At 69.9% G+C, this 57223-nt stretch carries 49 protein-coding genes and 3 pseudogenes (2 of these 52 running past the window's edge); 24 read left to right on the top strand and 28 right to left on the bottom strand.

Annotated elements, in window-relative coordinates; all coding sequences use genetic code 11:
• From ABZ851_RS14250 to ABZ851_RS14220, 7 genes and pseudogenes are all read right to left on the bottom strand, one after another.
• Positions 1–122 carry the beginning of a hypothetical protein gene (locus ABZ851_RS14250; RefSeq protein ID WP_361126128.1) on the bottom strand. Its footprint begins 172 nt before the window's first position, so the window shows 122 of its 294 coding nt (coding positions 1–122); its start codon is at positions 120–122; the stop codon falls past the left edge of the window.
• Between the two features lie 264 nt (positions 123–386).
• The gene (locus ABZ851_RS14245; protein WP_361126125.1) at positions 387–905 is read right to left on the bottom strand and encodes a DedA family protein; all 519 of its coding nucleotides are present in this window, start codon (positions 903–905) and stop codon (positions 387–389) included.
• On the bottom strand, positions 902–1636 hold the full coding sequence (locus ABZ851_RS14240) for a methyltransferase (protein WP_361126122.1): 735 nt from the start codon (positions 1634–1636) through the stop codon (positions 902–904). Before ABZ851_RS14240 ends, ABZ851_RS14245 begins: the two co-directional genes overlap by 4 nt.
• Before the next feature lie 854 nt (positions 1637–2490).
• Positions 2491–3480: a glycine betaine ABC transporter substrate-binding protein gene (locus ABZ851_RS14235; protein ID WP_361126119.1), complete on the bottom strand. Its 990-nt coding sequence runs from the start codon at positions 3478–3480 to the stop codon at positions 2491–2493.
• Positions 3480–3728: pseudogene (locus ABZ851_RS14230) on the bottom strand (ABC transporter permease); the annotation flags it as partial. The gene ABZ851_RS14235 and the pseudogene ABZ851_RS14230, both read right to left, overlap by 1 nt.
• A 185-nt stretch (positions 3729–3913) precedes the next feature.
• Positions 3914–4582: an ABC transporter permease gene (locus tag ABZ851_RS14225; protein WP_361126116.1), complete on the bottom strand. Its 669-nt coding sequence runs from the start codon at positions 4580–4582 to the stop codon at positions 3914–3916.
• Positions 4583–4643: 61 nt separating this feature from the next.
• Positions 4644–4802: pseudogene (locus tag ABZ851_RS14220) on the bottom strand (Lrp/AsnC family transcriptional regulator); the annotation flags it as partial.
• Positions 4803–5136: 334 nt separating this feature from the next.
• On the opposite strand from ABZ851_RS14220, the gene ABZ851_RS14215 reads away from it, so the two are divergent.
• Complete coding sequence (locus ABZ851_RS14215; RefSeq protein WP_361126113.1) at positions 5137–5715, top strand: GNAT family N-acetyltransferase; 579 nt, start codon at positions 5137–5139, stop codon at positions 5713–5715.
• An 86-nt stretch (positions 5716–5801) separates the two neighbouring features.
• Here the strand turns inward: ABZ851_RS14215 and ABZ851_RS14210 are convergent, their stop codons facing one another.
• On the bottom strand, positions 5802–6386 hold the full coding sequence (locus ABZ851_RS14210; protein ID WP_361126110.1) for a helix-turn-helix domain-containing protein: 585 nt from the start codon (positions 6384–6386) through the stop codon (positions 5802–5804).
• 104 nt (positions 6387–6490) lie between these two features.
• Between ABZ851_RS14210 and def the strand changes: the two genes are divergently transcribed.
• From def to ABZ851_RS14195, 3 genes are all read left to right on the top strand, one after another.
• Entirely contained in the window at positions 6491–7153 is a 663-nt protein-coding gene (gene def, locus ABZ851_RS14205; protein WP_361126107.1) for a peptide deformylase, read from the top strand.
• Between the two features lie 140 nt (positions 7154–7293).
• On the top strand, positions 7294–8265 hold the full coding sequence (locus ABZ851_RS14200) for an ATP-binding cassette domain-containing protein (protein WP_361126104.1): 972 nt from the start codon (positions 7294–7296) through the stop codon (positions 8263–8265).
• Entirely contained in the window at positions 8262–9053 is a 792-nt protein-coding gene (locus tag ABZ851_RS14195; protein WP_361126101.1) for an ABC transporter permease, read from the top strand. Before ABZ851_RS14200 ends, ABZ851_RS14195 begins: the two co-directional genes overlap by 4 nt.
• On the opposite strand, the gene ABZ851_RS14190 is transcribed toward ABZ851_RS14195, so the two are convergent.
• Positions 8974–12168 carry a BTAD domain-containing putative transcriptional regulator gene (locus tag ABZ851_RS14190; RefSeq protein WP_361126098.1) on the bottom strand — a complete coding sequence of 1065 codons (3195 nt, stop codon included), beginning with the start codon at positions 12166–12168 and terminating at the stop codon, positions 8974–8976. The genes ABZ851_RS14195 and ABZ851_RS14190 overlap by 80 nt on opposite strands.
• Before the next feature lie 432 nt (positions 12169–12600).
• Here ABZ851_RS14190 and ABZ851_RS14185 point away from each other — a divergent pair, with 432 nt between their 5' ends.
• A complete protein-coding gene (locus tag ABZ851_RS14185) occupies positions 12601–13668 on the top strand; it encodes an RICIN domain-containing protein (protein ID WP_361126095.1) in 1068 nt (355 codons plus the stop codon).
• Between the two features lie 538 nt (positions 13669–14206).
• Positions 14207–15127 (top strand): maleylpyruvate isomerase family mycothiol-dependent enzyme, encoded by a 921-nt coding sequence (locus ABZ851_RS14180; RefSeq protein WP_361126092.1) that lies wholly within the window; start codon positions 14207–14209, stop codon positions 15125–15127.
• Between the two features lie 87 nt (positions 15128–15214).
• On the opposite strand, the gene ABZ851_RS14175 is transcribed toward ABZ851_RS14180, so the two are convergent.
• The 3 genes from ABZ851_RS14175 to ABZ851_RS14165 form a co-directional block, all read right to left on the bottom strand.
• Positions 15215–16333 carry a M20 family metallopeptidase gene (locus tag ABZ851_RS14175; RefSeq protein WP_361126089.1) on the bottom strand — a complete coding sequence of 373 codons (1119 nt, stop codon included), beginning with the start codon at positions 16331–16333 and terminating at the stop codon, positions 15215–15217.
• Between the two features lie 142 nt (positions 16334–16475).
• Positions 16476–17294 carry an aspartate/glutamate racemase family protein gene (locus tag ABZ851_RS14170; RefSeq protein WP_361126086.1) on the bottom strand — a complete coding sequence of 273 codons (819 nt, stop codon included), beginning with the start codon at positions 17292–17294 and terminating at the stop codon, positions 16476–16478.
• 404 nt (positions 17295–17698) lie between these two features.
• Entirely contained in the window at positions 17699–17902 is a 204-nt protein-coding gene (locus ABZ851_RS14165; RefSeq protein ID WP_256332133.1) for a hypothetical protein, read from the bottom strand.
• Positions 17903–18389: 487 nt separating this feature from the next.
• On the opposite strand from ABZ851_RS14165, the gene ABZ851_RS14160 reads away from it, so the two are divergent.
• Positions 18390–18551, top strand: coding sequence for a hypothetical protein (locus ABZ851_RS14160; RefSeq protein WP_176956284.1), 162 nt, complete (start codon positions 18390–18392; stop codon positions 18549–18551).
• 131 nt (positions 18552–18682) lie between these two features.
• On the opposite strand, the gene ABZ851_RS14155 is transcribed toward ABZ851_RS14160, so the two are convergent.
• The 4 genes from ABZ851_RS14155 to ABZ851_RS14140 all read right to left on the bottom strand — a co-directional run bounded on the left by ABZ851_RS14155 (position 18683) and on the right by ABZ851_RS14140 (position 22676).
• Positions 18683–19078, bottom strand: a complete 396-nt coding sequence (locus ABZ851_RS14155) for a peptidase inhibitor family I36 protein (RefSeq protein ID WP_361126082.1) — start codon at positions 19076–19078, stop codon at positions 18683–18685.
• 502 nt (positions 19079–19580) lie between these two features.
• Positions 19581–21071 (bottom strand): MFS transporter, encoded by a 1491-nt coding sequence (locus tag ABZ851_RS14150; RefSeq protein WP_361126079.1) that lies wholly within the window; start codon positions 21069–21071, stop codon positions 19581–19583.
• Positions 21068–21652, bottom strand: a complete 585-nt coding sequence (locus ABZ851_RS14145) for a TetR/AcrR family transcriptional regulator (RefSeq protein WP_361126076.1) — start codon at positions 21650–21652, stop codon at positions 21068–21070. Before ABZ851_RS14145 ends, ABZ851_RS14150 begins: the two co-directional genes overlap by 4 nt.
• A 196-nt stretch (positions 21653–21848) precedes the next feature.
• Positions 21849–22676 carry an APH(3'') family aminoglycoside O-phosphotransferase gene (locus tag ABZ851_RS14140; protein WP_361126073.1) on the bottom strand — a complete coding sequence of 276 codons (828 nt, stop codon included), beginning with the start codon at positions 22674–22676 and terminating at the stop codon, positions 21849–21851.
• A gap of 208 nt (positions 22677–22884) precedes the next feature.
• On the opposite strand from ABZ851_RS14140, the gene ABZ851_RS14135 reads away from it, so the two are divergent.
• Together ABZ851_RS14135 and ABZ851_RS14130 are read left to right on the top strand one after the other, a co-directional pair.
• Entirely contained in the window at positions 22885–23403 is a 519-nt protein-coding gene (locus tag ABZ851_RS14135; protein ID WP_361126070.1) for a GNAT family protein, read from the top strand.
• Between the two features lie 401 nt (positions 23404–23804).
• Positions 23805–24065, top strand: a complete 261-nt coding sequence (locus ABZ851_RS14130; RefSeq protein ID WP_361126067.1) for a hypothetical protein — start codon at positions 23805–23807, stop codon at positions 24063–24065.
• A gap of 511 nt (positions 24066–24576) precedes the next feature.
• Here the strand turns inward: ABZ851_RS14130 and ABZ851_RS14125 are convergent.
• The 5 genes from ABZ851_RS14125 to ABZ851_RS14105 form a co-directional block, all read right to left on the bottom strand.
• Positions 24577–25395: a tyrosinase family protein gene (locus ABZ851_RS14125; RefSeq protein WP_361126064.1), complete on the bottom strand. Its 819-nt coding sequence runs from the start codon at positions 25393–25395 to the stop codon at positions 24577–24579.
• Between the two features lie 40 nt (positions 25396–25435).
• On the bottom strand, positions 25436–25939 hold the full coding sequence (locus tag ABZ851_RS14120) for a tyrosinase family oxidase copper chaperone (RefSeq protein ID WP_361126061.1): 504 nt from the start codon (positions 25937–25939) through the stop codon (positions 25436–25438).
• Positions 25940–26482: 543 nt separating this feature from the next.
• Complete coding sequence (locus ABZ851_RS14115) at positions 26483–28285, bottom strand: amidase family protein (RefSeq protein WP_361126058.1); 1803 nt, start codon at positions 28283–28285, stop codon at positions 26483–26485.
• Between the two features lie 106 nt (positions 28286–28391).
• Complete coding sequence (locus ABZ851_RS14110) at positions 28392–28520, bottom strand: hypothetical protein (protein ID WP_361126055.1); 129 nt, start codon at positions 28518–28520, stop codon at positions 28392–28394.
• 52 nt (positions 28521–28572) lie between these two features.
• Positions 28573–28980, bottom strand: a complete 408-nt coding sequence (locus tag ABZ851_RS14105) for a DUF6303 family protein (RefSeq protein ID WP_361126052.1) — start codon at positions 28978–28980, stop codon at positions 28573–28575.
• A 583-nt stretch (positions 28981–29563) separates the two neighbouring features.
• Between ABZ851_RS14105 and ABZ851_RS14100 the strand changes: the two genes are divergently transcribed.
• The 12 genes and pseudogenes from ABZ851_RS14100 (at position 29564) to ABZ851_RS14045 (ending at position 43442) form a co-directional block, all read left to right on the top strand.
• Positions 29564–29923, top strand: a complete 360-nt coding sequence (locus tag ABZ851_RS14100; RefSeq protein ID WP_361126049.1) for a PRC-barrel domain containing protein — start codon at positions 29564–29566, stop codon at positions 29921–29923.
• 886 nt (positions 29924–30809) lie between these two features.
• The gene (locus tag ABZ851_RS14095) at positions 30810–33404 is read left to right on the top strand and encodes a Pls/PosA family non-ribosomal peptide synthetase (RefSeq protein ID WP_361126046.1); all 2595 of its coding nucleotides are present in this window, start codon (positions 30810–30812) and stop codon (positions 33402–33404) included.
• Positions 33395–35884 (top strand): annotated as a pseudogene (locus ABZ851_RS14090) (amino acid adenylation domain-containing protein); the annotation flags it as partial. The gene ABZ851_RS14095 and the pseudogene ABZ851_RS14090, both read left to right, overlap by 10 nt.
• 255 nt (positions 35885–36139) lie before the next feature.
• Entirely contained in the window at positions 36140–37144 is a 1005-nt protein-coding gene (locus tag ABZ851_RS14085; RefSeq protein WP_361126262.1) for a TauD/TfdA family dioxygenase, read from the top strand.
• 32 nt (positions 37145–37176) lie between these two features.
• Positions 37177–38214, top strand: a complete 1038-nt coding sequence (gene sbnB / locus ABZ851_RS14080) for a 2,3-diaminopropionate biosynthesis protein SbnB (protein ID WP_361126043.1) — start codon at positions 37177–37179, stop codon at positions 38212–38214.
• Positions 38215–38295: 81 nt separating this feature from the next.
• Positions 38296–39369, top strand: coding sequence for a 2,3-diaminopropionate biosynthesis protein SbnA (gene sbnA, locus ABZ851_RS14075; protein WP_361126040.1), 1074 nt, complete (start codon positions 38296–38298; stop codon positions 39367–39369).
• 274 nt (positions 39370–39643) lie between these two features.
• On the top strand, positions 39644–39853 hold the full coding sequence (locus ABZ851_RS14070) for a hypothetical protein (protein ID WP_361126037.1): 210 nt from the start codon (positions 39644–39646) through the stop codon (positions 39851–39853).
• Positions 39840–41228 carry an amidase gene (locus ABZ851_RS14065; protein ID WP_361126034.1) on the top strand — a complete coding sequence of 463 codons (1389 nt, stop codon included), beginning with the start codon at positions 39840–39842 and terminating at the stop codon, positions 41226–41228. The genes ABZ851_RS14070 and ABZ851_RS14065 overlap by 14 nt, the downstream gene beginning before the upstream one ends.
• Before the next feature lie 94 nt (positions 41229–41322).
• A complete protein-coding gene (locus ABZ851_RS14060; RefSeq protein ID WP_361126031.1) occupies positions 41323–41637 on the top strand; it encodes a muconolactone Delta-isomerase family protein in 315 nt (104 codons plus the stop codon).
• A gap of 229 nt (positions 41638–41866) precedes the next feature.
• The gene (locus ABZ851_RS14055) at positions 41867–42238 is read left to right on the top strand and encodes an SgcJ/EcaC family oxidoreductase (protein WP_361126028.1); all 372 of its coding nucleotides are present in this window, start codon (positions 41867–41869) and stop codon (positions 42236–42238) included.
• A gap of 165 nt (positions 42239–42403) precedes the next feature.
• A complete protein-coding gene (locus tag ABZ851_RS14050; RefSeq protein ID WP_361126025.1) occupies positions 42404–42688 on the top strand; it encodes a hypothetical protein in 285 nt (94 codons plus the stop codon).
• Positions 42689–42797: 109 nt separating this feature from the next.
• Positions 42798–43442 carry a LysE family translocator gene (locus ABZ851_RS14045; protein ID WP_361126022.1) on the top strand — a complete coding sequence of 215 codons (645 nt, stop codon included), beginning with the start codon at positions 42798–42800 and terminating at the stop codon, positions 43440–43442.
• Positions 43443–43580: 138 nt separating this feature from the next.
• Here ABZ851_RS14045 and ABZ851_RS14040 read toward each other — a convergent pair whose 3' ends face one another.
• The 4 genes from ABZ851_RS14040 to putP form a co-directional block, all read right to left on the bottom strand.
• Complete coding sequence (locus ABZ851_RS14040; protein WP_361126019.1) at positions 43581–45647, bottom strand: SpoIIE family protein phosphatase; 2067 nt, start codon at positions 45645–45647, stop codon at positions 43581–43583.
• 164 nt (positions 45648–45811) lie between these two features.
• Positions 45812–47125, bottom strand: coding sequence for a HAMP domain-containing sensor histidine kinase (locus ABZ851_RS14035; RefSeq protein WP_361126016.1), 1314 nt, complete (start codon positions 47123–47125; stop codon positions 45812–45814).
• Positions 47122–47811 carry a hypothetical protein gene (locus ABZ851_RS14030; RefSeq protein WP_361126013.1) on the bottom strand — a complete coding sequence of 230 codons (690 nt, stop codon included), beginning with the start codon at positions 47809–47811 and terminating at the stop codon, positions 47122–47124. Before ABZ851_RS14030 ends, ABZ851_RS14035 begins: the two co-directional genes overlap by 4 nt.
• Positions 47812–48038: 227 nt before the next feature.
• Positions 48039–49541 carry a sodium/proline symporter PutP gene (gene putP, locus ABZ851_RS14025; RefSeq protein ID WP_361126010.1) on the bottom strand — a complete coding sequence of 501 codons (1503 nt, stop codon included), beginning with the start codon at positions 49539–49541 and terminating at the stop codon, positions 48039–48041.
• A gap of 623 nt (positions 49542–50164) precedes the next feature.
• On the opposite strand from putP, the gene ABZ851_RS14020 reads away from it, so the two are divergent.
• The 3 genes from ABZ851_RS14020 to ABZ851_RS14010 all read left to right on the top strand — a co-directional run bounded on the left by ABZ851_RS14020 (position 50165) and on the right by ABZ851_RS14010 (position 54072).
• Entirely contained in the window at positions 50165–50536 is a 372-nt protein-coding gene (locus tag ABZ851_RS14020) for a peptidase inhibitor family I36 protein (RefSeq protein WP_361126007.1), read from the top strand.
• 547 nt (positions 50537–51083) lie between these two features.
• The gene (locus tag ABZ851_RS14015; protein ID WP_361126004.1) at positions 51084–52466 is read left to right on the top strand and encodes a family 2B encapsulin nanocompartment shell protein; all 1383 of its coding nucleotides are present in this window, start codon (positions 51084–51086) and stop codon (positions 52464–52466) included.
• Positions 52453–54072, top strand: coding sequence for a SufS family cysteine desulfurase (locus ABZ851_RS14010; RefSeq protein WP_361126001.1), 1620 nt, complete (start codon positions 52453–52455; stop codon positions 54070–54072). Before ABZ851_RS14015 ends, ABZ851_RS14010 begins: the two co-directional genes overlap by 14 nt.
• Before the next feature lie 112 nt (positions 54073–54184).
• Here ABZ851_RS14010 and ABZ851_RS14005 read toward each other — a convergent pair whose 3' ends face one another.
• The 3 genes from ABZ851_RS14005 to ABZ851_RS13995 all read right to left on the bottom strand — a co-directional run.
• Positions 54185–54751, bottom strand: a complete 567-nt coding sequence (locus ABZ851_RS14005) for a GNAT family protein (protein WP_311623661.1) — start codon at positions 54749–54751, stop codon at positions 54185–54187.
• Positions 54752–55007: 256 nt separating this feature from the next.
• Positions 55008–56582 (bottom strand): IPT/TIG domain-containing protein, encoded by a 1575-nt coding sequence (locus tag ABZ851_RS14000; protein ID WP_361125997.1) that lies wholly within the window; start codon positions 56580–56582, stop codon positions 55008–55010.
• 167 nt (positions 56583–56749) lie between these two features.
• A protein-coding gene (locus tag ABZ851_RS13995; protein ID WP_361125994.1) for an IPT/TIG domain-containing protein crosses the window boundary here: on the bottom strand, positions 56750–57223 show its 3' portion. The gene runs 279 nt beyond the window's last position; 474 of the gene's 753 nt are visible here — the last part of the coding sequence; its start codon lies beyond the right edge, outside the window; it ends in the stop codon at positions 56750–56752.

Below are 57223 nucleotides of genomic sequence, written 5' to 3'. Positions count from 1 at the left end.
GAAACGACGGCGTTCCAGGCTGTGTCGCCGAGAACGGGCGTAAGCCTGACGGGTATGCGGGCCAGACAGGTCGAGGGGTTGGCCCACCACTCCAGGTGGGCGTTGCTTTCGCAGGCGTTCATCTCGTGAGGGTATGCGCCACGGCATTTGCGGAGGCATGAATCGGGCTGTCGTCTCAGTCCCTCGTCGTCTGCCTCAGTCCCTCGTCGTCTGCCTCAGCCCCTCGCCGTCTGACTCACTCCCTCGCCGTCCCTGATTCCCAGTCGGCTTACCAGGGCAGTGGCACCGTGCACTCTGCGCTCGTCGGCGCGAAGGCCTCCGGCACCGGGCCGTCGCAACAGGACAGGGCCCCGGGGCGGGCGGCTCTGACACCTATGGCCTTCCGATCACGGGGAGAGGTGCTGCAGAGAGAAGGCCGCCGTGTAGCCCGCGCCGCTTTCGGCGCTCGCCCAGGCGACCGAGGCCAGCGCACTGTACGGGGCGATATGACGGTACGGCAGGCCAACGACGCCGGCCAGGTGTGGGGCGAGGGTCCGCATCACCGGCACGAAACGAAAGACCAGGAGGGTTTGGCCGGCGCGCTTGTTCATGAGGGTTTCGGCTCGCTGCCACGCCGAGGCAGGAATGCGACGGCCGACTTTCCCAGTACGGAGGCGATTGCCCAGCAGGTAGCCGGTTCGATGGCCAAGCGCGTCCCCGATCACGACAGCGCCTGCGGCGACCACGATGACCCACAACAGATTCATGCTGCCGGCACGGGCCAAGGCTCCCGCGGTGAGCATGAGCGCGAGAGTGGGGATGAAAGCACCCACCAGCAAAACGGACTCCGCAATGATTGCCGCGGCCAGCACCGTGTAGGCGGTCGCAGGCGGAATCTGACCGAGCAGACCGGGGAGGTCATTCATCGCACTATGCCCGGCTGGGCGGTGGTCAATACACCGGCGGTTTCGACCGCTTCGAGGGGGCGACGAAGTTGCCACACCTGCGCGGGTGGCAGATTTCCCCATACGGTCCAACAGCCGGTCGCGTAACGGTGGTGATACCGGTTCAACAGATCTTTGACGTCGCGTTGGCGGCGGGCCTCCGGACGGGAGGTCAGAAAGGTACGGACGAAGCGACTGCCGCGATAGGAAAAGTAGGTGAGAGTGCCCCCGGGACGGAGCAGGTGAAAGTAGTGATGCATGATCTCGTCAACCTGCCGGGGGGAGAAGTTGGAGAACGGCAGGCCGGAGACGATCACGTCATAGCGGCGGTCGGTGGTGAGCTGTTCGACACACACGTTATGTACGCGTACTTGCTCCTGCTTTTCCTGCAGATGCGGGTAGCCGCGAACCAGGCGACGCAGGTGTGCGGCAAAATGGGCATTGGCTTCCACGATGTCCAGACGGCTCCCCCGAGACATCCGGGGAAGCAGGACACGTGTGACCGAGCCGGTACCCGCTCCGACTTCCAGAACTTCCGATATCCGTGGCGCCTGTTCCCGCAAGGGGGCAGCCAGCAGGTCGGCCAGCGACTTGCTGCTGGGGGCGATGGAACCGACCGTGCGATGATTTCGTATCGATTCAACCAAGAAAGCCCAGCCCTCGGTCGAGCGCTGAGTCCGGGCGTGGCTGTGCGGGGCGCTTTTTTCATTCATGAGAAAAGGAAATACCTGTGAGTGTGCGAGGCAGCCATGTGCATCAGCCGCCATTTACGGGCAAGGGGATCGGGCCTTGATGACAAGAGGGCTAGAGCTCTTGGTCGACGAAAAGCTTCGTCTTTACCCTGCCGTCATGGGCGGGTCTTGGGGTGCACTCCGGCAGATGCATCATCCGGCGGGAATGCAGCGGCCGACTACGAGTTTCCGCAACACCGGCCGTGGTCGTGGGTCGTGGCCGGTCAGTGCAACCAGGGCGCGAGGAGGTAGATGGCGGCCATGGCATCGGCGGGGACCGCACGGCGGGTTGAGGGGGTAGCGGGGAAGGGCGGGGCACCCTGTAGGGCTGCCATGGGGGGCATGCGAACTCCTGGCTGCTGGACAAGTGGCGGAGGCTTCAACGTCCCCATCCTCGAATGCACAGGTCAGTACCGTCCTCCCCCACAGGGACCCAAAGACGGACTGCACTGAAGTGCCACGACTGTCCCCCACGTCATACTCCGGGGGGACAGCCGCCCGCCCCGGGAGCTACGGGTTCGTCGAGAACAGCTGGTCGTGACGGTCGTACTGGTCTTCGGAGGTGAGCGACGCGATCACTTGCAAGTTCCGGACCGGTCTTCAGTATCCAGCTGCCGGTGACGCACGTATGGCAACTGACGGAGCATCTCCAACCAGCCACGCGGGTGGCCCGGCGACGAACGAACCGCCTGGGTTTGTCATCACCATGATCCGAGTGACGCGCCCTAGGTGTGCTGTTTGCTGTCCCGGGACGCTGAGCCCTCCGGACGGCAGCGTCGACGCGAGCGGCAGGGGGCTCTCCTCCCGCTCGTCGTACGCTCGCGCGGATCCGTCTGTCAGCCCTCCCGGATGAAGCCCTCCCGCACCAGCCAGTCCTTCGCCACCTCGTGCGGGTCCTCTCCGTCCACGTCCACCCGGGCGTTCAGCCGCTGGGCCTCCGCCCCCGTCAGCCGCTTGGTGATCGGGGCGAGGAGGTCGGCGATGGCGGGGTACTTCCTCATCGTGGCGCTGTTCATCTCGGGTGCCGCGTTGTAGTTGGGGAAGAAGTGCCGGTCGTCCTCCAGCACCTTCAGCTTGAGTTCGGGAATGCGGCCGTCGGTGGTGGCCGCCACGCCGAGTGCGCAGGCCAAGCCCTCGGCGACCTGGGTATAGACGACGCCGTCGTCCATCTTTTTGAAGTTCCCGCGCCGGAGGGCGAATCCGTACGTCTTCGCCACGCCGGGCAGGCCGTCCTCGCGCACCGAGAACTCGCTTCCGCCGCAGATCGTCGCCGCACCCGGCTCCTTCTTCGTCAGACGTGCCACGTCGGAGAGTGTGCGCAGCCGGTACTTCTGTGCATTCGCCTGGTTCGCGACCAGCGCGTAGGTGTTGTTGAGCGGGGCGGCGGGCAGCCAGGTGACGCCGTTGCGGCGGTCCTCCTCGCGTACGGCCTCCCACTGCTCGTACGGGTTGACGACCCGCTTGGTGTGACCGAGGTAGGTGATCCAGGCCGTGCCGGTGTACTCGTACATCCCGTCCGCCGCACCGGACTTGACCGCCTCGCGGGCACCGATCGAGCCCTGGATGTTCGTCCGGTCCAGGACTTCCGCGCCGGCCGCTTTGAAGACCAGCCCCATGATCTGTCCCAGGATGATCTGTTCGGTGAACTCCTTTGAGGTCACGGTCAGTTGGGCGCCTGCCAGCGGTCGTCCCTTCCCGATGGAGCCGGGCTGCACCGAGTCGGCCAGCGGGCTGCCGCTGGTCAGCCCGCAGCCACTCAGCCCTGCGACGGCGAGCAGCAGGGCGCCCGCCCCCGCGACGGCCGTCCGTACCTGGGCCAGGCGCATCAGTCCTCCTCCAGGCCGTGTGGGCGTAGCAGCAACTCGCCGAGCGTCCCGAGCCAGTCCATGATCAGTGCCCTGGCGACCTTCAGTACGGAGCCGAGCACCAGCACCGGCATGCGCTGGTTGGTGATCCTGGAGGAGACCAGGCCCCCGAGTCCTCCTCCTATGCCGAAGGTGGCCGGCGTCGCGGTGCCGGCGTTCAGCACGAGCGCGGTCCGTATGCCTGCCGGCAAGGATCACGGTTGCGCCAGCCGCTTCGTCCCGGGTCACGACCTCCACGGCCGGGGCTTGGCTGTCCGGATGGCATTTGGTGAGGTGGTCCAGCCAGATAGTCGCGCTGACGGCGGCCAGCCGGTCGGGCCCGGCGGACCGGGTGGATCCACCGGGGCCCGCGGCGCCGGACGTCGGGGAGGTCGGTTCGACGGTTTCGGCAGAGTCAGCCACGGATCCCCCGTGAGATGGTGAGCCGTCCGAGCAGCACGTAGCCGGCGTCGAACGGCAGGACTGGGACGACTAGGCCGTGTCCGCAAAGTCCCGCCTGGCTCGCGACGCTCCCCCAGCTAACGCCGGGAGGTGCCCCCAGGCACGCACGCTCGCTGCGTTGTCGGGATCGTCCACGTAGACCCACTACGAGGACGACCCTCCGCCTTGCGAGCGCGCTCGGCATCCGGTGGCTCTGTGAGGAGCCGAGACGGAGTGAGCGCAGCGAACGCAGTGCACCAGACGCCGCGAGCCCCGCCCTCCGGGCGAACGACGGGACTTTGCGGGCACGACCTAGGGCCGGGGCGGCGCCGCGCAACCCGACGGCCGCGTCACGGACCACCGGCAGCAGTCCGTACAGCGTCAGCGCGATGACGGCCGGCGCGACGCCGAGGCCCACGACCGGGACGAGCAGGCCGAGGAGAGCCAGGGAGGGGATGGTGAGGATGCTTGCGGTTATGGTGATCGCGAGGTTTTCCGCCCATTCGGTGCGGTAGGTGAGGACGCCGATCAAGACCCCGAGCACCGTGGCGACGACCACGCACGGGAAGACGGCGCCGACGTGCTGATAGGCGCCCACCAGCAGCTGCTGGCAGCGGATGCCCAGGTACTCCCAGAAGGTCACTTCTCGGTTCCTCCCTCAAGGCCGGTCCTCCAGCGGTCAGCGGTCCATACGGCGCCTGCCGCGACGCCTGGCGCACCAGTGGAGTGATCCGGAGCGGCACCGGATTCTCCAACGTGATCGCCGTCGAGGCCCGCACCATGCCGTCGAATCCCGCCATCCGGTCGATCGCACCGTCCAAGTCGGCATTCGAGAGTGCCACCGAACGGCACAGCATGTCACCACCCCGTCAGCGGCGAGGAGCACTTGGGCCTCGCCCGACGGGAGTGACATCACGGACTCAGCGGACGCGCACTGCTCGCCAACCGCTGACCCACCCGGGCATCCGACGTGACTCCCCGGTGGTGAGGGGACGGCACCGGGTCGGAGGGATGCTTGGTGTTCGTGACAGGTCGATAGACACGGATGACGGCGTCGCCGGCACGCGGGGCGGACGAAAACGGCTGGACCGGGAACGTAGGCGGCCGGGTAGGGCAAGAGGCGGATAGGTCGCGCATTCGGAGCCGAGGCGTGGGCGGGCCCGGCAGGATGCCGGGAGGGATAACCCAGGTGGCCGGATGGCCGGTGCCGCCCAGGCAGAAGACCCGATGCCACCAAGCGCGCCGGCCCGGGCCCCGAAATGTGTGGCAGCGGCAGCAGCCACCGGCCAGGATGGCGACGTGATCCGGATTCGCACCGCTTGTGCAGGCGATGTTGCCCTGCTCGCGGGCCTCAACCACATCGTTCATGACCTGCACACACAGCACCGTCCCGACCTGTTCGTCGACTCTCCGGAGGGGGATGGCGTCGAAGCCTTCTTCCGCGCTCGGATCGCCGATCCCTCCGTCACGGTGCTCCTCGCCGACGGTGCGGAAGGCACCGCCCTCGGATACGCTCTCGCCCGGGTCAAAGACCGGCCCGGCACCGCTCTGACGCACTCCGAGCTCATCGTGTCGCTGGATCAGATCGCCGTGGTCCCCGAAGCCGCCCGTAGGGGTGTCGGGGCCGCGCTGCTCGAAGCCCTACGTGAAGTGGGGCGCGCGGCAGGGTGCCGACGCCTCGTCACGGACGTCTGGCACTTCAATGCGGACGCTCGTGAGTTCTACCGGCCCGCAGGCTTCTCCCCCACGACCGTGCACCTGGACCAGCAGCTCTGACGTCGAAGCCGAAGTCGACGCCCGCCCGTCCCGGGCCGGGGCAACAGTGCGGGCCACGAGCCCGGCCGCGGAGGGGCCTCGGCTTCTCAGTCCTCGTCCGCGGCGTCCGCGTCGTCCGCCTGGTGGGGAAGCAGAGGGAACAGCCGAGTGATCAGAGCGACCGGCCGGGCGCCCTCGGGGCGGGCCAGAGGACGGTGGTCGCGGTCCTGGTAGGGGGCGAGTGCGCCTCGGATCACCGCTGCCATCCGGTTCATCTCCTCGGGTGTCAGATAGGCGACGGCACTGAACGCTTCATCGCGGCGCCACTCGGCCGGTGCCTGTTCTCGCTGGTCGAGCCAGTGCTGCCAGCTCTCGTCCTCCAGGCCGCGGGCGAGAGCGCCGAAATCCTCCGCGGACGGGGCGGGCGCGGCAGCCGGGCGGCGCAGGCGCCAAGGACGTGCGCGGCCTCCCCGGTGAGGGGCTTCTTCGATGTGGCCGTGGCGGGCGAGCTGCCGTAGGTGGAATGAGCAGAGTCCGGAGCTGTAGCCCAGCCGGGCGGCCGCTTCGGTCGCCGTGACGACGCCGACCTCGGCGAGCAGGTCGAGCAGGGCGGTGCGGACCTCGTGTTCGCGCAATTCCTCACCGGCGGTGGAGGGGTGGCCGGTCGGGCGGTCGACGTCTTCTTCAGTCACTTTGCAAAGTCTGCTACTTTGCAAAGGACTTCGCAACCAGCCGTATCCCGCGCCGACTTCGACTCGTCGATGCCGCCTTGACTCCACACGAAGGAAATCCCACGATGTCTCTTCCTCACGAGCAGCCTCGCGCCACCGACCGGCGGGTCCGTGTCCAGGGCGTGCCGGTGGGTTCCTATCCGGCCCTGCCCCCGGAAGCCGGGCGGGGCTCGGTACGCCGGATCACGAGGGTGGGTGAAGAAATCCTCAGCCGCCGATGCCGCGAGGTGACCGAGTTCGGCACCTCCGAGCTGTCGGCGCTGATCGACGACATGTTCCTGACCATGTGGGTGGCCGACGGTGCCGGCCTGGCCGCCAATCAGGTCGGGGTCGACCTGCGGCTGTTCGTGTACGACTGCCCGGACGACGACGGAGTCCGGCACGTCGGCCACATCCTCAACCCCGTGCTCGACCAGCCCGAGGCCGGCCACCGCCGGCTCGTCGACGACTTCGAAGGGTGCCTGTCCGTGCCCGGTGCTGCCATGACGGTCCCGCGGACCGATCGTGCCGTCGTGCGTGGCGTCGACAAGGACGGCGCTCCCCTCGTGATCGAGGGAATGGGGTACTTCGCCCGGTGCCTGCAGCACGAGACCGATCACCTCCTCGGGCACACCTATCTCGACCGGCTCTCCCGGCGGGACCGCCGCGACGCACTGCGGCAGATGGACGACCGCTGCGCGGACGTTCTCGCCCGACGCGACCTCAAGGCCGCCGGCCTGGGCCGGTGAGCCAACCGGCAGCCGGCCCGCACGTAACCCCGTCGCAGAAGGGCCCGATGGGCCTACGGGCTGTCCGAAGCAGCCTGCTTTCAGGGCGCTGAAACCCTCCTGAAACCGCGCTGAATGCACCCTGCCGCACTCTCTGCGGCATGACGACACCGACCTCGCGCTCACTCGCCATCGCGGCCAAGGGGCTGCGCAAGGCCTATGGGGACAAGACGGTCCTCGACGGCATCGACCTGGCGGTGCCGGCCGGCACCGTCTTCTCGCTGCTCGGCCCGAACGGCGCCGGCAAGACCACCGCCGTCAAGATCCTCTCCACCCTCGTCACCGCCGACGCCGGTGATCTGCGCGTCGGCGGCCACGACCTGGCCACCGACCCACAGGCCGTGCGGGCCACGATCGGCGTCACCGGGCAGTTCTCCGCCGTCGACGGCCTGATCACCGGCGAGGAGAACATGCTCCTCATGGCGGACCTGCACCACCTCTCCCGCCGCGAGGGCCGCCGCACCGCCGGCGAGCTGCTGGCGCGCTTCGATCTGGTGGAGGCCGCGAAGAAGCCCGCCGCCACCTACTCCGGCGGCATGAAGCGCCGCCTCGACATCGCCATGACGCTGGTCGGCAACCCGCGGATCATCTTCCTCGACGAGCCCACCACCGGCCTCGACCCACGCAGCCGCCACACCATGTGGGGAATCATCCGTGAGCTGGTCTCCGGCGGCGTCACCGTTTTCCTCACCACCCAGTATCTGGCGGAGGCCGACGAGCTCGCCGACCGCATCGCGGTGCTGAGCGACGGCAAGATCGCCGCCGAGGGGAGCGCCGACGAGCTGAAGCGGCTCGTCCCGGGCCGGCACGTGCGGCTGCGGTTCGCCGACCCGGTCGCGTACCGGACCGCCGCCGTCGCGCTGCGCGAGGCGCCCCGCGACGACGCATCCCTCGCGCTGCGCATCCCCTGCGACGGCAGCCAGCGCGAGCTGCGCGCCCTCCTCGACCGGCTGGACTCGGCCGGTATCGAGGCGGACGAGCTGACCGTGCACACCCCTGACCTCGACGACGTGTTCTTCGCCCTGACCAGCGGCGCCCGCGTCCCCGACGAGACCGAGGAGGCCGTCCGATGAGCCCCCTCTCCCCCGCCGTACGCGACTCGTCCACGATGCTGCGCCGCAACCTCCTGCACGCACGGCGCTACCCGTCGCTCACCCTCAACATCCTGCTGACGCCGATCGTCATGCTGCTGCTCTTCGTCTATGTCTTCGGCGAGGTGATGAGTGCGGGCATCGGTGGTGGCGGCGCCGACCGCTCCGAGTACCTCACCTATCTCGTCCCGGGCATCCTGATGATGACCATCGGCGCCACCCCGGCAGGGACCGCGGTGTCCGTCTCCATGGACATGACCGAGGGCATCATCGACCGCTTCCGTACGATGGCGATCCACCGCGGGTCGGTGCTCATCGGGCATGTGATCGGCAGCGTGCTGCAGGCGGTCATCAGTGTGGTCCTCGTCGGCGTCGTCGCCGTGGCCATCGGCTTCCGGTCCACGCACGCCACCGCCCTGGAGTGGCTGGCAGCGTTCGGGCTGCTCGCGCTGGTCGCCGTGGCGTTCACCTGGATCGCCGTCGGCATGGGCCTGGCGAGTCCGAACGCGGAGGCGGCCAGCAATAACGCCCTGCCGCTGATCATCCTCCCGTTCCTCTCCAGCGCCTTCGTCCCGGTCGACGCGATGCCGGGCTGGTTCCAGCCGATCGCCACATACCAGCCGTTCACACCGGCCATCGAGACGCTGCGCGGCCTGCTGCTCGGCAGCGAGATCGGCGACAACTGGTGGATCACGATCGTCTGGTGTCTGGGGCTGGCCGCGCTCGGGTACGGCTGGTCGACGGCACTGTTCCACCGCGACCCGAAATAAGCGCGCGGGCTGCCTCCCGCAGCTCGTCCCGCCCCAGGGCGGCGTACTCCGAGATCGCCTCGGCGTACGCCGCCCCGCCGGCGTCCTCGGCCGCCTGCCGGGCACGGGCCGCCGACATCGTCGGCTGGAACTCGCGCAGCACCCGCAGCCGTTCGGCCAGCGCGATCATCCGTACGGCAGCGGCGTCGCCGGACGCGAGCCCCGCCATGCCGAGCGCGTGCAGCACCGTCCCGAACACGGGGAGCTGCAGCGGCGAGTGCGACGGGCCGGAGAGCAGAATGCGCAGCCGCAGCCGCAACCGGACGACCAGCTCCGCGACAGGCTCAAGACGGCCGGCGTGCGCGTGCGCCGTCACCACCGCTGACTGGATCTGCAGCGCCCACGGGTCGAGCCAGGGGTCGCCGCTGTGCATCGAGCCCTCCCTCGGCATCCGTTCCAGGGCGCTGCGCCACAGCCCGAGTCCGGCCTCCGGCAGCCCGCGGGCGAGCGCGATCTCGGCGCGCACGCCGAGGTCGGGACTGTAGAAGGTCTCCTGCCGTGGGGTGTTGTCGCCCTCGGCCTGCCGCAGCCAGTGCTCGGCCTCGTCGCAGTCGCCGCGCTGCAGGCAGGCGAGGGCGAGGGCCGAGCGGAGGCCGATGTAGTCGTGCGCGTCGCCGAGCCGCGGCAGCACTTCGAGCGCCGCCTTGAGGTGCCGGTACGCGGCCTCGCCCTGCCCCGCCCTCAAGCACAGCTCGCTCAGCCGGGAATGGCCCACGAGCTGCAGGGACGGGATGTCGATCGGTGCCAGAGCGATGGCCATCCGGCGGGCCGAGGCGAGCGCACGGTCGAGGTCGTGCTCGTACTCCCAGATGTAGGTGGCGACGCATGCGGCGATGCCGGCGACGAGCGGCTGCTCGCTGTCGCAGAGCTTGTGCAGCACCTCGTAGCCGGGAGGCAGCATCTCGGGGACCGCGCTCAGCACCACAGCGATGGCGCGCAGCAGCGTGTCCGGCGGGGCCGGGGGCAGCCGCCGGAGGGTGACGAGCTGGCGGATGACGCCGGCGTGCGGGCCGTAGTCCATGAGCAGGCTCGCCATGCACAACACCGTTGCCGCGCGGGCCACTTCGACGTACTCGGGCTCGGGACGGTAGTGCGACAGCGGCGGGCCGGCATCGGCGGCGAGGGCGGCGAGGCGGGGGTAGTTGGAGTCGGTGGACCACAAGGCGGCGAGCACGGCGGTGACAGCGGCCGTGGTGGGGCCATCCGCGCGGGCCAGGGCGTACCGATGGGCCGCCACGAGGTTGTCCTGCTCGGCCCTGATCCGCTCCCAGGCGGCCCGCGGTTCCGGGCCGAAAACCCAGTCGTGGTACGCGACCCCGAAGTCCCTTGCCCAGGTCAGGAATCGGCCGACGGCCTCCTCTTCCCCGCCCGCCTCCGCCCGCCGGGCCGTGCTGAACTCCCGTACGGTCTCCAGCATCCGGAACCGCACGCCGACCGGCGTGTCGGCGGCGGTGAGCAGCGACTGACCAACAGCCTGCTCCAGCAGAAACAGCGCCTCCCCGCCCAGCACCTGCTCCGCCGCTTCGCCCGAGAAGCCGCCGGGGAAGACGGACAGCGTGCGCAGCGCCGCTTTGGCGTCCGTGGCGAGCAGGTTCCAGCTCCACTCCACGACCGCGTGCAGCGTGCGATGGCGCTCCGGCGCATCACGCGCCCCGCCGCGCAGCAGCGCGAACCGGTCGCCGAGGCGGCGGGCGATCTCCGGCACCGACAGCACCCGCACCCGCGCCGCGGCCAACTCCACGGCGAGCGGCAGCCCGTCGAGCCGGCGGCACAGTGCGGCCACCGCATCCGGCGGCAGCTCCACACCGGGCCGGGCGGCCCGGGCCCGCTGCGCGAACAGCTCGACCGAGGTATCCAGGCCGAGCTCCGGCAGCGCGTACACCGCCTCCGAGGTGAGGCCCAGCGGGGCCCGGCTGGTGACGAGCACCCGCAGGTCCTTCGAGAACGCGACCAGGTCCTGTACGAGGGCGGCGGCGCCCCGGATGACCTGCTCGCAGTTGTCCAGCACCAGCAGCGCGGGCCCGGCGCCGAGCGCACCGCGGATGCCGGTCAGCGGGTCGGCCGGGGCGTGAGGGCTCATGGCGCCGTGCCGCCCCTCGCCCGCACCGAGCGCGGCGGCCACCTCCGCGGCCACGTCCTCGTCCGCGAGGACACCGGCGAGCGGCACGGCATATACCACGCGCTGCTCGGCCCGGCGGCTGACGGCGTACGCGAGCCGGGTCTTGCCGAGACCGCCGGGGCCGACGACGGTGACCGCGCGGGAGGCGCGCAGCAGCCGCGCCACCGCCGCCATGTCGTCGTCCCGCCCCAGCAGCGGGTTCGGCTCGTGCGGCACGCCGTGCCTGACCACCGGTGCCTCGCCGCGCAACAGCTCCTGCTGTACGGCCTGGAGCCCGGCGCCCGGGTCCGTGCCGAGCTCGTCGCGCAGCTCACGGCGGTACGCCTCGTACCGTGTCAGCGCGGTGGCCGGGCCCGCCGTCGCCGCCTCGCCGCGCAGCAGCTCGGCAAGCAGCTCCTCGTCGCGCGGCTGGTCCGCGGCGGCGAGGGCCAGCGGTCCGGCCGCCTCCGCGTGCCGCCCCAGACGGGCGAGCGCGAGCGCCCGCGCGCGCACGAGCATGCCGCGGACGGGGGCACGCTCGGCGCGCAACGCGGCTACGGGGTCGCCGGCGCCGACGTCCCCGTCAGAGGCGCCCTCCCACAGCGCGAGCCCGGCTTCGGCGGCGGTCAGCGCCCCCGCATGGTCCCCCGCCCTGGCACGGTCCGCGCCGGCGGCGGCGTGCAGCAGCAGGGCGGAGCTGTCGACCTGATCGTGGTCGAGGGCGAGCCGGTATCCCCTCGGTGTGCTGACGAGGACACCGGTGCCCAGTCGCGCCCGTGCCCTGGACACCAGGACCTGCACCGCCTTCCCCGGCCGCTCCGGCAACGCGTCCGGCCACAGCCCTTCCACCAGCCGTTCGGTGCTGCAGCCCGTACGCAGATCGCCCGCGAGCAGCGCGAGGAGGCCGCGGAGCCGGGGCGCGGTGACCTCCTCTCCGTGGTAGGCGACACGCGTCAGCAGCGTCAGCTCGATGGTCACTCCTGCAGATTAGCCAAAACGCCGCGCCCGCCCGAACTCGCGTCATGGGCACGGAACTTGCTGCCGGTGCCGGAGGGGAGACTCCCGTTGCGGGCCGAACCCCGGGGTCGGGTGGGGGTCCATGTCAGCCGACGAACTCGCGGATGAATATCTCGGGATCGGGCGACAGGTCGATCGGTTCCGGATCCCATCAAGTCTCCCTCATGTGTCCTTCCGGGATGGTTCAGGGCTGTCCGGCTACGACTCTCCTATGCACTTGGGACGGCGGCCCGGTCTCCCGATTACGTCCAGTCGAGCTGAGGCCATTCAACCGCTTCGCCTTCCGCCCCGAGGGTGGCGCACTACTCAAAATCGGTGGTAGCAGCAATAGTGCGGTCAACAAAGATGGAATGCACCACCCATACCGCAGTCGGACAGAGGGGTTGCACTGGCATGAAGCCGCCCAGATCAACGGTCTTATCCACAGCGTTCACCATTCTCATCGCCACGCTCGGCATCACGCTGGGCCTCGTCGTCGCCCAGGCCGGGGTCGCGCGGGCCGCAGGCGCCTGCCCAGGCCTGTCCTGCCTGACGTTCACGTCGGTCAACAGCGGCCGGAACCTGGATGTGCAGAACGGCAACACCGGAGACGGCGTCTTCATCGTCACCAACTCCGCGCCGGGCTACCACCAGAAGTGGGACGCCCGCTTTCAGGGGTCCGACTCGTCCTTCGCCCTCGTCAACGGCGACACCGGCAAGTGCATCGAGGCCGGGTTCCCGCTCAAGCAGCAGTCCTGCTCCGGCTCTTCCGCACAGCGCTGGTACTTCCAGCCCATCACCGGCGCCACGGACACATTCATGATCCGTAGCGCCGGGGACAACAAGTGCCTTGATGTGGTCAACGCCGCGCAGTACGACGATGCCTGGACGCAGACCTATGGGTGCAACGGCACCAAGGCCCAGCAGTGGAAGATCCCGAGCGGCGCAGGCGAAGCGGCGCTCAAGGCCGCCGTCGACTACGCGTCGAAGCGCTGCCAGAAGGACAGCTCCACATGTTCATGGACCAAGGGCTCCCAGGCACCGGCCGAGCCGCTGCCGAAGAAGTGCGTCTCCCCCGTCTGGTACAACGGCACCGAGGCACCGGTGCCGTGGACGTTCTCCCTCAACACCTCCACCGGCTGGTCGAGCCAGCTCGGAGTGTCGTTCACCTCCGGCCTCGGAACAGGTGCCGCGAGCCCCGTGCAGACCAGCGTCAGCCTCACCATTTCCGGTCAGGTCACGTATGACGTGCGTGAAGATCTCGGCAACAGCCTGACGATCACCGTTCCGTCGCACCAGTACGGGTGGGTGGCGCTGTCGGAGCTGGCGACCAAGGTGACCGGTCAGTGGACCTTCGACGCGAGCGGGTTCCCATGGCAGGCGAGGGACACCGTCACCGTTCCGCTGAAGAGTGACGAGCAGGGCCGGTCCAGCATCTACCTGGCCCAGACCAGCCCGGACTTCACGACCTGCAACGGCTGAACCGACATACCGGCATACCGGGACTGCCGGAATGCCGGAATCTGAAAAAAGGGGGGTGGGCCCGAGCGACCGCGGCCGAGCGGGCCCACCCTGCTCTCGGCGATGAAGGCTGACGGCGCCACCGCGGCGGCGCCCCGCCCCTGTCCTCCCCCCACAGGCAGCGGGCGGCCCGGCTCCAGATCCACTGTCACCAGCCCGCCGCGCGACGCCTTCACCACCTGATGAGAGGCCTCCAACCTACGGACGACGGTGCTGCCGACCGTCCCTGTCGCCCCGGCCGCAAGTACCTTCACGCCGTCGATCATGTCAGCGTTGGCATCACGAGCGCCCGCATTAATCGACCGAGAGGCCGTGGTGCGAAGCCCGAGGTCTTGTCGCAGCCTCCGTTGCCTGGTCTCCTGTACTCCCGGTGATCCCGTGGTCCCTGTGATCTCGGTGGTCCCTGTGATCTCGGTGATCTCGGTGATCTCGGTGGTCCCGGTGGTCCCGGTGGTCAGCGACGCCGCGACGACTACGGGCGCCCGGTGGCGCAGGCATCATGCACGGGCACGAGACCAAGGACGGGCAGAGGCACGGGCGCGGGCACGAGATCGAGGAGTGGCACGGCGTGGAACCGGTGGCTGGGCAGGACATACGGGGCGCACTGCCCGACCGGCAGGACGTACCGGGCGCACTGCCCGACGGGCTCGCTGCGGCCATTCGCGAGACCGCCGGGGACATCGCCGCGCTGCTGCGCCGGGGCGCCGACACGGGGCTTCCGGTGCCCGGGTCGGAGTGGAGCGTCGGAGAGGCGGCGGCGCATCTGGCGCAGGCCAATGAACTGATGGCCGACATTGCGGCCGGGCACGCACGCAGTTATGGGGACGGCACCCCACAGAGCCTCGCCTCGGCCAATGAGCAAGCACTCGCCGAGTTCGACGAGCGCAGGGCCGAGCCGCTGGCCGCGATGATCGTGGCGCAGGCCGATGCTTATCTCAAGGCGTGGGACGAGGGCCCCACGGAGGAAACGGTCGTCACCCCGCTGGGTCCGATGGCCCCGGCCGTGCTGGGGTCGTACCTGCTCACACACATGCTCGGCCACGGTTACGACCTCGCCCGTGCACTGGGCCGTCCGCACATGATCGACCGCGCCCGGGTCGAGCTGACCCTGCCGTTCCTGGTCACCGCCATGCCGCGGGTGACCGACACCTCCCGCGCAGCCGGGCTCACCGCCGACTACGCGATCCGTTTGTGGAGTGGTGCCCGCTTCGGCGTGACGGTGACCAACGGTGCGGTATGCGTTGACTCAACGCCGCCGGCCCGCCCGGCCTGCACCATCCTCATCGAGCCGGTCACCTTCCTCCTGATGGCACTCGGACGCCGCGGCCAGTGGAGCGCCCTCGCCCGCGGCCACATCCTCGTCCGAGGCCGCAAGCCCTGGCTCGCTCCGCGCTTCCCGGCTCTCTTCAAGGCACCCTGACCCCGGCGAACAGCGCACGCAGCACACGACCCAGGTCGCGCACACGCTCCCCCTCCGCCGCCCTCCCCCTCGTCCCCCTTACCCCTCTTATCTCGTCTCTTTCTGCTCCTTCTTCTGCAACGCGTTCACCAGTCCGGCAACAAGGTGCGCCCGCTCGGCCATGGCTGCGACCACCAGGTACTCGTGGTCGGCGTGGGCACCGCCCCCGACTGCTCCCAGGCCGTCAAGGGTGGGCACCCCCAGCGCGGCCGTGAAGTTGCCGTCGCTGCCGCCACCGACTGCCTTGCCTTCGAGGTCAGGAAGCAACTGTTGTGCCACCGCGAAAAGCCCGGCCGCCGCCGACTCGGGCATCGGTGGTCGGCTGACAGCTCCCTGAACCGCGATCTGCGCCTCATCGAGATGCGGTGCGAGTGCCGCGAACGCGGCTTCGATGCGTTCCTTCTCGCCGGCCGACTCGACCCGGACGTCGACGATGACGGTCGCCTCGGCGGGAACGACGTTGTCCAGGGTCCCCGCGGACGCGACGGTCGGGGTAACGGTCGTACCGATGTCGGGGCGGCTGAGCGCTGCGATGTCCAGTACTTGGTGGGCGGCTTCGACCAGGGCGTTGATCCCGGCCGCGGGTTCCAGGCCCGCGTGCGACGCCCGGCCCGTGATGGAGACCTGGAACGTGCCGCAGCCCTTGCGCCCGGTCTTCAAGGCTCCGCCATCAGCGGCCCCCTCCAACACGAGCACGGCGCCACAGGCAAGGGCTCGTTCTTCGAGGAGAGCGCGAGAAGAACCGGAGCCGACCTCTTCGTCCGCGGTCACCAGGATCTCGACGCCTGACCGGTCGTCGAGCGTCGCCAGACCATGAACGGCCTGCACCAGCCCGCCCAGCATGTCAAAGACCCCGGGACCGGTCGCATGCCCGCCTTCGACCCTGAACGGGCGGCGTTCGAGGGTGCCGAGCGGAAACACCGTGTCGTGGTGACCGAGGATCAGTACGGCGGGATCGCCACCCCCTGTCCAGTGGACGTGCGTCCCGGCTTCGCTCTCGACGAGAACGGCCCGCCCGCCGAGGCGGTTCTCCAGGATGGCGGCGACAGCTCTGGCCGATGCCGTCAAGGCGTCGAGGTCACGCGAAGGGGACTCGGTTTCGACGAGTGTCCTGAGGTCATCGAGCATCGCGTCGACACGTACCTGGACGGTCTTGTGCAGCGTCATACGGCAAGGGTAGTCGGCACGCCGTGGCGGACCGGCGCCGTTGGCGAAGGGACGGAGGGCCTGAGGGGCGCCGGGACGGGGGTGACGGCGCCGGCCGCCGACGGCCCGGACGCCGTCCGGATCGAACGCCTCGCAAGGCTGCTCACGGACGGCCGCCCGACGACAGGGGCAGCCGGTCTCGACCGCGGCGGCCCGCCTGCAGCAGCCGGCCTTCGTCGTACACCCATGCCGCCGGCGGAAGTTCCTCCTCGCGCCCGCTGAGGATCACGGTCAGGGAGCCCTCGTCAGGAGTCGCAGGAGTGGGCTGCTGACCGATCCGGCGCAGCGCCTGGGCGGCGACCGCGTCGGCCGTACCGTACAGAGCGAGCGGTGGCCGGCCCGGGCGCTGCACGGCCGCGCGGATCCGTTCGGCGATGAGCTCGTAGTGGGTGCAGCCCAGGACAACTGCCCTTGCCTCGTCCGGGGTGCGCTCCGCGGCGGCGGCGACCGCACGTCCGATGGCCACTTCGTCCGCGTGCTCGACTGCGTCGGCGAGCCCGGGGCACGGTACCTCGGTGACGCTCACATCGGCCGCGAACTCCTCGATGAGACCCCTCTGGTAGGGGCTTCCTGTGGTCGCGGGGGTGGCCCAGACGGCGATGGGCCCGCCACTCACGGCGGCCGGTCTGACCGCCGGGACGGTCCCGATGACGGGCAGATCCGGCTCCAGACGGGCACGCAGGGCGGGCAGGGCATGCACGGAAGCGGTATTGCAGGCGACGATCAGCACATCGGGACGGTGTGCGGCAGCCGCTTCGGCGACGGTAAGGGCACGGGCCGTGACCTCCTGCGAGGAGCCCGGCCCCCAGGGCATGCCGTCGGGATCGGAGGACAGGACGAGATCGGCGTCGGGCCGCAGACGGCGTACCGCGGCGGCTGCGGCCAGCAGTCCGATCCCCGCATCCATGAGCGCGATCTTCACCCTGCCCGCGCGCGGTGGCGTCTGTACGGCTGTCGGGTATGCCGAGTCCATCGGGCCTGTGGGGCTTGTGGGGCCTGTGGGTCCTGCTGGGCGCGCCTCGTGACAGCGCTCAAGTTCACGCTCACGCCGGTACCTGTCGTCCTGCTCCACGCCAGTTCGCCTCTCGTACGCCGGTTGCTCCATGCCACTGGCGGAGAGTCTGATCCGTCATTGGTCCCCACGGCAGGACCAATCTCGGGAGAGTGGTACGGGTCCGGCGGGCGGAGGCGTTGCGCCCGCACCGTAGCCGCCGACGGACGGCGACTACGGCTACGGCTACGGCTCAACTGACAACCGCTGAGAAGCAGTTGAGAGCACGAAGACCCCTCCCCGGTCAGGCCATTCACCGGGCCAGGTCGGCGATGTCAGTCGACCGGCTCCTGCGGAACGGGCTGGTCGGAGCGCACGCCCGGGGCCTTCGGAACGCCGGTCCGCCCGGTGCCGGCCTGATCGGTGTCGGGAACCGTCTCGTCAGGCCCCTCACCTTCGCTCTGCGAAAGTTCGGGGTCCCACGGATCAGGCACGTCACTGGCGGCATCGGCCTGGTGGCTCGGCAGGTCGTGGGGCACTGGAGTGCCCTCTTCGCTGGACGTGTCACGACGGGACATCAGTTAACGCGCCTCCTCTATGGCTGTGCGGTGTGGAGGGTCGTGGGTGATGGGTAGTGGGTGGTGCGCGGTGTGGTGTCCTGAGCCGGTACCCGGGCTCCACTACGGCATGCCCGACGCACGATGAGACACAGACCACCCCGCCCACGCATGCGACCCGACATACCGGCCCCGCGCCAGGGAATCGATCACCGAGTGAGGCGGCTTCGATGGTGCTCAGCGGACGGGTCGGCGTGGTCAACGATCAGATCGCTTGCGGGGTGACTTGACCGGCTCGGAAGCTCGTCGGCCTACCTGCCGCGTCGCCCGGCTTCGACCAGCTCGCCCCTCGACCAGCTCGCCCCTCGACCAGCTCAACCAGCTCAACCAGCTCGATCAGCCCGTGCGCTCGTATGTTCTGGCCCGCCCAGACCTACCCCCTGCCATGGCGAGTGCGCAACGATGAGGCATGCCCGATCCGCACTGCTCGAACTGCTGCCCCGTCACCCCTCCCAAGCCCGAGGAACCTGTCCCGTGGCCGGTCGGGGCGCTGCTGTGGCTCGCCGTTGTCGGCGGGGCCGGGGCGGGCCTGTACGTACTCGTCATGTGGATGGCATCCCACCTGTTCTGAGCGATCGTCGGCACGTTACGGACGCCGGTTCGCGACGACTACCGGCGGGTTACATGCATTGCTGGGCATGCCGGGCACGCCTCCCCCCCTACGTCACAGCGAGCCGGCCCCACACCCGACCCCGGCGCCGATCAGTCGCCGAAGTCCTCCCCCACGGTGAGGGCTCTCTCGGCGTAGGGGAGAGACGGCAGCTGGGCCCCCGGGGCGATTTTCCCGACCGTGGCGTACTGATAGCAGGGGAAACGGACGCAGATCGCCCGCCGGGCGGGGCCATAACGAAGAGTGAAGCGTGTCCCGTTGACGAATGACCGTGCCGAAGTCGGCAGCTTCACACCGTCAGTGCCCGCCTGCTCGATATTCGAGGCCGGAATAACGGTGACGTCACCCGAGAGCCCAGGCCCACTGTAGGAGCAGAGACTTTCCCCCGGGCAGTTCGGCGCTGCCTGTGCCGGGGCCGTGAAGCCGACGGCGCCGAATGCGAGGGCGCCGGCGAAGCTTGCAAGGACTTTTTCACGCTTGCGGAACAATGACCTACTCCGAATCCTCTGGGCGATGGAATGGGTACTGCCTGAACGGCCGTGAACGGCATGTCCGGGCCGACCGGTAGCTACTCATCTGACAACGACGGGCCCCTGCTCCCTCTTCGTGCGAAGTTCAACATTCGGGGTGGGGATACCGCGATGCCTCGATGCCGAGATTCCTAGATACCGGGATTCCTAGATGCTCAATTTACCGAACATCGGACACCTTTCCATGAGCCCTGGACACGTACTGAACGCATGGATGTGATTGCGCCTCGGCTCGCCCTCGCGCAATAGCCTTGTCGTGTGGTGAATTTTTGTTCGGTTGCGCGCGTCATGCGTACTTCCCTTTGTGGCGTCCTCACTCCTGCTGGGGCCTGCTGGGGTGTGTGCCGCCCTCCCGCTCCCCCGCTCCCCCTCGCACCCCCGTTCAACGATGACTGAATCACCTCGCCACACAGACATGGCAAGGCCGCGACACCAAGTACGAGCAAGCAAGTCGTCATCCTCAGCCGGCCCTCCCGGCACCAGCCGTCGACCGCTGCGGTGCCCCGGCTCCCTTCGTTGGACGTGGCAATGCGCCCGCGGCCAGTGCTCCGAGCGCGGCGAGGGACGCGAGCACCAGCAACGTGGTGCTCATGGCTGCGGTGAAAGCCTCGGGGGTCCGGTGCGTTCCGCCGATGGACGGTCCTTCGGCGGCCGCGGTCGGTGCGATGAGGGTCATCAGCATGGTTGCCACCGCGACGCCCAGCGTCGGACCGGTGTTCATCGCGGTCTGCTGCAGTCCGCCGGCCACCCCGGCGTGTGCCACCGGCGCCTGGTGCACGAGGACGGCTGTCGCGGTGACCATCACCGTGCCGAACCCGGCGCCCAGCAGAAGGAATCCACCGCTGATGGCCGGTGCCGTCGATGCCCGGTCGAGTTGGGACAGCACCAGGACGCCGAGGGCGAGAAGAACCATCGCCGTCACGGTCGTACGTCGGGCACCGTACCGAGGCTGGAGCACCGCCGCGGCCGGCGCCCCCAGCACCATCAGCACGGCCAGGGGCAGCACCCGCAGAGCGCTCTGCAGCGGATCCAGCCCGAGGACGCCCTGCAGGAAGTAGGTGCTGACGAACAGTGCACCGAACAAGGCGGCGGACGCGGAGAGCAGGACGGCCAAGGCGGCGGCGACGGGCGGCGAGCTCAGAAATCCGAGTGGTAGCAAGGGACTTGTACTACGCCGCTCCTGACGGAGGAAGGCGGCACCGGCGGCTGCGGCCGCCACCGCTCCGGTCACCGTGCCCGCCGTCCACCCCGTTTCCGGCAGAGCGACAAGGGTGTGCACCAGAAACAACAGCGACACCGCGAGCAGGCAGGCCCCGGGGAGGTCGAGGTGGCTGGCAAGGGAGCGGTCCATGGCGCCGGCCGAAGGTTCCCGAGGAGACGCCGGGGTCTCCTTCGGAAGGCGTACGGCCAGAGCCAGTACGCCGGTCCCGAGCCCGGGGAGCACCGTGAGGAAGAAGACGGCTCGCCAGCCCAGGTGGGCGACCAGCGCCCCGCCGAGGACGGGGCCGGCGGCGGCTGACAACCCGATGGCGCTGGTGCGCAGGGCGATCGGCATGCCCAGTTGGCCGCGGGGGTACGTGGCACGCAGCATCCCCAAGGTGGCCGGCTGCAGCAGAGCCCCAAAGATCCCCTGGGCCACCCGTAGGCCGATCACCCAGCCGATGCCGGGCGCCAGGCCGATTCCCGCCGACGTAAGGGCGAAGCCCAGGATCCCGATGGTGAAGAGGCGTTGGTGGCCGTACCGGTCACCGAGTCGGCCGGCGAAGACGAGCAGGCTCGCCACAGCGCTGAGGTAGCCGGTACTGGTCCACTGGACCTGCACGAACGAGGCGTGCAGATCCCGTTGGAGGGTGGGTTGGGCAACGGTGAGCACGGTGCCGTCCAGGGCGACGAGTACGGCCCCGGTGATGCTGCCGACGAGAGTGAGGCGCCGGTGGAGTCGTGTGGTCACCGGTCCGTCGACCCCAGGTGTGCGTCCAGCACGGCCCGGAGCAGCGGCTCGATATCGTCGCCTCCGGTAGCGAGTGGGAGGCTGCCCCACGCCCACAGCTGGGCCAAGCCGTGCAGGTTCGCCCACAGGGCGCCCGCGCGGACCGCAGGCTCGGTCTCGGCGCCGGGCAGTGCCCGGGCTACCAGATCGACGAGAAACCGGAAGAGCGGCAGGCTGGTCTCCCGCAGGCCGAGTTGGTTGCTCTCCAGCAGATCATGACGGAACATCAGCTCGAACATGCCGCGGTGGTTCAGTGCGAAGTCGAGGTAGCAGCGACCGAGCGCCATGAGCCCGGCCCGGGGATCGGCCCGGTGGTCCCCGGCCGCCTCGGTGATCTGCTGGGCCAGCTCGGCGAACCCCTCTCGCGCGATGGCCGACAGCAATGCCAGATGGGTCGGGAAGTAACGCCGCGGAGCCCCGTGCGACACCCCTGCACGCCGGGCGATCTCCCGTAGCGTCAGCGCCTGCATCCCTTCCTTGGTCACCAGGTCGACGCCGACCGCAACCAACCGGGCACGCAGGCCCGCGTCTTGCTCATTCATAGACACTGTCTACCAGAGCCGAGTAGACAGTGTCTACGCTCGCTCCGTCGCACGGCCTGATAGCCGCCGACAGGGGGACCGGAGGTGGAGAGGGCGTGGGAGAGGACGTGGGAGAGGACGTCAGAACAGACGTAGTCGCAGGAGTCATCCACAGGTGCGCCGGAGCGAGCCCCCAGAAGCGGCGGAACGTCAGCCCCTAACCCCAGGTGAGCGGGTCGAGATGGAGATAGAAGCGCAGGCGGTCGTGGTCGAGGGTGATGCCGTACCTCTCGGCGAACGCCAGGCCCGCGGCCCGTGCTCGCTCCTCGTTCGGCCATGTCTCCCGCGCATTGGCGAGCAGCAGCGCGAGGTCCGCGTAACGGTCGGCCGCCCCGAGTCGGCCCAGGTCGATGAAGCCCGCCACGTTCAGGGTCTGCGGGTCGAGGATGATGTTGGGCAGGCACAGGTCCCCGTGGCAGACGACCGTGTCAGCGGCCTCTTGGTCCCGCCGTCGCGCGACCTGTGGGACGAGGCGGGCCAGCAGTTCCGCGGCAGGCGTGTGCTGCTGCTCGACGGGGAGGAAATCCGGGTTCACCGCCTCGCGGGTGACGACGTCGCGTGCCACGGCGACCATGACGTCCAGCCCCCGGCGGAACGGGCACTCCCCCACGGGCACCTCGTGCAGCCGACGGACGGCGTCCGCGATGCGTTCCCAAGCGACTCGCAGGTCCGCGGCGGACACCTGGTCAGCGGGTACGCCGGGGACGGCACTGGTCACCATGCAGGCGCCCGCACTGCCGCTGTGCCAGTCGAGCACACGGGGCCCCGGTACGCCCTGGCCACCCAGCCATGCGACCCGGTCGCGCTCGGCTTCCAGGTCGACGGTGTCCCCAGCATGAACGCACTTGGCGTACCGGGCAGCGTCCGCACTGCGGAAGACTACGGCTCCCGACTCACCCGCGGTGACGGGCAACCAGTCGCCGTCACCGCCCCCAGCGCCAAGCAGCACCGGCGACACGGTCCGAGGTCCGGGATGCTTGCTCACAGCGGCCACTGTAGTGCTGTGACCGCATAGGTGCGCCGGGTGCGGTGAGGCAGGTGTCGGTACCTCTGCTGCAGGACCGCTTCAAAATCGCTGGACTTCCTTCGAGTTGGTCGGCGAGCATCCGCCGGTGACAGATGAAGCCGCTCACCAAAGACCATTCACGCGGAGCCCGACACACGTCCGCTTCGTTGAGCTGTCTGGCGGGACGATGTCCGCTTTGCTTGATGGAGACCTGTCCAGGGCCAGCAGAGCAGCGGGGGTTTCGCTGACCGAGTATTTCGTGAGCGACAGGGCGCAGTGGCTGTGGAGGCTCCGGCTCGACCAGATGGCCGCTGATCCGGGCCGTGCACGGTGGATGGTGCGGCAAGCAGTCGTCGACTGCCGGGGCCTCGTCGTCGGACACGCCGGATTCCACGGACCGCCTGATGGAGACGGCATGGTCGAGATCGGCTACGCCGTCGCTCCCGACTTCCGTCGCCGCGGATACGCTCGGTCCACGCTGGCCGAGTTGCTGCGCCGGGCAGCCGGCGAACCCGCGGTGACGACCGTGCGGGCGACGATCACCCCTGACAACGTGGCATCCCTGGCCACCATCTCGGGCTTCGGCTTCGTCGAGGTCGGAGAGCAGTGGGACGAAGAGGACGGGCGTGAACTCATCTTTGAAGTCCCTGCACGCCCGGCTCCACCCGCTGGACGGAAAGGTTGGTGGCACAACACTGAGTTGTGACGGTGGTGTGCCCTGCACAGTGGTCAGGCCGGGGCGGGGAGGGGTTGGCCGCCCCAGCTGATGCCCTTCTCCTGACGGATGCCGGCGCGTCCGCGGCGTTCGGCAGCCAGACGTCCCGGTGGCGGGCATTGGTGTGTTGTGCCGGCTCAGGTAGGCGTGCAGCACCCAGCCGAGCAGCATTGGATGTATTACCCATCTCTTACCCCTCTCTTGTTTGAGACGTTTCAAGGAAGAGGTGTAAGCTTCACATAAGAGGTACATAAGCGGCAAAACGGACTCGCCTGGGCGGCCGCCGGGAGGCGGATCACCCAGGGAACGCTCCCGGCCCTCTGATTCTCGCCCGGCGAGGACTCACCATCGGGGCGGCCGCTAAATCCCTAGCAATAAGAAGGTGTGGACCTATGTCCACCAATCGAATGACACGAGCCATCGCGCTGACCGCAGGAGGGCTCCTGCTGGCTGGTGGCGCAGCAGTCGCCACTGCCGGGACAGCTGCCGCCACCACCCCGACACATGCGCCATTCAGCTACTCCAGCCACGACGGCCATGACTGGGGCGACCACTACGGCCCCGGCTACGGCTATGACTATGGCGACTACTACGGCGTCGGGGGCTACTACGGCTACGACTTCGGCCCCAGCGTCATCGTCATCTACGGCTGACGGCGGCCGCTGATGACCGTCGCCTCCTGATGGTCAAGCCTGCGACCCACCTGGTGCCCGGGATCCCCCATCCCGGGCATCCGCCATTCCGTGCCATTCCACCAGGACAGGGGCCCGCTGGGGCTGCGTCTCTTACCGGGCAACCTGGACGGTCGTGAACACATTCCGTGCGCGAGTCGACACAGTGGGTTCTTCGGTCGGCGAGTTCTGCTGCGGAGCGCGCCCGCCGGATGGCTTGCCCGGAGCACCGGCACGGCCCCGCGCCGTAGCGCGCGAGGCCGTGCCGGCAGGTGGGTCACGCGGTCGGAGGCGAGGCCGCAGATCGCGGACGCCTCCGGGGACTTGGCGCCCCCGTCTCGGGCGCCGGCTCCAGCGCCGAGCCAGGCACTGAGCCGGACACCGAGCCGCACACCGAGTCGGACACCGGGTCGGGCGCCGGGTCGGGCGCCGGGTCGGGCGCCCGACCCGGTGGCATCAGGACCCGGAGACCGGCGAATCTGTCATGCACCTGTCATGCATAGGTGTAGAACTTGGTGTGATCCAGCAGATCGGCCGGGGTGACGTCGTTCCACGGTTTCATCGTGTCGTGGAGGTCGACGACGTCGGTTGTGTTGCCGGTCGGCAGATACCCCGACTTGGGATGCAGCCGCTGCCAGTCGGCCCACAGCTTGTCGATGAAACAGTGGTGCAGCCAGAAGACGGGGTCGTTGGGCGAGGCACCGGTGGTCATCTGCCCACCGACCCAGACGTGCACGCGGTTGTGCAGATTCGGGCCGCGCCAGCCCTCGATGTTGTTGCGGAAGCCATCGGAGGAGCTGTTCCAGGGGGCGGCGTCGTAGGTGGATATCGCGAGTACGCGATCCACCTCGGCCCGGGTCGGCAGTTCGCGGACCCCGGTGCCGAGCGAGCGGCGCAGGAACGTCCGGCCGTCCACGCGGATGTTCATCGGCCACTTGCCGTTGCTGAAGGCGAACGGCCCCGAAGCCACCCGGCCGTCACCACTCCGCCCGTCGCCGCCGAGGAAGTCGTCCGCCCACAGGGAGCTGCGGGGTGTGCGGTCGACGGTCCAGTCCCAGTAGGGGAGGGTGACCGACGGGGTGATGCTCTGCAGGGCCTCTTCGAACTGCAGCAGGAACCTGCGGTGCCAAGGGAGGAACGACGGGGACCGGTGGCCGGTCCGTTCTCCGTCGTCGGTGTCGCCGATGATGAAGGCGTTGTGGGTGCTGATGAACTCGTCATAGCGGCCGCTGCGCTTGAGCTCCAGCACCGCGTCGACGAAGTTCCGCTTTTCGGTGGCGGTGAGATCCGCCTGATTCTTCCGGACTGCCATGTCGAGGACTCCTCGGTGGGGGGACGGTCAGGGGCAAGCGTCAGCCGGTGACGACCGGAACCAGGTCGGCGCCCTGAAGTTCACGAACGGCGGCGCGCGCCAGGGCGCGTGGCGTGGTGAACGTCTCGTAGTGGTTCACCAAGCTGATCCAGGTGCCATCCGCGTTCCGCATCACATGGAGGTCGTCATTGTCGATGCGGACGACGAAGTCCATGCCGTCGTGCGGGCCGGCCTGGCCGGCCGGGGCCTCTGCATGACTCCCCTTGCTCCCACGGCTTCCGTGGCTTCCGTGCTCCGGGGTTTGCTCGTCGGCCGGCCAGCCCTCGATGTGACGGCCCTCGTACATCTCGTTGAAGGGCTCCGGCATTTCGTGCCCCCCGGGGTGCCCGTTGCTTCCGGGGTTCCCTTCGCCCGCTGAGTGTCCGTGGCCGCCGACGGGGCGAGCGACGGCGGTGTCGGCAAGGGCAACCGGTGCGGCGAGCGCCGCTCCGGCAAGGGCCGCGGCGCTACCGTGCAGCACCTGGCGTCGGGTGGGACGCGACATGTTCCACTCCTCTGTCCTGTTCGTCTCGGCTCCTCCTCTGTGGCTGGTGTAGCCGGTGTAGCTGGACAGCAGAGGAGGGCTTCAGCCGGCGTGCCGAAGATCGGCCCGCGCCGCCACATGCTGGCAGGGACGAACGGATCATCAAGTGGCACCGCCGGATCAGGCAACGAACGAGACAACACCTGGGGGAAGGTGCAGAGTTCAACAGCGGTGATCGTACTCACGCCCCGGCGCACCGGCGCGCGGAACCGGATATTCCGCGCTACGGAGCGCTGTCAGCCGCAGATCCTTTCCTCGCGCGGCCGAAACCGTGACACGTCGCACGGCCGGAACTCGGCGCGAATGTACGGGCCTTCAGGTGAGTGGTGTTTGGGGCTTGTGCTTTCGCATCAGTGGAGATGGGTGTGCGCAGTGAAATGGAGTGGAGAGTGGTGTGAGTGAGGTGTCTTCGTCCGGCGCGCTCGGGACCGGGGGTGGACGGCGACTACTCCGCGCGCGAGGAGACATCTCGTGTGGCTGGGCCGGGCGCCGTCACCCGGTACTTCACCGGGAGGTGTCGGGCCCCACCGACGACAGGTAGCCCGGTGCCCGCCAGGCGTCCAGTCGGTGCTGCACCATGGCACCCAGCGACAGGAGCGCGGCATCCTGATGGTCACCGGCCATCAGGAGCAGGCCTACGGGCAGCTTGTTCACGAACCCGGCGGGCACGGACAACGACGGGTAGCCGGCGACGGCGGCAGGGGTCGAGGACGGGATCACATCGTTGTCGCCGCGGGCACAGTCGGTCGTCCAGGCGGGCGGGTTCGTCGGCGCGGCGATGGCGTCCAGGCGGTGGGTGCTCAGGGTCTCGTCCAGGGAGCGCCGGGAGAGGTCCTTCAACTCGGCGCGCTTGGCGCGGTATGCGGGGTCGGTGGTGGGAGGCGCGACGAGGGCCCGCTCGAAAAGCTCCTGACCGGCGAAGCAGGTCCGCTCCGCCGGGTGGGTGCGGTGGAAACCGATCAGTGCGGCGAGGTTTCGAGGGCCGTGGCGAGTGGCGAGGTAGGCGTCGATGTCCCGGTGGAACTCGCTGTACAGTGCCGGGAATTCGAGTTCGGCGAGACGCTGCTGATACGGCGGGGTCACCTCCACGACCTCGGCTCCCGCGGTACGCAGTTTCGCTGCCGTGCGGGTCATGACGGCGTCCACCTCCGGACCGAGCGAGGGCAGCCGCCACAGGCCGATCCGCTTACCGTGCAGACTGCCGCGGTGCGTCAGCTCGCCGAGGAGGTCCGGGGAGCCAAGGGGGCTGGTGGGGCCGAAGCCGCCGGAGCGGCCACCGGGGAGCGAACTGCTACCAGCAGGATGCGAAGTACCGCCAGGAAGCGCGGTTCGGCGAGGGGACGAGGTTCGGCCGGGGTGCGAGGCGTCGCCACCGCTGAGGACGGAAAGGGTGAGCGCGGCATCGGTCACATTGCGGGCCATCGGCCCCGCGGTGTCCTGTTCGGCGGAGATCGGCACCACGCCGGTCTGGCTGACCAGTCCGTGACTGGGCTTGTGGCCCACCACCCCGTTCATCCCGGCCGGGCACACGATGGAACCGTCCGTCTCGGTACCGATCGCCACCTGCGACAACGAGGCGGCGAGCGCGGCAGCCGAACCGGAGGACGACCCGCACGGATTCCGGTCCAGTACATACGGGTTATGGGTCTGTCCTCCCACCGCCGACCAACCCGATGTCGGCTTCGCCGCCCGGAAGTTCGCCCACTCGGACAGATTGGTCTTGCCGAGGATCACCGCCCCCGCGTCCCGCAGCCGGGTCACCAGCGGGGCATCGGTGTCCGGCGGGGTCCCGGCCAGCGCCGACGACCCGGCCGTGGTCGGCATATCGCGGGTGTTCACATTGTCCTTGAGCAGAACGGGGATGCCGTCCAGTGGACCGCGGGTGCCGCCGTGCCGGTGCCTGGCATCGCTGGCGGCCGCCTGACGCAGGGCCGTCGGGTCGGTGCGCAGCACAGCGTGGATCTTGGGGTTGATGGCCTTGATCCGCCGCAGATAGGCGGCGGTCAGCGCCGACGGGGTGAGCGAACCGTCCGCCATGCGGTCCTGCAACTCCGGGATCGTCACCGTGTCGAGGTCGACTCCCGGCCCCGGGGGCGCGTCGGCCGACTGCGGTGAACCGCCCGGGCCGGAGTCGGCTTCAGCGGCTACCGCGGGCGCATGCGGCGGCGCGCCCGCCGAACTCGTCGGGCCCGTCGGACCTGCCGAACCCGTCGGGCCCGTCAGCGCCGTCGGGCTGGTCAGCCCCGTCAGAAGAGACCCTGTCGCCAGGGCAGCGGCCAGTGTGGCAACAACACTCGTCTTCCCCATGAGAGTTAGCGCACTACATCCCGGCGTCCGGCACAAGGGCGCCGCAGCGCGCCCCGCGCGCTATGCCGCCATGCCTCGCCGCCCCGCCGCCCCCGCCCCGCCGTCGTCACCCCGGATGCTGCCCGCCCCGGACCCGCCACCCGTGCGCCAGGCCCCCGATGTCGTTGACCCCGGCGTTGCCGATCCGCGGGGGCTGAGTTCCGCCGTGGGAGGTGTAGTAGGCGGGCCGGCTCATCGGCGGGGGTGTGCGTCCCCGATGGTGCATGTCCGTGGCTTCGGCTGCTGCCTCATCGAAGAGGAGAGGACGGGTCCGGGCCGAGGGGCTGGACTTCGGTGTGCGCCATCAGCTGTACGGGGTCGTGGTCGCCGTCTTGGCATTCGGCCCACTCCCAGTAGTGGGAGCCGGGGCCGGTCTGGACGTAGCCCAGGCGTGCGAGCGCCTGCCCGCGTGCGGTGAGCGTCGGCACGTACGGGCCGGGCAGCTCCGTGGAGGGCCACTCGTCGGCGGGGACACCGTAGAGGACCACAGCGATCTCCCAGCGCGCGTCGCCGGGCGGCCGGGTCAGCTGTGCGCGGGTGAGGTGTCCGTGGGCCGTCGGCTCCGGTTCGGGGCCGGGCAGCTCGGCCTGCGGGTCCGGGACCTCGTCCTGCGGGACGACGGGATCGGTCTGCGGGACGGGAAAATCGGCACTCACGAGTACTCCTCACTTCAGGCGGCATCGGCCACGACCGACGGCACCGACGACGCGGGGGACGGCCAGGACAGCGATGGCGGGCGGAAGGCAGCGGACCGCACGCGGCACCGGTCTCGTGGGGCTGACCTCATGACCTGTCGTCGATGCGTTGTGGGCGAGGAGCTTGCCCGCCATGCGAACGGCAAACCCCGAACCACCCGATCAGCCCACCTCTTCCCCGTCGGTGACTGTGACCTTGGCCGTAGCTCTGGCCGTGGCCGTGGCCGTAACCGTGAACGGTGTTCCCTGCGCTTACCCAGCGCACCGGCCATGCAAGGGTTCCGCTCCCGCGGATCCTCCCGATGCCACTCGCCCATGGTCCCCGACAGTGGGCGAAGTCGCAGGTGGAAGCACGTGGCCGAGGTCAGCCGCGACGCCGTGCCGGGCCGCCGCCATCCCTGGTTTGGCCTCTCTCTGGATGCCTGTCAGTGTGACGTTCTGTTACCTGGGTAGGGCAGGGGGCGAGCCGGGACGGTGTTGCGGCGGCGGTCAACCCCGCGGACCGTCCCGGCCCGATAGTGCACAGAGAAAGGAACCGACCGTCATGAAGAACATCTGGGCGTACCCGGCAGAAGTTGGCTACCAGGGTCAGGAGCCGTTGACGGGGTTCACCGTGGAGACCCCTGACGGGACGTTGGGGCAAGTGGAACGTCAGATGAACGAGCCGGGCAGGCAGCATCTCATCGTCGACACCAGTGTGTGGGTCTTCGGCAAGAGCCTTCTGGTCCCCGCGGGAATCGTTCACTCCGTCGACACCGCCGCCAGGACGGTAACGGTCACCCATGCCAGGGACAAGATCAAGGCCGCGCCCCGCTTTGCCTTTGACAGCCAGACCGCCGAAGTCGGCTACCTCACCGAAGTCGGCAGGTACTACGCCGCGCTCGGACAGCCCGCCGCCCTCTGAGGAACGCGCACATCCGGCCGAGCGCCGTAGCAGGCCGTTGCCCTCTGCCCGCACCCGCGGACGCCGGTGCGGGCAGAGACGCTGACACAGGCGCAGACTTACCTGCGCGCAGACTTACATGCCGTCGCGGCCGGCTTCCGGCCGCGGCGGCACGACGTATGCCGGCTCACGGCACGTTGGCTCGTCCCGGTCTCCCCGACGGGCGCACCAGAAAACCGTACGAGTGAATGCCGGCCCCTTCACTTTGCGATCAGGGCCGCTATCCACCGATTTTCTCGGCATGCATAACCTCCTCGCCGTTTTCCGCAACGAGCGATAGGACGGTTTCCCCGGCGACAATGCAGACGTCATGTGTCACGGGCCTTACATTCCGCCCCACCTTATTCTGTTTCCGTTCCGTTACATATCCGGCTCGCTGAGCATCAAAGTTATTGCCGGTGAATCCGTAATGCACCTCGCCGCCCCCGCCGAAATGCGGGTCAGATCCTGTTGAGGAGCCGTGGACGTGGGCGTATTCGGGGGCGGAGGGGCCGCACCCGCGTGCCCCCATTCGGGTGAAACGGGCCGGTCGCGGGCGCACAAGATTCCGGTCGGGAAGGGGGCGCGTATCCAGGTTTTCGATACGCGGCCCAGATGAGAAAGTTTTTCCAAAATGTCCCCAACGGATTCCCACGCTAGCATCGAACAAAGGTTGTGCTGTCTGACCGTCTCTCGTGTCGAGCGCAGGCGATAAGCGGGAACCGTTTTCCCGCTGGCGGCTCCGCCGTCCGTGCCGGCACCTCACCCACCGCTCGGTTCGCCCCCTCGGGCCTGCGCCGGAACAAGCAAAGGCGCCAGGCGCCAGGGCACTGAACGACGGCGGCCGGAACTTCCCCAGGGAGCTCACATGGCGGGAAAGTCGTTTGAAGCGTTGCCTCCCGATCTGGCGGAATCCACCACGGTCCGGGGCGGGGTTGTCCCCCCGCCCGCGGGTGTCGAGAGGGTTCTCGCTGCGGTACTGGCTGACGTCGTGCGCGTCGCTCAGGTGTCGGTCGACAGCCACTTCTTCGACGAACTGGGCGCCGACTCGATGGTGATGGCACAGTTCTGCGCCCGGGTCAGGAAGCATGCGGACCTGCCCTCGGTATCGATGAAGGACGTCTACCGGAACCCGACCATCCGGAGCCTGGCGACGGCGCTCACGGCCTCCGCGCCCGCTGCCTCCACAGCCCCTACGGCCGCCACAGCCCCCATGGCCGCCGCTGCCCCCGGTGCCCGCACGGCCCCCGCGGCCCGCGCCGAGTCGCCGGCTCCCCCGCCGGTGGCGACGGCTCCGACCGGCACGCCGCGCTACGTCCTCTGCGGAACGCTGCAGTTGCTGGCCTTCCTCGGATACTCCTGCCTCGTCGCCTACATCGCCGCCCGGGGCTACGCGTGGATCTCCGCCGGGTCCGGCGTGTTCGACGCGTACCTGCGCGCGGTGCTGTTCGGCGCGGCGGGCTTCGGATGCCTGTCCGTCCTTCCGATCCTGCTGAAGTGGGTACTCATCGGCCGGTGGAAACCCCGTCAGATCCGTGTCTGGAGCCTGGCATATGTCCGCTTCTGGATAGTCAAGACGCTCATCCGTTCCGATCCCCTGGTCCTGTTCGCCGGGTCGCCGCTCTATGCGCTCTATCTCAAGGCGCTGGGGGCGCGGATCGGGCGACGCGTCGTGATTCTCTCCAGGAACGTTCCCGTGTGCACGGACCTGCTCGCGGTGGGCGAGGGCGCGCTGATCCGCAAGGACTCGTACTTCAACGGCTACCGGGCCCACGCCGGCGTGATCCAGACCGGCACGGTCACCCTGGGGAAGAACACCGTCGTCAGCGAGGCCACTGTCCTCGACATCGACACCTCGCTGGGCGACGCGGCCCAGCTCGGCCACGCCTCCTCGCTGCACAGCGGGCAGGCGGTGCCCGACGGCGAGCACTGGCACGGGTCACCGGCGCAGCCGACCGAGGTGGACTACCAGGTGGTGGGCCCGGCGGAGTGCGGTGCCACGAGAAGGCTGCTCCACAGCGTCCTGCAGCTGCTGGCGGTGCTGCTGGTGTACGTGCCGCTGGCGATCGGCGCCGTGGACATCGTGCTCGCCGCGGCCCCGCAGCTGGCCGCGGCCCTGGAGCCGGGGCCCTCGGCCCTCACGAGCTGGACGTTCTACGGTGACGCCCTGGCGTTCTCGCTCGTCGTCTTCTTCGGTGCCTTCCCCCTCGGTCTCCTCCTGCTGATCACGGTTCCGCGCCTGCTGAACCGGGCCCTCACACCGGGCAAGGTCTATCCCCTGTACGGCTTCCACTACGGGGTGCACCGGGCGATCACCTTCATGACCAACAGGAGGTCGCTGATGCGCCTGTTCGGCGACAGCTCCTGCATCGTCCACTACCTGCGGTGCCTGGGGTACGACCTGGCGCGGATCGAGCAGACCGGGTCGAACTTCGGCACGGAGGTGAAGCACGAGACCCCGTACCTGAGTTCCGTCGGCAGCGGCACGATGGTCGCCGACGGGCTGTCGGTCAACAACGCGGACTATTCGAGCACCTCGTTCCGTGTCTCCCGGACGTCGATCGGAGCGCACAACTTCCTCGGGAACCGGATCGCCTACCCCTCGCGGGGCAGGACGGGTGACAACTGTCTGCTCGCGACGAAGGTCATGGTCCCCATCGACGGCGAGGTCCGGAAGGACGTGGGGCTGCTGGGCTCGCCCAGCTTCGAGATCCCGCGGTCGGTCCAGCGCGACAGCAGCTTCGACGGGCTGAAGAGCGAGGAGCAGCTGCGCCGCCGGCTGCCCGCCAAGAACCGGCACAATGCCGCCACCATGGCGTGGTACCTGCTGGTCCGGTGGGTCTACTTCTTCCTGGTCACGCTGCTCGTCTCGGCCGCCGCCGACCTCTACGCCCCGTTCGGTGCGGCGGCCATCGCGCTGGCCGACGTGCTCGTCGTGCTGTTCACGGCCGTGTACTACGTGCTGGTCGAACGTGCCGTCACGGCCTGCCATCCCACGGACCCGTTGTTCTGCTCGATCTACGACCTCCGCTTCTGGCGGCGTGAGCGCTACTGGAAGGTGCCGTCGGAGACGTACCTTCGGATGTTCGACGGGACCCCGTTCAAGAGCGTGATCTGGCGGATGCTGGGTGTCCGGATCGGCAGCAGGGTTTTCGACGACGGCTGTTATCTGACCGAGCGGACGATGGTCACCATCGGGGACGGCTGCACGCTCAACGCGGGGAGCGTCGTCCAGTGCCACTCGCAGGAGGACGGCACCTTCAAGTCCGACCGCAGCACGCTCGGTTCCGGCTGCACGCTCGGCGTCGGCGCCTTCGTCCACTACGGCGTGGCGATCGGCGACGGCGCGGTGCTCGCGCCCGACTCCTTCCTCATGAAGGGCGAAGTCCTCCCGCACCACACGTGGTGGGGAGGAAATCCGGCCCGGCAGCTGAGCCGGGGCGACGGCGGGGAATGGAGGTAGCTCCGATGGCAACGCCGCTGACGAACGACGTGGATTTCCGGCGCGAAGAGCCCGCCGCCGGCGGGTTCGCCACGGTCCCGCGGTGGACGCGCACCCCGGTTCCGGGCACCGCGGCACACGAGTCGGTGATACCCGAGTACCTGCTGCCGGCGCTGGAACGGCTGGCCCAGGAGTGGGGCGTCACACCGCACTCGGTGCTGTTGGCCGCGCACGCCAAGGTCCTGGGCGCACTGTCCGGTGAGCGGACGGTAGCGACCGGCTATGTCGCCGTGGCGGGCGGCGCTCCGTCGCCCTGCCGGCTGTCGACCGCGGCCACGACGTGGCGGACGCTGGTGCGCGACACGCATCAGGTCGCATCCCAGCTGCCGGCGCGCGAGGGCGATCGGGCCGACGGCCCCGGGGGAACGCCGGACCGGTCCGTTCCGTCGCCCGAGACGGTCTTCGATCCGACCGGTGGCGACAAAACGGCCGAATCCGCCGTGCTGCGGGTGGCGGTGGTGTGCCGGGACGGCCGGCACCTGCTGCGGCTGCGCTACCGGACCGATGTGCTCGACGAGGCGTGTGCCGCCAGGATCGCCGGGTACCACCTCACCGCGCTCGCGCTGATCGTCGCCGATCCGGACGCGGCGCACGGGCGGCAGAGTCTGCTGTCCGCCGAGGAACTGCACCTCCAGCTCGAAGGGCTCGCCGGGCCGCGGCGGGCGCTGCCGGACCACCGGTTCCACGAGCTGTTCGAGCGGCGGGTGCGGGCGCATCCGGACGCCGTCGCGGCCGTGCACGCCGGCCGCCAATGCACCTACCAGGAGCTCAACGCCCGTGCCAACCGGGTGGCCCACACGCTGCTGGCACGGGGACTGCGCCGGGAAGACGTGGTCGCGGTGGTGACCGAACGCAACCTGGACTGGCTGACCGCCGTCCTCGCGGTCTTCAAGGCCGGAGGCGCGTACCTGCCGATCGAGCCGCACTTCCCCGCCGACCGCATGGCCACCATGCTCTCCCGTGCCTCGTGCGGGCTGGTGCTGACCGAACCCGGCAGCACCGCTCCCCTCGACCGGGCCCTGGAGTCGCTGCCCGGGATCCAGCGGCTCTTCCTCGACGCGGCGTGCGAGGAGAGCGGCGACGACAGCGACCCCGCCGTCCCCGTCGGCCCGGACGACCTCGCCTACGTCATCTTCACCTCCGGTTCCACCGGCGAGCCCAAGGGCGCGATGTGTGAGCACGAGGGGATGCTCAACCACCTGTACGCGAAGATCGACGACTTGGGGATCGCCGAGGGACAGGTCGTCGCCCAGACCGCGCCGCAGTGCTTCGACATCTCCCTGTGGCAGCTGCTCTCCGCGCTGCTGGCCGGCGGGCGGACCCTGCTGGTCGAGCAGGAGGCCGTCCTGGACGTGCGGCGGTTCCTCGACACGATCGTGGGCGGCGGGGTCCATGTGCTCCAGGTGGTGCCGTCCTACCTCGATGTCGTCCTGTCCTTCCTGGAAGAGCACCCCCGTGAACTCCGCTCCCTGCGGTGCGTGTCGGTGACCGGCGAGGCGCTGAAGAAGGAGCTCGTCCAGCGCTGGTTCGCGGCCGCGCCCCGGATCGGTCTGGTCAATGCCTACGGTCTGACCGAGACCTGCGACGACACCAATCACGAGGTCATGGACCGGGTGCCGGACGGTGAGCGGATCCCGCTCGGCCGCCCCGTCAACAATGTGCACGTCTACCTCGTCGACGCGTACCTGTCGCCGGTGCCGCTCGGCGCCCCCGGTGAGATCGTCTTCTCCGGAGTCTGCGTCGGCCGCGGTTACGTCAACGATCCCGAGCGCACCCGGCGGGCGTTCACCGCGGATCCGCACCGCGCGGGCAGGCGGCTCTACCGGTCCGGCGACTACGGCCGGTGGTCGCCGGAGGGAAAGCTGGAGTTCCTCGGCCGCCAGGACGCCCAGGTCAAGATCCGCGGCTTCCGGATCGAGCTGGGCGAGATCGAGAACGCCCTGCTCGGGGTGCCCGGGATCCGCGACGGTGCCGTCGTGGTCGCGCCACGGGACGGCCCGGCTCAGCGGCTGGTGGCCTTCTACTCCGGTCCGTGCCCGCTGGACGCGGCCGCACTGCAGGAGCAGGTGAGCCGGTCCCTGCCGTCGTACATGGTTCCGTCAGCCTTCCACTGGCGCGAGAGCCTTCCGCTGACGGCCAACGGAAAGACCGACAAGAAGGCGCTGGCCGCGCTCACCGAGGAGGGCGGCACCGAGGAGGACGGCGACACCACCGAGGAAAGCGGCACCCGCGACGGCCGTCTCCCGCCCGCCACACCGGCCGAAGAGCGGCTTGCCGCCGCCTGGGCCAAGGCGCTGGGCATCCCGGAGAGCCGGATCGGAGGCCGGGACAACTTCTTCGACCTCGGCGGCACCTCACTGTCGGCCGTACGCGTCGCGATCTGCCTGGATCGCGTGGTCTCGCCCAAGGACCTCCTGCGGCACCCGGTCCTCGCCGACCTGGCCCGGCTGGTCGAGAGCCGTGCCACGGCCGGCTCCGCGCCGCCGCGGGCGCCGGCGGAGTCCGGGCGGGGCAACACGGCCCGGGGCCGCACCACGGCGCAGGGCCGCACCACGGCGCAGGACCACGACACGGTGCCGGGCCGCACCACGGCGCAGGGCCGCACCACGGCGCAGGACCACGACACGGTGCCGGGCCGCACCACCGTCCCGGACACCGGCCGGCTTCCCGTCGGCGCAGAGCGAAAGGACACCACGATGGCACCCTCACTCCCGACCTCCCTGCCGGACCTGGAGTCGGTACCCGGCCGGACTCCGATGCTGCGGCTCGACACCGCTGCCGACGCGGCGAGCTGGGCGGCCGAGCACCGGGACGCGGTGCGTGCCGCGGTCCTCGAACACGGTGCGGTACTCGTCCGCGGCCTGGATCTTCAGCACCCGGCCGAGGTCGGCGCCCTCGTCCAGCGGCTGGGCCTCGCTCCGGTGACGGAGCGGGAATCCTTCGCCCCCCGGCAGACCTACTCCGAGGGCGTCTACTCCTCCTCCAAGTGGCCGCCGAACCAGCCGATGTGCATGCACCACGAGTTGAGCTACACACTCGAATTCCCCGGCCTGATGCTCTTCGCCTGCCTCGGCGCACCCACCGAGGGCGGAGCGACCGGGGTCGCGGACTCCACCGCGGTGCTCGACGCGCTGCCGCCCGAGCTGACCGAGCGGTTCGAGCGGGAGGGCTGGCTGCTCACCCGCAGCTATCACGACGAGATCGGTGCCTCCTTGCCGGAGGCGTTCGGCACCGATGACCGGAGCGCCATCGAGAGCTACTGCCGCGCCCACGCGATCGAGTACGAGTGGCAGCCCGACGGCGGGCTCCGCACACGACAGCGCCGCAGCGCCGTGGTGCGCCACCCGGTCAGCGGGCGACGCTGCTGGTTCAACCAGATCGCGTTCCTCAACGAGTGGACGATGGCCCCCGAGGTCCGCGAGTACCTGATCGACGAGTACGGCGCCGACGGGCTGCCGTTCAACACCCGCTACGGCAACGGCGACCCCCTCACCGAGGACACCGTCCAACTGCTCAACAAGGTCTACGAGGCGCACACCGTGCGCCGGCCCTGGCGGGCCGGTGACCTGCTCCTCGTCGACAACGTCCGTACCGCGCACAGCAGGGAGCCCTTCGAGGGGCCGCGCGAGGTGGTGGTGGCGATGGCCGATCCGCTGCGGCTGGCCGACTGCTCACCGACCGTCGAGGTGACCACCTCGTGAACACCAACCGCTCCAGTGCAACGGAGTCCGCCATGACGAAACCGCCGCTCACCGTGCCCCCGTTCGCCGTGATCTCGGGTGCGCAGGTCCAGACCGCCCTGCAAGGACGGGAGAAGCACCTCGTGGAGGTGGTCGAGGACACCTACCGGCTGCACGGCGCCGGTGCCTCGGTGAACCCTCCGTCCTGCTTCCTCCGGTTCCCCGACCGCCGGTCCTCGCGGATGATCGCGCTGCCCGCCTCGATCGGCGGAGAGGCACAGGTGGACGGGCTGAAGTGGATCTCCAGCTTCCCGGAGAACGTGGCGTCCGGCATTCCCCGTGCCTCCGCCGTGCTGATCCTCAACGACCCCGCCACCGGCTACCCGTTCGCCTGCCTCGAAAGCTCGATCATCAGCGCCACCAGAACCGCCGCATCGGCGGCGTCGGCGGCCGACTGGCTCAGCCGCGGACGCCCGCGCCCGGTGCGCGTCGGGTTCTTCGGAACGGGCCTGATCGCCCGCTACATCCATACGTTCCTGGAAGGCACCGGCTGGTCGTTCGACGAGATCGGCGTGCACGACCTGTCCGCCGACAGCGCCGCCGGCTTCCGCCTGTACCTGGAGCAGACCGGCACCGCCGGCCGGATCACCGTGCACCACAGCGCCGAGGAACTGATCCGCCTCAGCGATCTGGTGGTCTTCGCCACCGTCGCCGGCCGGCCGCACGTCCACGACCCGTCGTGGTTCGCCCACCACCCGGTGGTCCTGCACGTGTCGCTGCGCGACCTCGCACCGCAGATCCTGCTGGCCTCGACCAACATCGTCGACGACGTCGAGCACTGTCTCACCGCCGACACCTCCCCGCACCTGGCCGAACAGCTCACGGGCAACCGGGACTTCCTGCACGGCACGTTGGACGACGTGATGAACGGGCGGGTGACGGTGCCGGCGGACCGGCCCGCGGTCTTCTCACCGTTCGGTCTCGGCGTGCTCGATCTCGCGGTCGGCAAGTACGTCTACGACGAGGTGGTCCGCTCCGGCCAGCTGCAGGTCGTCGACAACTTCTTCCATGAACTGCGCCGGTATGGATGAGACCGGCACCGGCGCAATGAGGAGTCCGCCCTAGTCGGATGGAAATCCGAAGGTGCTCTGCCTCCAGAGGAGGGACCCATCATGCCAGTCATCTCTGTTCCCTACGCCTTCAACGAGGAAGAACTCTACGTCGACCTCCAGGCGATCTTCGGGCAGTCCCTGTTCCTCAAGTGCGAGGGCCTCAACTTCGCCGGCTCGATCAAACTGAAGGCCGCGACCGAGATGGTGGAGGCGGCCGAGCGGGAGGGCGCCCTGACTCCCGACTCGGTCCTGGTCGAGTCCTCGTCCGGAAACCTCGGGGTGGCACTGAGCATGATCGCGGCGAGCAAGGGCTACCGGTTCCTGTGCGTGACGGACTCCCGCTGCAACCTGTCGACCAGGCTGATGATGGAGGCCCTGGGCAGCCAGGTGCACGTCATCGCCGCCGACGAGTCCGGCAACGGCTTCCTCGGCGCACGGCTCGACTACGTCCGCGATCTGTGCGCCTCCGACGACCGCTGGGTGTGGCTCAGCCAGTACACCAATCCGGGTAACTGGCAGGCGCACTACCGCACGACGGCACCGGCGATCGCCCGCTGGTTCCCGCATCTGGACGTGCTGTTCATCGGGGCGGGCACGACCGGAACCCTGATGGGCTGTGCGCGCTACTTCCGGCAGTGGCACCGGCCGGTGCGGATCGTCGCGGTGGACAGCGTCGGTTCGGTGACCTTCGGCGGTGCGCCGGGACGCCGTATGATCCCCGGCCTGGGCATGAGCGTCCCTCCCCCGCTGCTCGACGAGTCCTTCGTGGACGAGGCGGTACGCGTGGCGGAGGCGGACACCGTCCGTGCCTGCCACCAACTCGCCCGCCACGGTTTCCTGTTCGGCGGCTCGACCGGCACGGTCGTCAGCGGCGCGATGGACTGGCTGTCCCGGCACGACACGCGCGGGCTCACCGCGGTGGCCATCGCCCCGGACCTCGGCGAGCGCTACCTCGACACCATCTACCAGGCCAACTGGGTACAGGACCTGTACGGCGAGGACATGCTCGGCTCCGACGGCGCCTCCGGCGCAGCCGCCCCGGCCGACTCCCGGGAGATCCGCCCCGCACCGCCGAGGCGCGGTGAGGACCCGTATCCGCACCCTCAGCGCAAGGAGCAGGCGGGCGACATCTAGATCCGGGCCCGTGTACGCAGGAGGCCGGCCGCGGTAGCCGGCACGGATCCGGCCGGCCGGTACAGCCCGGCCGGCCGGATCGCACCGTCCTGCGACGCGGTCGGTCGGTCGGTCGGTCAACATCAGCACAAAAGCTATGTGTTTGCTTTAACTGGCGTTACCCCGTACCCTGAAGCTAACGCAAAGAAATTGCGTTAGCTTCCTTTGTGGCGCAGCTTCACCACCACCGCACCGACCGACCGCACACACCCCACCCACGCGTCGAGGACCTGCCATGACATCCGTCGAACTCACCGCCGGCGAAGTCGCCCGATGGGCGCTCCACGCCGGGCTCCCGCTGCCGGACGAGCGCCATAGCGATGTGGCCGCGACCGCGAACCACATCCACAGCGTCATCCGCACCCTGCGCGAGCTGGACTTCGGGGAGACGCCGCCCGCCGCCACCTACGTCGTCGAAGGGGAGGCGGCCAATGGAGCCCTTTGAGCTGACACTTGCCGAGGCGGCCGCTGCCGTGGAGGAGAGAAGCCTCTCCCCGGTGGAGCTGACCGAGTCCGTACTCGGACGGATCGACGCCGTCGAAGAACGCTTGCGGGCCTACGTCACCCTGGCCGGCGAGACGGCGCGCGATGCGGCCGCGCGAGCGGAACGCGAGATCGCCGCGGGCGGATATCGCGGCCCCCTGCACGGCATCCCCTTCGGGCTGAAGGACATGATCGACGCTGCCGGGTTGCCGACCACGGCCAGCTCCCGGGTCAGGGCGGACCACCTCGCGAAGGCGGACAGCGCCGTGGCCGGACGCCTGTCCGCGGCGGGCGGGGTTCTGATCGGGAAGACGCATACCCATGAATTCGCCTACGGGCTGACGACTCCTCAGACGCGCAATGCCTGGGACCAGGACCGGATTGCGGGCGGGTCGAGCGGTGGTTCGGCGGTCGCCGTGGCAGCGGGAACCGCCACCTTTGCCCTGGGGACGGACACCGGCGGTTCGATCCGCGTGCCCGCGGCGCTGAACGGGCTGGTCGGTCTCAAACCGACCTACGGCCTCGTCCCCCTGCACGGCGTGGTCGCCCTGTCCTGGTCGCTGGACCACGTCGGCCCCCTCACCCGGACCGTGCGGGACGCGGCGCTCGTCCTGTCCGCGCTGGTGGGCCCCGCCCCTCAGGATCCGGCGAGTCTCCGGCCGGCGCCGACCGGCTACCCGCTGCCCCCGGGGGACGGTGACCTGAGGGGTCTGCGCGTCGGCGTACCGGTCAACTACTACTTCGACCGCGTGGCCCCCGAAGTCGAAGCCGCCGTGCGCGAGGCCCACAGGCAACTGGCGGACATGGGGGCCGAACTCGTCGAGGTCGAGATCCCGATGACGCGTTACGTTCAGGCGACCCAGTGGGGCCTGATGGTCCCCGAGGCGACCGCCTCTCATGAAAGGACGCTGCGGTCGGTCCCCGAGCTGTACGCGCCGGACGTCCGGGTCCTCCTGGAGGCCGGCGAGCTGGTCTCGGCGGGCGACTACCTGCGGGCCCAGCGCTCCCGCACCCTCATGCGCCAGGCGTGGCTGAGCATGTTCGACCGGATCGATGTACTCGCGGCGCCCACCGTGCCGATGACCGCCACGAAAACGGGCCAGACCTCCGTCTCGTGGCCGGACGGCAGCACGGAAAGCGTCTCCGATGCCTATGTCCGCCTCAGCGCCCCGGCGAACATCACCGGACTGCCGTCCCTGAGCCTGCCGGTCGGCCGCGATCATGGGGGCCTGCCCATCGGCATGCAGCTGATAGGGCGGCCCCTGGATGAAGCCACGGTGCTGCGCACCGGGCAGGCGTACGAGAACGCCCGCCCATGGATGAGGCCGCCGGCATGAGCGTTCGCCATGGCCGTCGTTGCGGGTCGGCGCGCCGTGCCCGTGTGTGATCACCAACAGACCGGGGCCGACGTTACTGTTCCCGAAGTCAGGCGTGACGTGGCGAGGAGAGCCGCTGATGGAGTTCCTGGTCGACATGGTGACCACCGTTCCGCAGGGCACGTCCGAGGAGGCCGTGGCGGAGATCCGGGCCCGGGAGGCGGTACGGTCACGGGAACTGGCCGCGCGGGGAATCCTGCTGCGGCTGTGGCGGCCGCCGCTCGCGCCTGGTGAATGGCGCACCTGGGGCCTCTTCAGCGCGGACGACGCGGAGCAGTTGGAGCAGGTCCTCGTGTCGATGCCCCTGCGGGTGTGGCGGCACGACACGGTGACGCCGCTGTCCCCGCACCCTAATGACCCGGGCCGTTGAGGCGCAGCCACCTCGGCACCGGAACGGCGACCTCGGCGGGACGTCTGTTGCGACGGACGACCAGGCCGAGCGTCGTCATCAAACCGGGAGAACGTGCCGCGTCGCGCCGCATCGCGCCGCGTCTCGCCGCATCGCGCCGCGTCTCGCCGCATCGCGCCGCGTCTCGCCCCCTGTCTCCCGGCCCGGTTTTCGCGGCCTGCCGCCGTGCCGCCCCCACAGGAGAACCCTGATGAACAGCTCACAAGACAGCGAGGCCGTCCTGCACGACGTGCTCGACCGGTGGAAGGCGGCAGTCGACGCGCATGAACCACAGCGGGTCGCCGCCCAGTTCACCGAGGACGCGATCTTCCAAGGGCTGCATCCCTACAGCGTCGGGCGGCCGGGCATCACCGAGTACTACGATTCAAAGCCCCTCGGGATGACCGCCGAGTACCGGATTCTCGAAACCAGGCGGCCCGCCGACGACCTCGTACTCGGCTACCTGGACGTGGACTTCTCGTTCACCGACAGGCCCACGATCGCCGTGAACCTCACCGTGCTGCTTCAGGAGAGGGAGCACGGCTGGTACATCAGCCACTATCACGTCTCCCGCCGCAGTTAGCCGCTTCATCGCCCGGGATCACGGAGGCGCCCAGGGCGCGAAAGGCCACGGGGCGGCGCCGGACGGAGCATGCCGTGCGCCTCCTCTGGCCGGGTGAAGTCGGCGGGGAACCGTGTCCACCCCGGCGCCGGTGCCGTTTGTGAAAGCGTGATCTCCACTCGACGCATGTATGCGGCACTCGTCCTGACCGCCGGCGCTTCGGGCCTTGCGGTGTCGTCCGCCTCGGCCGCGCCCGTAGCCCCGACCGCCCCGCCGACCGGGCAGGGAATCTCCGTCCTCAGCACGCTCGACAGCCTCGGTGTCGCGCCCGTCCCCGCCAGATACCAGAGCCAGATGCCCACGGTCACCGGGCAGCTCACCGGCCTTCAGCACCTCCATGACCTCGGCCAGCTGCACCAGGTGACCGACCTGGCCGCCCCGGTAGCCGGCCTGCTGCCCGTCGTGGCGTAGCCCCGTTCCGTATGGTTCGCGGCCGGAGCGGGAAGGGGCCGAGGCTGCGATCCACCGGGGGGCAAGGCACCACGCCGCACCTGATCTAATGGGCGCCGAGGTGAGAGATATGGTGTCGACCGACCGGCTGCTTGCGTTCGCGGCGATGTCGTTGCTGGTGATTGCGATCCCGGGGCCGAGCGTGCTCTTCGTGATCGGCCGGGCTCTGGCGCACGGCCGCCGCACAGCACTGGCGACGGTACTGGGCAATGTGCTGGGCTCGTACCTGCTGGTGGCCGCGGTGGCGTTCGGCCTCGGCGCGTTGGTCGAGCGGTCCGCCGCGGTCTTCCTCGCCGTGAAACTGGCCGGCGCGGCCTACCTCGTTTTCCTCGGAGTCCAGGCGTTCCGGCACCGCAAGGAAATGAAGATGGGTACCGCGGATGTGCCGGCGCAGCCCGCCCGCGGTGATCTGCGCACGATCGCCGACGGCGTCCTTGTCGGCGTTACCAACCCGAAGGGCATCGTGTTCTTCGCCGCCGTGCTCCCCCAGTTCGTGGACCGCGCGGCGGGCGGACTGCCCGCCCAGATGCTCGTGCTGGGCCTGGTGCCGATCAGCATCGGCCTGATCACGGACACGATGTGGGGGCTCACGGCCTCGGCGGCCCGCGCCTGGTTCGCGCGTTCCGAACGCCGGCTGTCGATGATCGGTGGCGCGGGCGGCTTCGCCATGATCGGTCTGGGCATGACGGTGGCGGCCACCGGCCGCGCGGACTGACCGTACCCGGCAGTCGTCCGCTTCCCACTCCCTGCTCCCTTTTTCGCTTCCCCTTTCCCCTTTCCCCTTCCGCTTCCCGGTGGCGAGCCGGGCCGCGATGCGTCCAGGCCGGCCGCCGCTCGCCGCCGCTTCGGGACATCACCGCTGCGCGCGATGCACCCGGGCGAGCAGCAGGACCGTGTCATCGGCCGGGGAACTCGGCAGGAGGCCGGCGAGGATACGGTCCGCCGTGTCTTCCAACGAGTCGGAGATCCGGCCCAGTTCCGTACGGAGGCCGGCCAGGCCCTCGTCGATGTCGTGGCCCCGTGACTCGATGAGGCCGTCGGTGTAGAGCACGAGGGTGGCCGCGTCGGGCAGCTCGATCTCCGTCGTCCGGAAGGGACAGCCGCCGACGCCGAGCGGCACTCCGAGCACCTCGTCGATGAGCTGGATCCGGCCGTCCGGGTGCCGGACGAGGGGCGGAGGGTGGCCGGCGCTGGCGATCCGGGTGCCTCCGGTGGTGGGGTCGTAGCGGATGTAGAGGCAGGTCGCGAGCTCGATGCCGGCCTCTTCGGCGCACTGGTCGAGCTCGGTGAGCAGCCCGTCCGGTTCCTGGTCGTGCCGGGCCAGCGCCTTGGCGGCGATGCGCAGCCTGCCCATCGCCGCGGCGGCCGACACCCCGTGTCCCATGACGTCACCGACGACCAGGGCAACGCGGCCGCCGGGCAGGGGGATCACGTCGTACCAGTCACCGCCGACCTCGGTGACGCGGCTGCCGGGCAGGTAGCGGTGGGCGATGTTCAGGTACGGGCCGGGCGCCAAAGCGGTGGGGAGCAGGGCCCGTTGGAGGGTGAGCGCGATGTTTCTCTCCCGGTTGTACAGCCGGGCGTTGTCCAGGCTCAGCGCCGCCCGGGAGGCGAGCTCACCGGCCAGGCTGAGGTCCTGTTCGGTGAAGGCCGGTCTGGCCGCCGACCGGCCGAAGACCGCGATCCCCTGGACCGTTCCCCGGGCGATGAGCGGAGCGAGGAGGAGGCAGGCCAGACCGCTGTCGGCCATCAGCCGGGCGCGGGTTTCGTTCAGCATGGTGCGGACCATGAACTCCTGGTTCACCGCTACGCACAGGGGACGGCCGGTCCGCAGCATCTGATGGATGGCGGAGCCCGGCGGGTAGTGCACCACGTCCACCCCGCTCACCAGTTCCGTCGCGGGCGGGGGAAGGACGGTGCCGTGCGCGATGCGGTGGGTGTCCACCGGCAAGGCGGGGTCGAAGGCCGCCTGCTCGTCCTCCCACTCCACGAGCTCCACGACGGCCGCGTCGGAGAAGTCCGGGACCGCGGCTTCCACCAGTTCCTGGGCCGTGACCTGCACATCCAGGGTGGTGCCGATCCGGGCGGTGGCGCGGTTCAGCAGTGCCAGCCGCTGACGGGTGGCGGTTGCCTCCACGATGGCCTGCTCGCGGTCGGTCACATCCACCAGCAGGCCGCCCACTCCCCGGTGGGTGCCCACGGCCTGGGTGAGCGGGAAGAAACTCACCGACAGGACCTTGTCCCGGTCCGGGTGGCCCCGGGTGCGCATCCCCACCCGCACGCCCGTGACGGGTTTGCCCTCCGCGGCGACGGCGCGCAGCATGCGCTCGTACTCACCGCCGTCCGAGGTGATCATGATTTCGGCGAGGCGCCGTCCGAGGTGTTCCTCGATGGGGAGTCCGTTCATGTCGGCGAGCGCCTGGTTGACGTGGAGGTAGCGCAGTTCCGCGTCGAACATGGCCAGGCCTATGGGGCAGGTCTCGAAGAGGGCGTCGAGGAAGGCGAGGTTGGTCTTCACCCGGTCCAGCTCGTCACCGCGGCTCGCCAGCGCCATGATCACCGAGCGGCCCGCGGCGCCGGTCACCGGGAAGACGCGGAACCCGCAGTCGAGAACCGTGCCGTCCTGATGCACGGCGTCCAGGCGGCCGCGCCAGTACCCCAGGGTCCGGCCCCGCTCCGCCATACGCGCGCAGGCGTCGGGTCCTCCCCCGGGCGGCCCGGGGAGAAGGAGGGCGCCGGGCTTCGTCAGCGCCTGGGCCGCGTGGTAGCCGAAGAGGTCCCGGGCGCCCGGGCCCCAGTAGCAGATCCGGTTGTCGTCGTCGATGCCGAACACGGCGACGGCCACATGCTCCAGCAGCGAACCGGGCTCGGACCAGAGCGGACCACGAGCCCTCGCGTCGCTCGGCCGATCTGCTGGCACCGGCTTTCCCTTCCACCCGCCGCGCACGGTGGCGGTCCGCCCGCCGGACGGAGAGCGGCTCTCTTCATTCTGCGCTTGTCGCTCAGGCGCGGACACTCCGGCGGGGGGCCGGATACGGCGTGGGGCCGGGTACGGCTTGGGGCCGGGTACTGGCGAGACAGCCCTCAGGGGCTGCCGGTCCTCGTCGGCGGGGAGCGCCGCGGGCCCGGGACCGACGGCGGCAGGACGAGCTCGGCGACGGCGCCGCCGTCCGGCGCGTTGGAGAAGCGCAGCGTGGCGCCGAGGACCCGGGCCTGTCCCATGGCGATGGTCAGTCCGAGGCCGTGGCCGGTCCTCCGGCCGCTGCCGGACCGGCTCCGGAACCGCTGGGGACCGTGGTCGAGGAGGTGGCCGGGGTAGCCGTCCCCGTGGTCCCGCACGGTGATGACGCGGCCGTCGACGGTCAGGAGGACCGGCGGTCGGCCGTGCCCGTGGGCGTTGGAGACGAGGTTGCCCAGCACGCGCTGGAGCCTGCGGTGGTCGGTCTCCACCCGGGTGTCCCGCTCGGTACGGACCTCGGCCTGCAGCCCGGTGGCCAGCACCGCACGCTCGGCCAGCGGTCCCAGCTGATGCACCTCGATATCGGCCTGCTCCACCTCCGCGTCGAGGCGGGAGATCTCCAGCAGGTCCTCGGTCAGCCGGCTCATGGTCCGGATCCGCTCCCGCACCAGCTCGGCGGGGCGGCCGGGGGGCAGCAGCTCCGCCGCGATCCGCAGGCCGGTCAGCGGAGTGCGCAGCTCATGGGCCACATCGGCGGTGAAGCGCTGCTCGCTGTGCAGCTTGGTCTGCAGTGTGGCGGCCATCGCGTCGAGTGCGGCCGCCACGGCGGCGGTCTCGTCCTGGGCGAAGGGGGCGCACAGGACGCGGGGGTCGTCCACCCGGGCGTCGAGATCGCCGGTGCTGATTCTGCGGGCCACCTGGGCGGTGTGGTGCAACCGACGGGTAATACGGGAGACGCCGAACAGTCCGACGGCGAGAGTGAGGGCGATCGCGAAGGCCGAGGAGCCGACGATGGTCCGGTCCAGTCCGCGGATCGCGGCGGCGCGCCGGCTGTAGTCGAGATGGACGGCCAGCGCCTTGCCGTCGGCGGGGGTGACGGCCCACATCGCCGGGCGGCCCTGGTGGTCGGCGAGCTGGGTGCCGCGCTCGCCCCGCAGTGCCATGGCGCGGAGCGGGGCGGGGAGGTCGGCGGGGTCCACCGCGGCGTCGCGGCCGAGGGGTTCCCCGGCGACGTACGCCGCCGCGACGGAGTCCAGCTGCGACAGCGCCGCGCTGCGGGCCTGGCTTTCCGCCTGCCGCCCGACGAGGACGTGCACCAGGACCCCGACGACCGTGGCGAGGACGCAGCACATGACGATGACGAAGGCGGCGAACTTCCCGTGGAGCGTCGTCGTCCAGGCGGGCAGGCGCAGCCGGGTCCGGGGCGGGCCGGCGCTCACGGGGTGCGCTCCGGGGCTGGTGTGCGCTCCGGGGCGGGGCTGGCGGAGTGCGCCTGGTCGAATTCCATCGACCGCAGGGCCATGGTCCGCGTCCGCGCGTCCCATGCGTAGACCGTGCGGGTGTCGTAGCCAGGCGTGCCGGTGGGCTCCCGCAGGATCAGATCGCCGTTCGCGATCTCCACCGACAGCGGTGTCGCGCCGGCGTCCATGATCCGGGTGACCTGCCCGTGGTCGAGCGTGAAGACCCACAGTGCCAGTGAGTGGTCCGGCGACTCGATGCCGACGATGAGTTCGTCCCTGCCGTCGCCCGTCAGGTCCCGGTACTGGGGCTTTCGCACCGGACAGCGCTCCGGCTCCGCGGCGCAGGCGTTGATCTTCCTCGTGGTGGCGGAGTCGAACTGCGGCCCGCCGCCGAGCGCGGAACCCGCGGCGGTCTGCGCCTTGACGACGGTGAACAGGTTCGCCTTGCGGATGTCGCCGGACGGCAGGGGCGGCACTCCGGGAACGGCCGCGGGAAGGTTCTCGCCCCTTCCGCGCTCGGGTTGTGGCGCGGGCTTCCGCTCGGGCCACAGCCGCACCGGGGCGGAGGCGGCCGAGGTACGTCCGGCGCTCAGCGGCTCCCCGCTCTGCGTACAACTGCTCAACAGCACGGCCATGCCTGTCGCCGCGAGGGCGGACGACGCCATCCGTAGGAGCCCGGGGGGCGACAAGGAACGGTGAAGAGGCACATCTTTTCCCGTCGTGGTGCACGTTGAGCCTCTTGGATCATAAGACGCGTGACGCGCTGCCGGGACGGGTCCGACCGGGGGACGTTCGGGGGGCCTGGTGGGCGGGTGGGGCGCGTGAGGTCCGTGGGGCCGGGATGCGGAGCCGGGCGCAACGCCCAGCTGCCCTCCGCCCCCGCCCCGCGGACTCAGCCGGCCGGCACCGTAGCGGCAGCCCGGTTCTCCATGGGGCCCGACCAGGTGCGGCGCGGAGGACGGCCGACGAACTTACCGAAGAGCAGCGCCGCCGCGGTGGCCGCGAGCACACCGGGCACCATCTCGTAGATGCCCGACCGGAGCGGCCCGAGAAGCGGGTCGATCTGCTTCCACAGGACGACGGTGACCGCCCCCGTCACGATGCCGGCCATCGCCCCGGCCCGCGTCATGCGCGGCCAGTACAGCGACAGCAGGATGACCGGGCCGAAGGCGGCGCCGAAGCCCGCCCAGGCGTAGGCGACGATATCCAGTACGGCGCCCCCGCTGAGTGCGATGGCGTAGGCCACCAACGCCACGACCACGACCGTCACACGGGCCGCCAGCACCATCGACGCGTCCGAGGCCCGTCGCTTGACGAAGGCCCGGTAGAAGTCCTCGGTGAGGGCCATCGCCGAGACCAACAGCTGGCTGTCCGCGGTGGACTTGATCGCGGCGAGCACGGCGACCAGCAGGATGCCCGCGACCCACGGATTGACCAACTGGGCGCAGAGCTCGATGAAGACGGTCTCCGGGTTGTCCAGCGGCTTGTTGAGCGCGGCGATCCCGACCAGCCCCACGAGCGAGGCACCCGCCAGACAGACGACCACCCAGCCCACACCGATGCGGCGGGCCAACGGAATGTCGCGGGTGCTGCGGATGCTCATGAAGCGGGCCAGGATGTGCGGCTGGCCGAAATAGCCCAGACCCCAGGCGAGCAGGGAGATGACGGCCACCGCGCCGAGCGGCCCGCCGGACGTCCACCGGGCGCCGTCGAAGTGGGCCTTGGCTCCCATGTCCAGCAGGGACGGCGTCTTGTGGGCGAGCAGCCTGTGCGTCGCGCCGAAGCCCCCGAGCAGCCCGATACCGATCACGGGGAGCGCAACGGCCGCGCAGAACATCACCGTGGCCTGCACCGAGTGCGTCACACTCACCGCGCGGAAGCCCCCCAGGACGGTGTAGACGACGATCACCACGGCGAAGACGGTGAGCGCGAACTCGAAGCCGCCGCCGAAGATTTCCTCGAACAGCACTCCCCCGGCCAGGAGACCGCTGGCCACGTAGACGGTGAAGAACACGACGATGACGGTTGCCGAGACCAGGCGCAGCATCCTGCTGCCGTCCTCGAAGCGCTCCTCCAAGTACGCCGACAGCGTTTTGGCGTCGCCGGCCAGCTCGGTGTAGATACGCAAACGCGGCGCTACCAGAAGCCAGTTGAGATACGTACCGACGGCGAGGCCGACGGCAATCCACGAGGCGCCTATCCCGGCCGCGTACACCGCCCCGGGCAGACCGAGGAACAGCCAGCCGGACATATCGCTGGCCCCCGCGGACAGGGCCGCCAGTGGCGCACTCAACCGGCGCCCGCCCAGGGCGAAGTCGGAGAACGTCAGCGTGTCCTGGTACGTCCAGATACCCACGGTCACCATGGCAAGCAGGAATATTCCAAATACGATCATGACCGGTACGATCAGGGGTGTCACCACTGCTCCTCGGTGCAGGCACTGCCAGGTATCGCGGGCCCGGAGGGATCCCACACGGAGCTTCCGGACGGGAAGGCTCCGGCGCGAGCTGACAATACGGAGCAGTCATCGGGAGCGGCACCCCTTTGGACGGATGTCCCTTGCAATCAAAGGCCCCACAGGCCTGAAGCGGTCCGGGCGGCGGGGTCATACCCGGGCGCACTTCCCCACAGCGCACCAAACCCGTCAGGCACCCATGAACTCTGCGTTCCGGACCAACGGGGCAGCGCTTCCGCGAGGGGGCACCGACTCCATCCGGCAGCTACCGGACGGGGCTTGCCGCCCGTGAACCGAGTGCGAGTGCGCTCCTCGCGTGCGTGGAGGTGCATGCGGCGTACGCCCGGTGCCTGCGCCGTCGCGCCCCAACAGGCCCTGGCGAGGCCAGAAATGCCCTGAGCGGGCATCGCGGCCGCGAACCATACTGGTGACGCTTCGCGGCCGGCCGCCCGTCGCCCCTCCGGCCCGGCGCGGCCTGGCTTTCCTGCTCGTATGCGACGTCCCGGCCGGTCCGCAGCGGCCCTGACCTCGCCGGCCTCCATCGAGGAAAAGGAGTTCTTCCCATGCGCCGTCTTCGCTCGTTCGTCGTCGCCGCGGCCGCCCTGACCGCCGCCCTGGGGACCGTACCCACCGCGACCGCGACTCCCACGGCCTCCCCCCGCTTCCACTGCACCTCCGGATACTTCTGCATCTACAGCGACTGGAACGGCGGGGGGACCCGTTGCCAGTGGTCGCAGTCCAGCAAGGCGAACACCGCCGACGACTGCTCTTTCATCCAGCGGGGACAGAACGTCCGCTCCGTATGGAACAACACCCGGCACCGCGTGCAGTACTACACGCAGACCAACTACCACGCGCGCGTCGGGTCCACGCCCTCCGGCGCGGGAGGCAACCTCCAGGGCAGCTACCAGATCCGTTCCTTCAAGCCCCAGTAGGAGGAACCGGCACGGCACAGGAGCCGCCTTTCCCGAGGGTCACCACCCCCGGGGAAGGCGGCTCCTGTCATCTGCTCGGGGGCACGGGCTCGGCGCACACCCGGAGGCCCGGCGCATACCCGGGCCCGGGCCTGAACCCTCTGACCCCTGAGGCAAGAAGCCACGGAAAGAAAGAGCCCTCAGAATGGTTTGACGCGGCGTCGAAGTGGGTCAACTCCCCCCGCATAAGCTTTCCTTGAGGAATCGCCAAGGACTGTTATGAGAGCAAATCACGTCGCATATCCGGCAGGCCGAGCAGCAGGAAAAAGCGACCTGGACACCCCGGCTCCGAAGATCCCGGAATGAGCGCGCACCATAGCGGCACCCCCCACCCCAGCAGCCGCACATATATCCGGAATTGCGACGTTCGTACACCGAATATTTCCGGCCTAACGCCGTCAAATGGCTGGTTGCGGGTGACGGGCCTCGACCACACGATCAGATTTCCCGCGTGTCGCTCGGCCGGGTGCCGGTCACCTGACACGCCCGTCGTCGAGGAGGTCCTGTGATGAACGACCAGACGAGTCTCACCCCGGATGCGGCACGGCAACTGGCGACCACCACCAAGACCAGCCCGCAGATGCGCGGTATCACCCCGCGTTATCTGCTCCGTGCCCTGCCGTGGGTGGATGTCGAATCGGGTGTCTTCCGTGTCAACCGCCGCCGCACCTACGTGCTCGGCGACGACCGCATCAGCACCCACAACGACGGTGGTTCGCCCCGCATCATCCCGGGCGACCTGCGGGAACTTCCGTACCTGCGGGACGCCGACGACGCACTGCTCTCCGAACTGGCGGACTCCTTCACGGAAGTCACCTTCGAGGCCGGAGAAATGCTGGCCCAGGACGGTGACGCGCAGGACAAGCTGTGGGTGATCGCCCAGGGGCGTGCCGAGAAGCGGGTCAGCGGCCGCTACGGCGAGGACGCCGTCCTCGAAGTGATCGGTGACGGCCAGTTCTTCGACCTCGACGCCTGGACCCGCTCCGAACCCCTGCCGTACCGCGTCCGGGCACTCACCCCCGGCGTGGCCCTGTGCGTCGAACGCAGCGTGCTCTCCGGGCTGCACGAACGCGACGCGGCAGTACGGGGAGCGATGGATGCCTACCTCTCGGCGGACGGCGTCCTGCCCGGCGCCGAGGTACCGGTCGATCTCAGCGCCGGACACGTCGGCGAACCGGAACTCCCCATGACGTTCGTCGACTACGAAGACACCCCACGCGAGTACCACATGACCCTCGCCCAGACCGTGCTGCGCGTCCACACCCGGGTCTCCGACCTCTACAACGGGCCCATCGACCAGACGCGCGCCCAGTCCAACCTCACCGTGCACGCCCTGCGTGAGCGGCAGGAGGCCTCGCTGCTCAACCACCCGGAATTCGGCCTCTTCAACAATGTGGCCCCCGGACAGCGGGTGCAGGCGCGTACCGGCTCCCCGACCCCCGACGACCTGGACGAACTGCTGACCAGGGTCTGGAAGCAGCCCGGCTACTTCCTCGCCCACCCCAGGGCCATCGCCGCATTCGGCCGGGAATGTACGCGCCGGGGTGTGCCCCCGGTCATCGACAACCGCTTCGGCAGTCCGCTGCTGAGCTGGCGCGGGGTCCCGCTGCTCCCCTCCGACAAGGTGCGGTTCTCCGGCAGTGCCGGCGTCGGAACCACCGAGATCCTGCTGATGCGCACCGGTGAGGCGGAGCAGGGCGTGGTGGGCCTGCGTCCCGCGAAGGTCGAGGACGAGGTGGAGCCCGGCCTGTCGATGCGGAACATGGGCGTCGACCAGAAGGGCGTCACGTCGTACCTGATGACGGCGTACTTCAACACCGCGGTGCTGGTCGAGGACGCACTCGCCGTGCTCCAGAACGTCGAGGTCTCCAACTACCATGACTATTCCTGACGTTACCGGGAGCCGGTGGCCGCACACGGCTCCCCCCTCAAACCCGCCGGCCGACGACCGCACGTCCGCCGATCCGGCCGCTCCGGCGGATCCGGCCACGGCACTGACCACGGCACTGGCCACGGCGCTGGCGGCAGCGTCGGCCATGAGCACGGCCACGTCCGCGGCCACGACCGCGCCGGCGGACCCGGTCACCGCTGCGCAGGCCACCGCCGATCCGGTCGCCGCTGCTCAGACCACTACCGATCCGGTCGCCGCTGCTCCGCTCAGCACGGAACCGGCCGCCCACACCCAGTTCACCGACCGCCCCGTACATCCCACCACTACCCAGCCCTTGCAAGCAGCCGCCACCCAGCCCGTACAACCCACCGGCCTCCCCGGTCAACACGCCGCCTTCTCACCCGAGATGGCGCGCCGGGACTTCCCGATCCTGCACCGGACCGTGAACGGGCACCCCTTGGTCTGGCTGGACAACGGGGCCACCACACAGAAGCCACGCCAGGTGATCGAGACACTGGCCGGCTTCTACGGATCCGCCAACTCCAACATCCACCGTGGTGCGCACACCATGGCCCGGGACGCCACCGAGGCCTACGAAGCGGGCCGGGCGGCGGTCGCCCGGTTCCTGGGCGCGCCGTCACCGGACGACATCGTCTTCGTCCGCGGCACCACCGAGGCGATCAACCTCGTCGCCCAGAGCTGGGGACGGGCCAACCTCGGACCCGGGGACGACATCCTGGTGCCTGTACTGGAGCACCACTCGAATATCGTTCCCTGGCAGTTGGTCGCCAAGGAGACCCGTGCCCGGGTGGTGCCCGTGCCCCTGCGGCCGGACGGCCAGATCGATTTCCACGCGTACGCCGACCTGCTCTCCATGCGCACCCGGCTCGTCGCGGTCAGTCAGGCGTCGAATGTGCTCGGCACCGTCCCACCGGTGCGCGAGATGACCGCGCTCGCCCACCGCTACGGCGCCAAGGTACTGGTGGACGGGGCGCAGGCGGTCGCCCACTTCCCTGTCGATGTGCAGGACCTGGACGCCGACTTCTATGTGTTCTCCGGCCACAAGCTGTTCGCCCCGACGGGCATCGGCGCCCTGTACGCGAAGCCGGAGATCCTGCGGAACATGGCGCCGTGGCAGGGCGGCGGCAACATGATCGAATCGGTCAGCTTCGACCGCACCACCTACGCCCCCGTCCCGCACCTCCTGGAGGCCGGGACCGGGCACATCTCCGGCGTGGTCGGTCTGCTGTCCGCGCTGAACTGGCTGACCTCCTTCGACCGGGACGCCATCGCCGCCTACGAGACCTCGCTGATGGCGTACGCACAGCAGGCCCTGGCCACGGTTCCCGGCCTTGAGCTGCTGGGCTCCGCGCCCGACAGAATCGCGGTCCTGACCTTCACCCTCGCCGGCCACGACCCATCCACCATCGCCGAGTGGCTGGACCGCGACGGCATCGCCATCCGCGCCGGCCACCACTGCGCCCAACCGGCCCTGGCCCACTACGGCCTGGAGAGCGCGGCCCGCGCCTCACTCGCGCTCTACAACACATCCGAGGAGGTGGACAAGCTGGTGGCATCGCTGCACCGGTTGCAGCAGACCACCTGACCCCGCTGTCCATAGGGCGTGCCGGCCGTTTCTCCGGTCGGCACCCCCTACGGCATTGCCGGTCGGCGGCCTCCGGTCCCGGTACGCCGACCGGTACTCCGGCCGGCCGAGGTCACCGGCCGCCGGCCGCCCGCTGTGTGCGCCAGTCCCGGGCCAGGACCGACCAGATCTCCATGTCGTGACGGACGCCCCGGTACGGGTTGCTCTCCCGGAGCACCCCCTCCCGCACCATGCCGAGCCGCTTGGCGACATTGATACTCGCGGTGTTGGAAGAGGAGGCGATCCACTCCACACGGTGCATCCCGCGCTCCCCGACCGCCCAGTCGATGAGCACCCGGATCGCGCGCGTGATCAGCCCGCGCCCGACGGCCGCCTCCTCCAGCCAGCAGCCGACCTCGCAGTTGCCGGACTCGGTGTCGAACGTCCTGAAGAGGACGCCGCCGACGAGCACACGGTCCAGCCAGATTCCGTAGAGCCGGCCACTGTCGGCAGCGGCCTTGTCGGCGTAGAGCTGCAGGAGCGCCGTGGCGGACGCGAGATCGGTGGCGCGGTCCGGCAGTCCGATGGAGCGGCCGATGTACTCGCGGCCCCGGTCCATATGGGCGAGGTACTCCCCGGCATGCCACGGCTCCAGTGGCCGCAGTTCCGCGCCGTCGTCACCCAGCGATATCGCGAACATCTGCTTCTTCCCCGTCTCACTTCCGCGTCAGGCTGTTTTGTGCTCGCGTTTCCGGGCGAATCGCTGTGTGCCGTCGTCGCCCGTGCGCTGCGTCGGGAATCGTCCCACAGCGGCGTGCTCCGCCTTCCGCTGCATCCGTGTCGCCTTGGCGCGTGGCGGTCCGTAGGGCGCCCCCGGGACTGCGCGCGGGATGGCCGGCTCCCGCGCCCCGCGACGCCCGAGCCGGCCCGCCACCGCCAGGAGCCGCCCTGGCGCCTCAGATCCCGGGTGAGGCGACCCGCGTATAGGTCTGCGGTGCGCTGGTGCCTCCGGGGCTGGTGACGGTGACGGCGACCGGACCGACGGCTCCGGGCAGGGCGTCAACCACGATGTGGTGGTCGGAGACGATGGTGAACCCCGCGGGGTCGGTACCGAGGAGCACCTGGGTGGCCTGGGCGAAGCCGGTGCCGGTGAGGGTGAGGGTGACGCCCCCGGCGGTGGGCCCCTGGTTCGGGACCACGGTCGTGACGACCGGTGCCGCCAGGTAGGTGTAGGAGACCCCGTTGCTCGTTCCCCCGGCGGTGGTCACGGTGACGGCGACCGGACCGGCGGCGCCGGCCGGAACCACGGCGGTGATCTGGGTGTCCGAGACCACCGTGAAGCCCGTTGCCGCGGTCGTCCCGAAGCGCACCGCGGTGGCTTCGACGAGGTGGACACCGGTGAGCGTGACGGTGTTCCCGCCCGAGAGCGGTCCCGAGGGCGGGGCGACACCGGTGAGGACCGGGGTGCTGACGTAGAAGTAGGCACGCTGGAGGGTGCTGCTGCCGCCCGGGGTGGTCACGGTGATATCGACCGGGCCCGCGGTCGACGCGGGGACCACGGCGGAGAGCTGGGTCGGGGACAGGACCGTGAAGGAGGTCGCGGGGGTGGTGCCGAAGGTGACCGCGGTCGTTCCAGTGAGGTTGACGCCGGTGAGGGTGACGGTGTTCCCGCCGGACGTGGGCCCCTGGTTGGGGCTGACGCCGCTCAGGGCGGGCGCCACGGAGTAGGTGTAGGAGACGCCGTTGCTGGTGCCGCCGGGGGTGGTGACGGTGACCTGCACCGTGCCGGTCCCGGCAGGGGCGACGGCGGTCACGTGAGTGTCGGAGACGACGGTGAAGGAGGTTGCCGCCGTGGTACCGAACCGTACGGAGCTGGTGGTGGCCAGGCCCGTGCCGGTAAGAGTGACCGTGGTGCCCCCGGCAGCGGGGCCCGAGGACGGGGTCACGGACGTCAGGACCGGTACGGAGACCGTGGTGTAGGTGAACGGCAGACCGTTGCTCGTACCCCCCGGCCCCACCACGGTGACCTGCACCGTCCCCGACCCCGCAGGCGCCGTCGCCGTGATCTGCGTAGCGGAATTCACCACGAACGACGCCGACACCCCACCGAACCGCACCGCCGACACACCCGTAAAACCCGAACCCGTCAACGTCACCGTCGTCCCACCCGACGACGGACCCGAACCAGGAACCACCGACGTCAAAACCGGCGCGGGGGTGGCGACGTAGGAGAAGGTGACGAACTGGTTGCTGGTACCGCTGGGGGTGGTGACGGTGACCTGCACCGTGCCGGTGCCGAGCGGGGTGGTGGCGGTGATCTGGGTGTCGGAGAGGACGGTGAACGACGGCGACGGTGTGGCACCGAAGCGCACGGCGGTGGCACCGGTGAAGCCGGTGCCGGTGATGGTCACGGTGGTGCCGCCCGCGGAGGCACCCGAGGCGGGAGAGACGAAGAGGACTGCGGGTGTGGCTGCGGCCGGCGTCTGCGCGGCGGAAGCGGTTGGCGGTTCTGCTGAGCGATTCACGGCCATGGTCCTTCGAGAGCGTGAGCCCCGGCCGGCCGCTCGGGAGAAGCGCCGGGCCGAGGCTCGTCAGGTGAGCTGGGGGGGGAGCCGGGCAGGGCAGGGCGCACCCTGTCCGGACGGGGTGGTGCGGGAGCCTGGCCGGGGGCCAGGCCGTCAGCGGCTGGGGGTGCCGGTCAGATACCGGGGCCGGCCAGGTAGGTGAAGCCGCCGGCGAGGGTGGCGCTGCCACCCGTGGTGGTCACGGTGACGTCGGCGGGGCCGGGGGCTCCGTCGGGCGTGGGCGGGGTGACGACGGAAACAGTGGTGTCGCTGAGGACGGTGAACGGTGCGGGCGTGGCGCCGAAGACGACCGACTGGGTGCTGCTGAGGTTGGTGCCGGTGATGGTCACCACGGTTCCGCCGCTGGCCGGGCCGGAGTTGGGGTTCAGGGTGGCGATGGTCGGGGCGTCGACGTAGGTGTAGGACAGGCCGTTGTTGGTACCGCCCGCGGTGGTGACGCTGACGCTCACCGGCCCGGGGCCCGTGCCCGCCGGTACGGCGACGGTCAGCTGGCCGTCGTTGACCACGGTCGGGGTCGCCGTGACGCCACCGAAGCTCACCGTGGTGGCGGTGGTCAGGCCGGTGCCGTTGATGGTGACGGTGTTACC

It is taken from the genome of Streptomyces sp. NPDC047049, assembly GCF_040643995.1.
Lineage (GTDB): Bacteria > Actinomycetota > Actinomycetes > Streptomycetales > Streptomycetaceae > Streptomyces > Streptomyces mooreae.
Note: the sequence above shows the minus strand (reverse complement) of the source record. Positions and strands in the feature narration are given on the sequence as shown.

Excerpts from the sequence above, each read along its gene's own strand:
- ABZ851_RS14110 (WP_361126055.1), bottom strand. The coding sequence starts at position 28,520 with ATGAGCCGGCCCGCCTACTACACCTCCCACGGCGGAACTCAGCCCCCG.
- ABZ851_RS14065 (WP_361126034.1), top strand. The coding sequence starts at position 39,840 with ATGGAGCCCTTTGAGCTGACACTTGCCGAGGCGGCCGCTGCCGTGGAG.
- ABZ851_RS14050 (WP_361126025.1), top strand. The coding sequence starts at position 42,404 with ATGTATGCGGCACTCGTCCTGACCGCCGGCGCTTCGGGCCTTGCGGTG.
- def (WP_361126107.1), top strand. The coding sequence starts at position 6,491 with ATGTCTCTTCCTCACGAGCAGCCTCGCGCCACCGACCGGCGGGTCCGT.
- ABZ851_RS14160 (WP_176956284.1), top strand. The coding sequence starts at position 18,390 with ATGCCCGATCCGCACTGCTCGAACTGCTGCCCCGTCACCCCTCCCAAG.
- ABZ851_RS14175 (WP_361126089.1), bottom strand. The coding sequence starts at position 16,333 with ATGACGCTGCACAAGACCGTCCAGGTACGTGTCGACGCGATGCTCGAT.
- ABZ851_RS14130 (WP_361126067.1), top strand. The coding sequence starts at position 23,805 with ATGTCCACCAATCGAATGACACGAGCCATCGCGCTGACCGCAGGAGGG.
- ABZ851_RS14245 (WP_361126125.1), bottom strand. The coding sequence starts at position 905 with ATGAATGACCTCCCCGGTCTGCTCGGTCAGATTCCGCCTGCGACCGCC.
- ABZ851_RS14055 (WP_361126028.1), top strand. The coding sequence starts at position 41,867 with ATGAACAGCTCACAAGACAGCGAGGCCGTCCTGCACGACGTGCTCGAC.
- ABZ851_RS14030 (WP_361126013.1), bottom strand. The coding sequence starts at position 47,811 with ATGGCGTCGTCCGCCCTCGCGGCGACAGGCATGGCCGTGCTGTTGAGC.
- ABZ851_RS14180 (WP_361126092.1), top strand. The coding sequence starts at position 14,207 with ATGCACGGGCACGAGACCAAGGACGGGCAGAGGCACGGGCGCGGGCAC.
- ABZ851_RS14020 (WP_361126007.1), top strand. The coding sequence starts at position 50,165 with ATGCGCCGTCTTCGCTCGTTCGTCGTCGCCGCGGCCGCCCTGACCGCC.
- ABZ851_RS14145 (WP_361126076.1), bottom strand. The coding sequence starts at position 21,652 with ATGAATGAGCAAGACGCGGGCCTGCGTGCCCGGTTGGTTGCGGTCGGC.
- ABZ851_RS14100 (WP_361126049.1), top strand. The coding sequence starts at position 29,564 with ATGAAGAACATCTGGGCGTACCCGGCAGAAGTTGGCTACCAGGGTCAG.
- ABZ851_RS14185 (WP_361126095.1), top strand. The coding sequence starts at position 12,601 with ATGAAGCCGCCCAGATCAACGGTCTTATCCACAGCGTTCACCATTCTC.
- ABZ851_RS14135 (WP_361126070.1), top strand. The coding sequence starts at position 22,885 with ATGTCCGCTTTGCTTGATGGAGACCTGTCCAGGGCCAGCAGAGCAGCG.
- ABZ851_RS14015 (WP_361126004.1), top strand. The coding sequence starts at position 51,084 with ATGAACGACCAGACGAGTCTCACCCCGGATGCGGCACGGCAACTGGCG.
- ABZ851_RS14045 (WP_361126022.1), top strand. The coding sequence starts at position 42,798 with ATGGTGTCGACCGACCGGCTGCTTGCGTTCGCGGCGATGTCGTTGCTG.
- ABZ851_RS14200 (WP_361126104.1), top strand. The coding sequence starts at position 7,294 with ATGACGACACCGACCTCGCGCTCACTCGCCATCGCGGCCAAGGGGCTG.
- ABZ851_RS14195 (WP_361126101.1), top strand. The coding sequence starts at position 8,262 with ATGAGCCCCCTCTCCCCCGCCGTACGCGACTCGTCCACGATGCTGCGC.
- ABZ851_RS14120 (WP_361126061.1), bottom strand. The coding sequence starts at position 25,939 with ATGTCGCGTCCCACCCGACGCCAGGTGCTGCACGGTAGCGCCGCGGCC.
- ABZ851_RS14235 (WP_361126119.1), bottom strand. The coding sequence starts at position 3,480 with ATGCGCCTGGCCCAGGTACGGACGGCCGTCGCGGGGGCGGGCGCCCTG.
- ABZ851_RS14085 (WP_361126262.1), top strand. The coding sequence starts at position 36,140 with ATGGCACCCTCACTCCCGACCTCCCTGCCGGACCTGGAGTCGGTACCC.
- ABZ851_RS14115 (WP_361126058.1), bottom strand. The coding sequence starts at position 28,285 with ATGGGGAAGACGAGTGTTGTTGCCACACTGGCCGCTGCCCTGGCGACA.
- ABZ851_RS14005 (WP_311623661.1), bottom strand. The coding sequence starts at position 54,751 with ATGTTCGCGATATCGCTGGGTGACGACGGCGCGGAACTGCGGCCACTG.
- sbnB (WP_361126043.1), top strand. The coding sequence starts at position 37,177 with ATGACGAAACCGCCGCTCACCGTGCCCCCGTTCGCCGTGATCTCGGGT.
- ABZ851_RS14070 (WP_361126037.1), top strand. The coding sequence starts at position 39,644 with ATGACATCCGTCGAACTCACCGCCGGCGAAGTCGCCCGATGGGCGCTC.
- ABZ851_RS14000 (WP_361125997.1), bottom strand. The coding sequence starts at position 56,582 with ATGGCCGTGAATCGCTCAGCAGAACCGCCAACCGCTTCCGCCGCGCAG.
- ABZ851_RS14125 (WP_361126064.1), bottom strand. The coding sequence starts at position 25,395 with ATGGCAGTCCGGAAGAATCAGGCGGATCTCACCGCCACCGAAAAGCGG.
- ABZ851_RS14240 (WP_361126122.1), bottom strand. The coding sequence starts at position 1,636 with ATGAATGAAAAAAGCGCCCCGCACAGCCACGCCCGGACTCAGCGCTCG.
- sbnA (WP_361126040.1), top strand. The coding sequence starts at position 38,296 with ATGCCAGTCATCTCTGTTCCCTACGCCTTCAACGAGGAAGAACTCTAC.
- ABZ851_RS14010 (WP_361126001.1), top strand. The coding sequence starts at position 52,453 with ATGACTATTCCTGACGTTACCGGGAGCCGGTGGCCGCACACGGCTCCC.
- putP (WP_361126010.1), bottom strand. The coding sequence starts at position 49,541 with ATGATCGTATTTGGAATATTCCTGCTTGCCATGGTGACCGTGGGTATC.
- ABZ851_RS14095 (WP_361126046.1), top strand. The coding sequence starts at position 30,810 with ATGGCGGGAAAGTCGTTTGAAGCGTTGCCTCCCGATCTGGCGGAATCC.
- ABZ851_RS14215 (WP_361126113.1), top strand. The coding sequence starts at position 5,137 with ATGGCCGGTGCCGCCCAGGCAGAAGACCCGATGCCACCAAGCGCGCCG.